A 48514-nucleotide genomic window follows, 5' to 3' on the forward strand; every position below is an offset into this window, starting at 1 on the left:
ACTGTTTCATATACAGTTTCAGTTACTAAAGTAAACGTTAGCGAAGTAGTAAACAATACTTTAGGCGAACAAGCTACTAACACAGTAGCAGCAGTTACAGAAGCAGTTCAAGCAGCTAACACAAACGCTAAATGGGAACAATTGAATGTAGCAGTTGACACAACTAAAAAACAAGTTGAAGTTACAGCTAAATCAGACAGCGTTAATTACACAGGTAAACAAACTGTTTCATATACAGTTCCAGTTACAAAAGTAAACGTTAACTCAGTAGTAAACTCTGGTTTAGGAAAACAAAACACTGTATTAGACAATAGAACATCTGCAGCATCAGCAGTTCACACTAAATATCCAACTCTTAACATGAGCGAAGTAACAGTTACAGTTAACAACGAAGACGCAAACAATAGAACAGTTACAGTTAAAGCTAGACAAAACAGTGATAAATACACGGGTTCAGTAACTTTAACATATACAGTTAATGACGATTATACTCCGACTAACGACAGATTCTTAGAAGCTTTGCATAATGCTCAACAATTTCGAGCTCAACAAAACATAACAGAACAAGAAGTAAGTGATGAAATTTTCAAAGATAAAATTTACAAAAAAATACTACAGGAACCTGATTCTTCTTCAAACCAATTAACCTTAGTGGGTCAAAAATTAGTCCAAGATAAAAAAACAGAAAAACAAAATACTTTAGTTGAACAAGTTTTGCACAAATTTAAAGCACAACGAGAAGCTAAAGACATTCCTTCTGAGCATTTAACAGATGAAAAGTTAAAAGAAGAAATTTTAAAAGAATTGAAAAAACAACCTAATTATCAACCAAATGAATTAGAAAACAAATTAAAAACAAAATTATTAGATTGTTTTACTGTAGAAACGACAGAAAATGGGAAAATAATTAAAAAAAGAGGTTATCAAGAGGTAGATGAACAAGGTCGCCCTATAGTGAAATGGAATTCCTCTAATACTTGGGATAAAGAATATAATAATGAAAAAATGCCGATTACAAGTAGAAGGTATAAAGGGATAAAAGATGGACAACCGATAGTTGATTGGAAATCGTCTGATACTTGGGAACGATCATATCATTTGATCGAAGAAGATAAAATTAAAATTCAAAGTAGAGGTTATCAAGAGGCAAATGGACAAGACAACCCTGTAGTTGATTGGGAATCGCCTAATACTTGGGATAAAGAAAATGATGACAAGGGTAATACAACAAAAAGTATAGTTTATCAATATCAAAGGTTAGATGGTGGCGTTGTTGAACATATAGTTAATTGGAAATCACTTAATACTTGGGATAAAGTATATAATGATGCCAACAAACCAACTCAAAGTAGAGGTTATCTAGGGATAAATGGCGAAGGCGACCTGATAGTTGATTGTAAATCGCCTAACACTTGGGATAAAGAATATGATGATGATGGAGACGAAATAAAAAGTAGAAGATTTAAAGGAGTAGATGGCGAAAACAATCTTATAGTTGATTGGAAATCATCTGACACTTGGGATCAAGAATGGGTTTTTGTTCAAGGAGAGGGAATCACATTAAAAAATATACATTACCAAGAAGAAAAAGACGAACAAGAAAACCTTATAGTTGATTGGACTAATGGTAACACTTTCGATCTAACAATAACTCCAATAGATAACGAAGGGAAAAAATATCAATGTAGAGGGTACCAAGGGGTAGATGATGATGGCAACCCTATAGTTGATTGGAAATCAGGAAACACTTGGGACTATGAAACAGATAGAGACAAGAATAAAACAAAAAACAGATATTATAAAGGGGTAGATCAAGATGGAAAACCGATAGTGGATTGGGACAATGATGATACTTGGAATAAAAAATATGATGTTAACGGAAATACAATTCAAAGTAGACGCTATCAAGGGGAAGATAAAGATGGAAAACTGATGGTGGATTGGGACAATGATGATACTTGGGATAAAGAATATGATATCAACAACAATCAAATTCAAAGTAGATATTACCAAGGGGAAGATTATGACGGAAAACCTGAAGTTAATTGGGATTCGTCTTGGGATAAAGAATATGATATTTACGGAAATCTAAAAGAAACTATCACATATGACGAATTTGGAAATAAAAAACCTTAAATTATAAGAAAGAAGAACAACAACTTATGTCCAAAATAAAAAATAACTTTCATTTTGTAATAGTTATTAGTTTGTTAATCTTAGCGATAATGTCTCAACCTTTCTTATTGTATGGAGCTGTTGAAACAGCCGAATATAAAGTGGTAAGAGATTCAGCAAATAAAGTAGATTATTATCCTCAGATTTTAGAACAACTACAAGAATCAAACGAAGGAACAAGTTTCCTTTTAGAAAATCCTCAAAATAATAAAGTTTATTATAACTCTAAAAGTATGACAAATAATACAGTTACTTTTGATAAAGCTGTTGATTATAATAGAAATCTTTTAAGTAATCCAGCACCTTTATTAGTTTATTTTGAAGGGGGAACAAGAGAAGATAATATTCAAGATTATCGGGAATTAATTAACCAAACTCAAGAGGTTAATAAAATTTATCTTTTTAAAGGTAAAAAAGGTGGTAGCGATGTTATCACTTTAATGAATGGACCAAAAACTGATCCTGGTCATAAAGTTACCACTTTTGATGATATCGCTGGTTTAGATGAAGCAAAAGACGAACTAAAAGAAATAGCAGATTATTTCAACAATAAAGCGTTATATAAAGATTTCGGTATGAAAGCCCCTAAAGGAGCTTTATTGTATGGTCCGCCAGGAACTGGTAAAACGATCTTATTAGAAGCTTTGGCTCATGAATCAGGCGTGCCTTATATTATCGCTGATGGACCTGAATTTGTGAAACAATATGTCGGAGCAGGTCACGAACTGCTTCAAAAAAAATTTAAAGAAGCTGATAAATTAGCGAAAGAAAGTAAAAAAGGTTGTATTATCTTTATTGATGAGATTGATACTATCGGAACTAAAAGAACTAGCGATTCTCAAGCTTCTGGTATTGATCACAATAAAATGGTTAATACTTTATTAACCTTAATAGATGGGATGAAATCTAATGATGATGTGGTAGTGATCGGAGCGACTAATAAAGATGATCTTTTAGATGAAGCACTCACTAGACCTGGTCGTTTGGATCGTAAGATCTATGTGGGTCTACCTGATACAAAAACTAAAATTAAGTTATATCATTTATTTTTAAAAAAATATAAAAAAACAAATCAATTAGAAGAGGGTATTGATTATAGCAAATTAGCGGATAAATCAACTGATTTTAGTGGTGCTACCATCGCTAAAGTAGTGAAAGAAGTGGGTTATAATTTGATTCAACAAAAATTAAAAGAAGATACAGTAGCTTTTATTATGGATAATTATAATCATAGATTAGTTCTTTCTCACAAAGATGAATTAACTTACGGAAGAATTGATGATCAAACTGATTTTACCGATAAAACAGCTCTTTCAACTTATAGTACGACTGATTTAGATAAAATAGCGGAAAAAATCAAAAAAATTCTTTATCCGGAAGAAATAGATTATTATGTGGAATATATTTTAACAAATCAAGCGGAAATAAATCCTAAAGATCATAAACAGATTCTAGATGGACAAAAAAGTGTTTTAGAGGACGATCTTAACAATAAAGCTGTACTAGAAACCAGAGATATTAAAGATTTAGAAACAGTAGTTCAAAAAATGAAAACATATATTATTAAGAAAAATTTTAAAATCACTGAAAAAGCTTTAAACGAAAGTATTGATAAACATTTATTTGGTAGACAAGCGCTCCAAAGAACTTATTTTGAAGAAGAAAAAAAGATTGTAGCGATTAACGAAGCGGGTCATATTATCACTCAAATGCTTCAAAATCCTAACTTATTTTATAAAAGTTCTATCACTCTTTCGAACAATCCTTCTCATCATGCTTATCAAGGGGAATATAGTGAATTTAAAACTCAAAAACAAATATTTGATAAAATCATTTTCCATCTTTCTGGTAAAGCCGCGGAAGAAGTTGTTTTAGGGAGAGTTTCTTAAAAATCAGCGAAAGATGTAGTAGAAGCCAATCGAATTATTGAAGATTTTGTATTTAAAAAAAATATCAGTGATAAAGGTCTTTTTGTTCCCCAAGAGGAAAAATATCAATATCAACACGATCTTGGTCATAAAGAAGCACAAAAAATCTTTGATCAATGTTACGCTCAAGCGAAACAAAATATCAACAATAATTTAGGGATTATACAAAAAATAACTGATCATCTTTTAACCAAAGAAGTTATCAATAAACAAGATATGGAAAAGATCTTAAACACTCAATCTTTAAAAAATAATCCAGATAGAACATTGCAACAAACTCCTTTCAAACAAACTACAGAACCACAAAATAAAACCTCCTTATGGTTCGTTGTGGGGTTGATTACGTTTGGCTTTATAGCTCTTTTATTTATATTGATTTTAATAATACAAACCAGAAATAAAAATAGGAGATTAAAATCATTATGACCAACTTTTGGAAACAACATAAAAAAAAATTAATTGTTTTTTTGACGATGACTACTATAATGTTAATTATTTTAGTAGAAATTTGGCCTGATATCAACCAAAAAGGCGAAAAAAAGAAAATCGGTTTTGTTATTGATAAAATCGAACAAGGAGAAGTAGTTTATTTTAAAGAAACTTTAGAAACCAAAGGTATTAGAGCTTTTTTAAGACAAAATCCTAAAATCAAGATTTTAGTGAAAACTAAATATAATCAATTTTATTACGCCAAAACTATGGATCCTTTCGAAATGAAAAGAATTGACGCTTTACGAGACTTAAATAAAAATAATAGTGTTTTTGAAGTCGAAGATCTAGATGCTCAATATGGTGTTTTAATGCCGATGTTGACTGTTTTTCAAGCTCTAACAGGTTTTATTTGGCCGGTTTGGATTTTATCTAATATTTTGGAGAAAAGAAAATTAAATAAAAAAAATAAAGCTCTTACAGCCCAAAAATCTTTAGTCACTTTCCAAGATGTCGCTGGTAACGAAGAGGAAAAAGAAGAAGTCCAAGAATTAATTGACTTTTTAAAAAGACCTAAGAAATACAAAGATATGGGGGCTTCGATTCCCAAAGGAGTCTTATTATCCGGTCCACCAGGAACTGGTAAAACCTTATTAGCCAAAGCCGTAGCTGGCGAAGCGGGAGTGCCTTTTTACGCCGCTAATGGTTCGGAATTTGTAGAGATGTATGTAGGGGTCGGCGCTTCTAGAGTAAGAAAATTATTTCAAGAAGTTAAAGAAAACGCCCCTTGTATCTTATTTATTGATGAAATTGATGTTTTAGGGGGAAAAAGATCAGGCGTTAGTGAAGGTTCTCAAGAGAAAGATCAAACTCTAAACCAATTATTAACCGAAATGGATGGTTTTAACGCTTATGCCGGGATTATTATTATCGGTGCCACTAATAGAGCGGATATGCTAGATTCCGCTTTATTAAGACCAGGACGATTTGATCGTAAAATTATGGTTGGTTTACCAGATGTTAAAGCGAGAGAAGCTATTTTAAAAGTTCACGCTCGTAATAAAAAATTATCCACAGATATTAATTTTCACCAATTAGCCAAACAAACCTCTGGTATGAGTGGAGCGGAATTAGCGTCTGTTTTAAATGAAGCTTCTATTCTAACCGTGAGAAACCAAAAAGAATGGACCACAATGGATGAACTACAAGAAGCCATTGATCGAGTTTGGATGGGGCCAGCGAAAAAATCACGCCAATACAGCGAAGAAGAAAAAAGAGAAACCGCTTATCATGAAGCTGGTCATGCTGTTATCGGAATTAAATTAAAACATGCTCCTAAAGTGCAGAAAATCACGATTGTTCCCAGAGGACATGCAGGCGGTTATGTTTTATTCATGGAAGAAAAAGAATTATTTTTCCAATCTAAAAAACGCCTTCAAGCCGACATTATTTGTTCTTTAGCCGGCAGAGCAGCCGAAGAAATGATTTTTGGCGATGAAAATATTAGTAATGGTTGTTCTTCAGATTTCAAATCAGCGACCAATAAAGCTCGTTTAATGGTGACTAAATATGGTATGAGTCCTTTAGGTCAAACGCAAGACACTGAATTTTCTTATAAAAAAGCGGTCGATATAGAAATTAAAAAAATAATCGATACTTCTTATAAAAAAGCTCAAGAAATTCTACAAGAAAATAAAGCTTTATTAGATAAAATAGCGGATATTTTATTAAAACAAGAAACCATTAACAAAGAAGAATTAGATCAATTAGTTAAAGAAGAAGAAAAAAAATAAATATTTTTATATTAAAAGAAGATAAAAGAGGGATTTTTAAAATCCCTCTTTTTTTGGTGTTTAATATGGTTCTAATAATTCTAATAAAAAACTCTCTTTTAAATTTAAAGAGAGTTTTTGTGATTTAAATTTTTTCTATTGTATATCCCGATCCTATAAAAGACTTCTTTTTTATATTATTTTAAACACTTATATCGATGTTTTTAGGGTTGAACCTTTTAGAATTGAGAAAAAATTTTACAACAATGAATAAGTAATCTCAATCCATCTCTTTTAAACAAGTAGGACAAATTTTATGGAAATGATACCAATTTTCTTCTTTTTTAAAGTATTCGTATAAAGATTCATCTGGAATAGAACGAGATTTGGGAAAATGTCCATATTCGGCTTCTTCGTAATAATCTTGCCATGGTTCTTCTCTCATCGTTTGTCTCATTAAAGAACCTGCATCAACAAAACCATATTTATTAATTATGAAATCTAGTGTTGCTTTTCTACTTGGACTAAGTTTCTTTTCATTCCCTTGTTCAATTGTTTTAACGATTATTTCGTCTCTACCATAATGTTTCAAATGTTGATATAAGGGTTTAAAAACAGGACCTTTAGGCCAAGCTTGCGCTTTTCCAACAATAAATTTTTCTTTATATTTGACTAAATGTTTGCAATAAGCATAATATAATAATTTTTGTAATTTCATATGGTTAACTTCAACGCGTTTAATCAAATAATTAGCCGCATCAGCAATAAAAATATTACTTATTTTTTTAGGTTCAAACATGATAAAAATTCTCCTTTTTCGATCATTAACAATAATTATCAATGAAAATTATATTAAAACAAATATTTCTTTTATTTTACATATTTCAATTATAGCAAAAATAATAATATTTTGACATTTGTCAAATTCTTTGCTTGTTTTTTTAGTAAAGAAAAAACCATCATTATAGATGTTTTTTGTGGTAATATTTATTTTATTGTTAGAAGATAGACCAAACTTTCGATATCGCTCAGAATCATTTTTGAATAAATATTCAAAAAGAATCGAAAAATTAATATAAACTATTTATATCATTTTTTAAAAAAATATCTCAAAAATAAAACTTTTTATTAGTTTGAAAAAGATGTTTTAAAAGGGATTAATTTTATTAAGAGAGGAGGAAGGATAAGTTCGAAAAGCGCTATAATTAATATAAATTCTAACAAAAAAGAACAAAATCGTCATTCGTAAAAAAAAGGATGGTATTAATGAAAAATAATATATTTGAGTTAAAATATATCATACAAAAGACAAAAAATAACGCCCTTTTGAATTATTTTTATCGAAGCAATTTTCAATCAATAACCTTATTTGCCAACTTGGAAAATAGGCGTTTGGAAGGTGACAGACGAAGGTTTTTCAAAATAAATTTGTACATCTTTTTTCGCAGGATTGAATTTAATTGTAAAAAGCGTTTTAATTTCTCCTTGAATGCCTAAACTCTTTATTATATTTTTGTCTTTGCCATCTTTCGTTTTAATTTTTAAAACTACTGCCTCTTTTTCTATCAAAGTCAATTGTTCATTTCTTTCCCAAAAATCAGATTGCAGACCACCCTCTTTATTCTTATTTGGAGTTAACGTTATAATAGGATTGAAAGGACTCTTTTCTTGTTGACTTTGTTGGCTTATTTTATTATTTTTTGGCTTCAATTGTAAAGAAAAATCAACTTTATAAATTTCATTATTAACTTTTAAGTTTTTGTTAATTTTTGTTGTGTCCCATTTTAATTCAACAACTTCAGTTATAAAATTTGTTTTATAAACCGATTGTTTGTTGTATTGTTTAATTTTTTTCATCAACTCTTCGCTTGCTTTTATGTAAATGTATTTATATCTTTTTTCATTTGCCATAAAGACACTTAAATGAAAAAAAAATACATCATCATGTAAATGAACAAGTTTATGAAAATTTCTTATAAATTTTTCCATCAAAAGGTTATTTTGTTTATCGTTTGTTTTCGAAATTTCTTCTTTTTGATAATTTTCCATATAAATTTTTAAAAATTCGTTTACAAAGTGATATTTATTATTGTGATAAGTGTATGAATTGTTAAAATAACTATAAAATCTTTTGCTAAATTTAGAAAAAAAAACATGATCATGTTTTTCTAATTCTGCACACTCCAATTTAAATTTTTCGTCAGACGTAATAACGTTTTTAGAAACTTTTTTAAAATAAAACTCTATCGGCTTTTCAAAATACATCGTATCTATTTTTTCTTTCCCAAATGTGGGTTTTTTTAATAATTTTTTCAAAGAAATTATGTTTTTAGACGCTGTGTAAATTTTACCTCTATTTTTAAAAAAATTATAAATAAAATAATATAAAAATATAAATATTGCACAAAATAAAACATTTAAAAACACATTATTAAGAAAGTTTATCTTTAAGTTTATTTTGTTAGAAAATTCGTCCATAAAGGAAAGAACTGGATTCTTTACTTTTGACCAATATATTATACAGAAGAAACATACATTCATTATTTGTTCAAAAGAAATACTTGTTATTCTTTTCAATTCATCTCTTACGATTTCTGCAAAAAATTTTTTCATTTTATCATAAAAACCTTCCATTGTTTGCCTCTTTTTAATTGATTTATTTTCTCCAAAAAAATGATAATTTATTGAAGTTATTAACATTATACATATAACGAAAATATTTTAAATAGTTTTTCATTAAAAAAACGCTTTTTCATCGTCAATAAAGTAAATATATGTTATTTAATTATTTTTCTTATGATTGAATTTCTTTTCAAATATAAAACTTAATAAGATCGTTAAAAATGAAAACCTTAGAGAATTTTTTTTGACAAAAAAAAGACTCTATAAAATTGTTGCAACTTCAAAATCCTCTATATCTCAAAAAAGAATTAAATGGATTTTTTTGAGTTTGACAATATATTCCATGTCGAAAAGAAATGCAATGCCAATATTTATATGATAATTTAAAGTTTGTGGATGGTGTTGAAGATTCTAAACGCCAAGTACTTTTGTAACTAATTCGTTAAAAATTCATTAAAAGAGATTATTGAAAAAATAGAGGTAAAAACCACTTTTAATTAAATAGTTAATAATATTTATCAGATTTTGAATTAAAAGGGTTAATTTAGTTGAAAAACACATAAAAAGAAGGTATGTGAACCTTCTTTTGCAACAACTTTAAAAGTTTTATTTGCTATCGAATGAGGTTGATTGATGTTTGCGAATCTTTATTAAAAATATCATTATAATTTAAATCATCTTTAAAAAAGAAAATAGAAAAAAATATCGCCAACTTTCCTATGTTCCTTTCCCAAATAAGTCATTATTATGAAAAACATATTCATTACAGTAAAAAAACATGATGATCAACCTGAAATGACATGAAAAAGAAAAAAACTCAAAATGACGATCATTTTGAGTTTTTTTAAGATAAATAGAGTTATGTTTTTAAAGGCGGAATCAATTAGATAAATATTTTTCTTCTAAATATTTAACAAAAGCGTGAGGATCGATTTGATTCTCACCAGTAGAAATTTTTAATAATTCATCAGCTGGATATAAAGAACCGAAATTTCTAAAATTTTGGTTTAAATACTGGTTAACGTTGGTGAAATCGCCTTTAGTAAAATCTTTTTTGATTTCTGAATTATTTTTTTTAATTTTACTCATTAACATAGATGAAATCATAGTACCGTTTAAATAACTGGGGAAATAACCGAAATAACCAGAAGGCCAATGAACATCTTGAAGGCATCCTTCAGACACATTATTAGGAACGATACCAAAATAATCTTTCATTTTTTGGTTCCAAACATGAGGTAATTCGTCTAAAGTTAATTGATCGTTAACCAACATCTCCTCCAATTCAAAACGTAAAATAATATGTAAAGGATAAGTCACTTCGTCCGAATATATTCTGATAAAACTAGGTTGCACACGGCTAACTTCTTGATATAAATTATCAACCGTTAATAAAGGATCTTTCATTTGCATATCATTCTTTAAAAAATCAGCTAAATAGGTTAAAAATTCTTTAGTTTTAACCACTTGTTTTTCAATCAATAAAGATTGGCTTTCGTGAAATTGATACCCTCTAGGTTTGCCGACAGGTTGGTTTTTATATTTTTCCGGTAAATTTTGTTCGTACAAAGCGTGCCCTACTTCATGCATAGTGCCCATAAAACCGTCTAAAAAATTATTTTGATCATAACGAGTAGTCAAACGAACATCATCAGCAGTTCCGCCGCAAAAAGGGTGCGCAGATTCGTCTAAACGACCTTTATTAACGTTAAAGCCTGCTTTTTCCATCATTTTATTGTTTAATTCTTTTTGTTTTTCAATTGACATAGATAATTGAAGAGGAGCACCGTTTTGGGACTGTTTTTGCATCACTTTTTTGATTAAAGGCGGCAATTCTTCTTTTAAAACAGCAAACACTTGTTTGATATTCTCCACCGTATTGCCTGGTTCGTATCTCACCACTAAAGCATCGTATAAAGGGATGTTTAAAGCTTTAGATCTTAAATGCGCTATTTGTTTAACATAATCAAGGACTTTTTGAAAGTAAGGCTTAAACATTTCATAATCGTTTTGTTGTCTAGCTTTTCTCCAAGCTAATTCAGCTTGAGTAGTGGCTAAAATAAAATTGTTTTGTAATTCTTGATCCACAATTTCTTCATCTTGTATTTTAGCTTTTATTTCCCTTAAATTTGCTTTTTGCCAGACATCTAAAGAATTTTTTTCTTGTTCTGCTTGGTTTAACCATTCTTTAGTCTCATCAGAAGTTAACGATTGACGAATAACTCTTGTTAAACTTAAAATCTCTTGGACGCGGCTTTTTTCCGAACCTTCTTTCATATTACAAGCTATATCCCAATGAAGTATATTTAAAATGTTTTCAAAATGACCGATTTCTTCAAATCTTTTTTCTAATTGTTGATAATGAACAGACATTGTTTCACCTTCTCTTCAAATTAATTTAATAAATGTAAAATCACAGAAAAAACATCAGATAACTTTGACCTTTTTTTACACTTAAAACTTATATTCTTTAGTATAACATTTTTTATTGATAAAAAGGACTATTTCCGATGAATTCTCTTAATAAGGAATCATGTGGAACCAAATCAGATTCCCAAGCGTCAAACCAACTTAATAATTTTAAGTAATATTGAGCTTTTTCAAAATAAGGACTCATTGAAGGGACTTCTAACAGTAAAGGTTCTAAATATGGCTTTAAAACGTTAAATTCATAAATTAACTCCGAATTGAAGACGTAATCCGCTTCTTGTTGATAAGGATAAATCCACCTAAATTCACCTTCTCGAACAGATTTCCAAAAATCAAAAGTTTTTAAAATATTAGTGCTTCTCATTTTTAAATCACGAATAGTTCTACGCAAAAAACGAATATCTGTGATATGCAAAGGATTGTGCTCATCTAATGATAATTGGTGCTGAGGAGCAATATAAATTTTAAATTTTTGTTCCCTAGCAAGGGAAGGTAATAAGGCAGGATTATTAGCGTGAATTCCTTCCACCAACAAGACCTGTGTATCGATTTCGATAGGTTTGTGGGTAATAACGCGAGTGCTGAAATCAAATTGAGGAATAATGGCTTTTTTATGTAAAATTAAATCATTGATATTTTGGTTAAATAAAGCAATATTTAACGCTTGGATGTGTTCAAAATCATAAGTTGCACAATCTGAGGTTTTAGGCACTTCTGCAAGAGGCAAATAATAATTATCCATGCTAACCAAAGTGCTTGTAATCCCTACAGCCAGCAATTGTAATTGTAATTTTTTGGCTAAAGTGGTTTTTCCACTAGAAGACGGTCCAGCAATATGAATGATTTTAATCTGATTTTTTTTATCGGCTATTTGGCGACTTATTTCCATTAACTGTCTTTGGTGGTTTATTTCGGCTATGCTAATTAAATCAAAGTTTTTTTTAGGATTCAAGGAATAATTATTTATTTGATGAAGGTTTTGTGTTTGAGCCGTTTGACGCCAAACTGACGTTTGATGCAAAGTTTTTTCAAAAACATGCTCTTCCTTGAAAAGAGGTATTTTGCCTTGATGAAAAGTTTGAGGAAATTGCAAAATCATAGAAGAAGAACGATATAATAATTGATAATGAGTTAAATAACTTGTATTAGGAACCATTCCTTGGTGCATATCGTTATAATACGACCCACAAACATATAAAGGGACTGTCTTTTGGGGTTTTTGTTGCAGCAGCTTGCTTTTATTGTCATAACCAAAAGTGTTATATATTTCTAAAGCTTTTTCCAAAGAAAAAGATTTTTTTTCAATTTTTAACTTTTGCGCTACTAAGTCTTGCATTTTTTCTTGAATTTTTTCAAACATTTCTAAAGTCAATTCTGCGTCATTTTCAAATCTAACCAAAAGAGATTGTGAACTATAATAAGAAAAACGCACTTTTTTCTCAGGAAAAACATGATAAAAAGCCATAGCGACCAAATATCTCAAACTAGCTTCATAAATGTCTACCGCTTGAGGATGAGTTAAATCTAAAAAAAGAACCTCATTTTCTGGTTCGGTCAATTCAAACGTTAATTCGCGTATTTTATTATTTACTTGAGCGCCGTAAACATCGGTCAATTCTAATCGGTTTTTTAATTCTTCTAAAGTGGTGTTAGAATCCACATTTAAAGTTTGATTTTTGTAATATACTTTTAACACGATTTTTTCTTTCTTATCTTATAATTTTTTTCAAAAATAAAAATATTTATCTTTGAATTGTATTTTGTAAAATGCCTTTAAAGCTACTTTTATAATAACAAATAACCAAAATAATGTCAAATGAATAATGTTTGTTCTTTTCATGTTTTAGAAGATAATATTTATAAAGAAACAAGCATCAAAGAAAAAGACCCTCCAATAAGAGAGTCATTTTTTTATTTACCTAAAGAAAGGTTTAATTACCACCAATCATTAAATCTCCAGCATAAACACTAGCGCTGCCGAAGCCAGAAACTTGGAATTCAAAATCATTCGCTATTTCTTTTAAATTTTTTAAAATATCAAAAAAATTACCTGAAACAACAATCATTTTCACCGGAGTAGTGATTTTACCTTTTTCAATCTTAAAACCACTAGCTTGAAGGCTGAAATCACCACTTACAGTTTGAATCCCTACATGCATACCTACTAAATCATCGATAAAAACGCCTTCTTCAATAGTGGATAACATATCATCTAAACTTCTTTGCCCTGGTTTTAAATAACAATTACTAAAGCCAGTGCCTCCGCCAAAACCATTACCTGTCGGTTGAGTGTTAAAGATTTTGGCTGTTTTTAAATTATGGATAAAACCTTGAAAAACACCGTTTTCAACCACGTTTTTAGGTTGACAAACAACTCCTTCATCATCAAATTTTTCTTTGAAAAAAGCTTGATCCGAAAAAGGGTCTTCAATAATGCTTACTTGAGGAGAAGCAATAACTTGTTGTTCTTTATCTTTTAATTGAGTTAAATTTCTATAAGCGCTTTGTCCGGTAAAAATACTGCTAAAACTAGCTAAAATATCAGCAAACATTTCGTTGGAAAAAACTGTAGGATAACTTTTTGATTTTAAAGTAGCTCCGTTTAATTTTTTTTCACCCGCAACAACGACTTCTTGAGCTTGTTTTTCCGGATTGAATTCTTGGAAATCTTTGACAAATTTTAATTTACCAAAACTTTGGATATCGCCGTCTTTTTCGAAAATAGCGGAAACATAAAGATAAGCGTAACTATTTTCTTGTTCTAAATGAAGTCCTTTGGAATTGATTAAAGTTTTTTTACTAAAAACCTCTTTATAAGAGTTGGTTTCAATTTTTTTCATTACTTTTGAAGAAGACATGTTTTTTTCTAAATCTTTTAAAAGTTGAATTTTCTTGTCTAAAGGAATGACGGAAAAATCAAAATTTTTCTCTTCCCATTCAGGATAAGAGGAGGAACCTTCAAAAATAATCGCCGGATCTTTACTGTCCACTGTTTGAGTGTTTTGCTTCAAAGCGTCCAACATTTTATCAACCGTTTCTTCATCTATTTTTTCAAAATATACTTCTGTTGATTTATTGTCATAAATCCCTTTAATATTAACCGTCACTAGATCGCTTTCTACCAGTGATTCTACTTTGTTGTTATCTAGGGTTAATTTAAAACTTTTGCTTTCGCTGACAAAGATTTCTAATGCTTCAAAACCTTTATCTAAACCTTTTTGAATCCATTTTTGATACATTTTACGCATTTTCCTTTCTGTTGCCACCGACAACCATTTCTTGCACTCTAATAGTAGGTTGACCTACATCAGTAGGAATTGAACCAGAAACAGAACCACACATTCCTTGCCCTAAAGATAAATTATCTCCTACACGATCTATTTTTAATAAAACATCATCGCCATAACCAATCAACATCGCTCCTTTAACAAGAGTAGTCAATTTACCGTCTTCAATCAAATAACCTTCTTTAACAACGAAATTAAATTCTCCCGTAGCAGGTTCAACTGTTCCGCCGCCTAAACTTTTAGCGTATAAACCGTATTTAGTATCTTTAATGATTTGTTCTGGTTTATCAGTCCCGTTAGCGATATAAGTGGAATTCATCCTTGAAGTCGGAGAATATTTATAAGATTCTCTTCTGGAAGAACCAGTCGGTTTAGCTTTCATTTTGCGTCCATTACGGAAATCAACTAAATAGCTTTTTAAAATACCTTTTTCAATTAAAAGGTTTTTTTGGGTTTTCATTCCTTCATCGTCAAAATTAAGTTTTCCCCAAGCTCCTTCAATATCACCATCATCATAAGCTGTTACGATATCAGAAGCTATTTTTTGGTTTAATTTATTATTAAAAGGCGATAAACCTCTGGCAATAGCGGTTGCTTCTAAAGGATGCCCACAAGCTTCATGGAAAATAACGCCCCCAAAACCATTATTTAAAACTACGGTCATAACTTGTGGTTTCATTTCTTCTGCTGTTAATAAAGCCACCGCTCTTTGAGCTACTTCTTGAGCTAATTGTTCTAAGTCTATTAAATCAAAAAATTCTAATCCCATAGAACGTCCTGGACCTTCATAAACGTCTTGCATTTGTTCGCCTTCTTTAGCTACTGCTACCAAACCGCAACGTATATAAGGTCTGACATCGTTTTGATAAACTCCTTCTGTATTAGCGACCAAAATTTTTTGTTCTTTTTCATGATAATTCACAATAGTTTGGATGATTTTATCATCTTGTTTTTTCATTATTTCTGATAATTTAATTAATTTTTTCGCTTTTTCTTCTTTGGTCATCGAAGCAAAAGGTTTTTGCATACTTTCTTTTAAAGGTTGAGATTCGCCCAAAGGAACAACTTGATGTTTTGGTCCTTTAAAATTCCTTTTTAAACGTGTGATTAATTTTTGAATATTGTCAAAATCAACTTTATTAGTATAACCATATACTTCATCTGAACCTTGTAAAAGTCTTACTCCTACGCCAAAAACATTGTCAGTGGACAAAGAAACCACTTCTTGACCGGTTATTCTTAAACTATTCGTCATATTATCTTCAAAAAACAGTTCAGCAAAATCAGCGCCTGATTCTAAAGACTGATTTAAAAGAGTTTGTATTTCTTCTTTTTTTATCATGTGTTTTTAAAACCTTCTTTTTTTAATTATTTCATATTTTTATGATAATTTAAAACTATCTTAATAATAACATTTTTAAAAAAAATTATTAATAAAAATAATTTTTTACTGCATTTAAATCTTCTTCTGGATGGACCCGAAAAGTCTTTATGGGCTAAAATTTGATTAATTAAAAGATATATCCTTTTTCGGGTAAAAAAGGGAACATATAGTTTCATCTTTTTGGTATACTCTTGGATAAGGATAAATAATCTCTAAAAAAGCTTGACACTTTTGGGGTTATATGTTAATATTTATATTGATCAAATGTTTTTATTTTATCATTTTTTTATAATTTTTTTCGATCGAAATTAGATAAACTTAGTTATTTATTTCTCTTCATCTATTCTTTAAAAATTAAGGCTTTTTTAAAATAACTTCTCATAAATAAGATACCATTATTATGGATTTATGATAAAATTAAGTTTTAACAACTTGTTTTATTCATGAGAAACGTTTTATTAGTAAAAATCAACCCCATTCAAAGACAAAAGGATAATTCCACAATTATGAACTTTACAGAATTTATACGCAAATACATTTATCAAAACGGAAAAAAAATATTAATTTGTTCTATTTTTTTAAGCTTTTTTCTTTTCCTACATTATTATGTTTTATGTTTATCTAATACGGATAAAAAAAGAGATAAAGAAAAAACTTTAACGATGGCTATAACTTTATATGATGCTCCACCGATGATTTTTGACGGTAAAATAGTGGATGACGAAGGTAAACTTCTTAGCGTTAAAACAGAAAACGGCGATTATATCAATGGTGCTGATGTGATGCTTTTAAAGAAATTAGCTGATAGAATGAAAAAAACATTAGTTATCAAAATGTTTCCTTATAATGGCATTTTAAACGCTGTTCAAAATGATACCGTAGATGGCATGATAGGTATGTTTAACGCTACCAAGGAAAGAGATGAAAAAATGATCTCTATTCCTTACACTAATTACGAATTAGGTATTTTAGTGAGGCAAGATGACAAGCGTTTTGAATCAGCGAAAGAAAATGAGAATTTTAATTTTATGGCTGAGGAATTTAGAAATAAAATTGATAACCAAAACCCTATTCGTTTCACTTCTGTTTCTGGTTTAGTTTTTGATCAAAAAATTATCCCTCACCTGCGCGACCAAAATAAAAACGCATTCGTCCAACATGAAAAAAACGCTTGGAGAACTGATTTGACTTCTTGCATGAAAGCAGTGGAACAAAATAACGCCGATATTTTAATGCAAGATTTTCAAAATTTAGTCCCTATCCAAGCTAAAAATCCCGGTAAATTTAAATTATTGAAAGTTGATATAGATAAATCAGGTTTATCAAAAACGGACGTACCGCCTTTAGCTATCTTTTTAAATAAAAACAATGTCGAATTGAAAGAACAATTTGACAAACATTTAAAAGATATGAAAGTATTAAAAGAAACTGGTGTTAACGATTATCAAGGAAAATTAGAGAATTTTAATACTGGCGAAAAGAGCGAATACCAACAATACCTTAAAACTGCTCAAAATACATATAAAAACAATTTAACTAGCAAAAACAACCTTACAAAACAAAACCACTTTTGGTCCAATTTATGGCGTTCTTTACCATCCTATAAAACAGGTTTTATGATTACCTTATTAATAGCTATGGATGGTTTGTTTTTAGGTTTATTATTGGCTTTATTGTTAGTATTAATCAAAACTACTTTAGATCAATCACAAAGTCTTCATAAAATGATCGTTTATTCCCAAAAAACTTTTTCTTTTTTAATAGATTTTTTCATGAATATTTTTAAAGCGGTCCCGATAACTGTGCAAGCTTTCTTATTTTATAATTCATTAGTTTATTTTGATCTTTTTAAAGGTTTTACAGGTGTTTTATATGTAGCTTTGATTGTGGTTTTATTAAATACCGCTTTTAATTTAACTAATATTATGTTAAACCATATTAAGTTTTTAGATAAAGGACAGATAGAAGCCGGTTATGCTTTAGGAATGGAAAGAAAACAAGTTTTTCGCTATATTATTTTAGAACAAACATTCAAAAGAACGATACCTTCTTTTTGGAACCAATTGATTATTAATTTAAAAGAAACTTCTTTATTTTCCGTGATTGGAATGGTAAGTTTATTATGGACAGCAGAACGTAATATTTCTATTACTTTTGATGCCATTACGCCTTTTATAGTGGTAAGTATCATTTATATCGTTTTAGTTAGTTTAACTAACTTTACAAGCAAAAAAATACAAAAATGGAATCATTAAAAAAAGATGATAAGAAGATAAAAAAAATAAACCCTTTTTAGTGGTTTATTTTTTTTATATGATAAAGAACGATAAGTTCATTAAAATTTTTTTGGCATAGAAGTAATTACATTTATTATAAATTACATTTGTTCTAAAATAGGTATGCCTAAAATGTTCAACCCTTCTTTTAAAACGGTAGAAACAGTTTTAATTAATAAACCGTTCGCATTTTGTAAAACTAAATCATCAGTTAAAATTTTTTCCAGAGCGTAAAATTGATTAATAGTTTTAGCTAATTTCAGTAAATATCTCGCTAGTACGCTTGGCATATTATCGTTTTTGGCTTTTTCTAAAACAGAAGAAAATTGATCCATTAATTTAATTAAAGCAAAATAATGGTCTTGAGCGAAATAATCTTTCATTTGAACCCATTGTTTTTCCACAGAGTCAGCGCTATTTTTTAATTGTTTAATAACAGAATTAAGTCTAACAATGGTATATTGCAAGTAAGGGCCTGTATTGCCTTCAAATTGTAACATGTTTTTTAAATTAAATTCAATGTTTAAATGACGGTCGTTTTTCAAATCATTAAAGACAACCGCACCGATCGCTATTTTTTGAGCTGTTTCATGAATATTAGTTAAATTGTGGTTTTTTTCTTGAATCGTTTTTTCCGCTTCTTTAGTAGTAGCTTCCAAAATATCAATCAATCTATAATTATTGCTTTTACGAGTTGAAATCTTCGTATTTTCAAACAATACTAAACCAAAATTCACATGTTCTAAATCACAATCATAACCCATGATTTTATTCATCACTTGTTTTAATTGTTGATAATGTAATTTTTGTTCGTTTCCTACCACATATAAAGTTTTTTGAAAATTAAATCTTTCTTTACGGTAAAGAACACACGCCATATCTCTAGTCAAATAAAGAGTGCTTCCGTTGTCTTTTTGTATTAAAGCCGGCGGAATCCCTTCTAATGGCATAATATAAGCCTTTTGATCTAACAATAATAAATTTTTAGCACGTAAATCTTCCACTAAAGCCATGCTTTTATCGTGATAAAAAGATTCACCAATATAATGATCAAAAGAAATATTTAATAAATCATAAATTTTACGAAATTCAGTTAAAGAAATATCTTTAAACCATTTCCATAAAGCAACTATTTCGGGATCATTTTCTTCTAATTTTTTAAAAATTTCTCTAGCATCTTGGTTTAATTGTTCATCTGTTTCGGCTTGTTCGTGAAAATAAATATAAAGTTTTTGTAGTTCATTGATAGGGTCTTTTAAGACTAATTCTTTGTTTCCCCATTTTTGAAAAGCTAAAATCATTTTACCAAATTGAGTGCCCCAATCGCCTAAATGATTGATTCCTACCGTTTGATAACCTAATTTATTATAAATATTTTTCAGCGAATTACCGATAACTGTAGAACGTAGATGACCAATAGAAAAGTTTTTAGCAATATTAGGCGAAGAATAATCTATCACAATAGTTTGATTATTAGGTTTTAATTGTCCATACTTAGTGCCTGATTCACAAACATCTGTTAAAACTTTTTCACTAATGAAATGACGATTAATTTTAATATTTAAAAAACCTTTATCGAAAAAAATATCTTCTATTTCGCTTAAAGTCATCAAATCGGCTTTAAAATTGTTAAAAATTTCTACAATATCTTTTTGTAAAGTTTTTTGATAAACAAAAAGAGCTAAGTAAAATTCAAATAATTGACTTTTATCATTATGTTTGATGATCGTTTTAATGTTGTATTTATTATTTAATGTGTTTTCTATTTTTTGTTTAATTGTATCTAAATGCATAAAAATGGTTCCTTATTTTTCAGTTATTTTTGATAAAAACTATGAATTTTTAAATCATTGATATCAATAATCGTGCTTTTAAAAGAAAAATAACATTATTTTGATAAAAAATAGTTACAAGAAAGAGGAGGGATCTAATTCTAATTGATTTAACACCTTTTGAAAAGCATCATTTAAAGGAATTTCCAAAGATATTTTTTTGTCTTTTTGAGGATGAGAAAAAGCTAATTTTTTGGCATGCAATAACTGGGTCTTGATCTTTTCATTATGATTGCCATATAAATTATCGCCCACAATAGGGTGTTTTAAATAAGACAAATGGACTCTTATTTGATGTGTCCTACCTGTTTCTAACTCTAATTCTAACAAAGAATAATGTTCAAATCTTTGTAAAGTTTTAAAATGGGTAACTGATGGTTTTCCTTGAGAAGTAACAGACATTTTCAAACGGTTTTTCACATCTCTGCCGATAGGCAAATCAATGGTCCCGTGTTGTCCTAAAAAACCATGAATTAAAGCCCAGTAAGTCCTTTTAACATGCCTTTTTTGCAATAATTCTTGCATTTGAACGATGGTTTCTTCTGTTTTACCGACGATCATTAAACCTGTGGTATCTTTATCTAGACGATGAACAATTCCTGGTCTTGTGCCTTCTATTTTTTTTAAAACCGGTATTTGGTATAATAATCCGTTCACCAAAGTGATACCTTTAAAACTAGAAGATGGGTGGACCACTAAATTAACTGGTTTATTAATGACCGCTAAATCATCATCCTCATAAACAATATCTAAATCCAAAGGAAGTGGTTCTAATTCGTTAACAGTATTTTTAACTATTATTTCTACCTTTATTTCGTCATTATTCTTTAAAAGATAACTTTTTTTCTGTTTTTGGTCGTTTATTAAGGCTTCTCCAGAAGAAATCAAACTTTGGCATTTGTTTTTACTTAAATTTAATTTTTGCACTAAAAAAACATCAAAACGCATTCCTGTTTCTACTTCTTCAACCAAAAATTTCTTCATATTTCGCATCGAGCCTTTCTAACGTAATAAAATAAGATTTATTCGTTTACCAATAAATAAAAAAATAAATGTATTTTTAATGGATAAAATACATTTATTTTAAATAAAGAACACAAACCAAAAAGAAGAAATTTTTTGGTTTGCGGAGGAAAAGTAAATTTTTAGTTTTTTTTAATAAATAATTTTTTTATGAATCAGAATTATTCTTCGTCTTCTTCATCATTGTCTTGTTCAGTTTCTTCGCTGTTTTCATTAACTACTAGATTTTCTTCTTCGTTAGTTGTTTCTGTTTCTACGTCGTTTTCATCTTGTTCTTCCGATGAATCAGTTTCTTTTTCTTCTTGAACTTTTAATTTTGCTTTATCTTTCGCTTCTTTTTCTGCTTTAGCAAGTTTTTCTTCTTCGTACCAAGCGATTTTGCCAGTTGCAAATACTTCATCAATATCTCTTTTAGAAAGAGTTTCAATCTCGGATAAATAATCAGCAATTTTGAACAAAAGTGCTTTATTTTCTAAAAGAGTTTTTTTAGCCACTTCATAAGCGTTAGAAATAATATCTTGAACAGCTTGGTCGATTTCCAACGCTTTGGAATCAGAAAATTCTTTATGAAAAGTTTGTTGTTCTTCTCCGTATTGAGTTAATCCGACAACACTCATTCCGAATTTAGTAACCATAATTCTCGCAATTTTAGTCGCTTGTTTAAAATCATCATAAGAACCTGAAGAAACATCATCTAAAAATAATTCTTCTGCTGCTCTTCCGCCTAAATAAGAAGTTATTTCGGCTAATAATCTTTTTTTAGAATAGAAATAAGTTTCTTCTTCTGGCAACATCAAATTATAACCGCCTGATTTACCACGAGGGATAATAGTTATTTTTTGGACTTTTTTAGCGTTTGGCAATGTAAGACCGATCACTGCATGACCTGCCTCATGGAAAGAAACTAATTTTTTCTCTTTTTCGGTGTATCTTCCACCTTTTTTAATAGAACCGATTAAAATTCTATCTACAGCTTCGCTCAGATCATTTTTATTTATTCTACGTCCTCTTCTTCTTGTTGCCAATAAAGCGGCTTCGTTTAAAATACCTTCTAATTGAGCTCCGCTGAAACCTGGAGTTTCTTTAGCGATTTCTTCTAATTTGATGTCTTTTTCTAATTTTTTATTTGAAGCATGTAATTTTAAAATAGCTTCGCGATCTTTTAAACTTGGCAAATTAATTGTAAATTGACGGTCAAAACGTCCTGGTCTTAACAATGCAGCATCTATACGTTCTGGTTGGTTAGTTGCAGCGATAACGATAACCCCTGAATTCTTATTATAACCATCCATTTCAACTAACAATTGGTTTAAAGTTTGTTCGTGTTCGCTATGACCCATATCTGAACCTCTTTTGCGCGCAATAGCTTCTATTTCATCGATAAAAATAATACAAGGGGCATTTATTTTAGCGTTTTTAAATAAAGTTCTAACACGAGAAGCACCTACACCGACATACATTTCGACAAATTCGGATCCAGAAGAAGCAAAGAAAGGGACACCTGCTTCGCCGGCAACAGCTTTCGCTAATAAAGTTTTACCTGTTCCAGGAGGTCCTGACAATAAAACACCTTTAGGGATTCTGGCACCCATATCTATATATTTCTTAGGGTTTTTTAAAAAATCGATTAACTCTTGCATTTCTTCTTTTTCTTCTTCAGCGCCTGCTATATCTTTGAAAGTGAAAGCAGGTTGTCTTATAGTTTCTCTTTTTAATTGAGTTTTCTTTTTATCGCCAAATTGTTCTGAGAATTGATTTCCGATGTCTTTCATACTTGTAAATAAAAAATAAATAATCAAGACTGTTAAAGAAATTCTTAAAGAAGAGAATAAAGGACCAAATCCCATGTGCGATTCTTCAACATTTGTAGATAAAAAATCAATTTTAATAGAAGAATCGGAATTTTTTCTCTTTTGTACTGCGTCCCTTATTTGGTGAAACATATTTTCATCAACAAAAGAATATTTTTCGGTTTTTTCTTCTTTATTGTCATCTTTATAAGTAACTTTTAAATCGTATAAAGTAGGTAAAGAATGGGTTAAATAGGGTTCTATTTTGACATTATTTTGTGTTTCCACAATAGACAAAATGCCCAAATCAGATGTTGGTTTTTTTAAAACTTTTTTAGTTAAATTTTTTAAAGACATTATGACGCCGATAGACACAATGAAAAGTATAATATACCAAATATTAATTTTTTTTAATTTATCTTCCCATTTATTCATAGGTTTTATCCCTTAAATTCCTTTCACAATGGCGTTGGCAACCTTTTGAAAGGTTACTTAATAATATCGATTCCCATATAACTTTTTAAAACATCAGGTACTACAATATTGCCGTCTTCGTTTTGATAATTTTCCATAATAGCGATCATAGTTCGTCCGATAGCTAAAGCTGATCCGTTTAAAGTATGAACGTATTCGTTTTTATCTTTTTTATTTTTATTAAATTTAATGTTCGCTCTTCGTGCTTGAAAAGTTTCTGCATTACTTATAGAAGCTATTTCGCGATATTTTTGTTGACTAGGTAGCCAGACCTCAATATCATAAGTTTTAGCCATGCTAAAACCTAAATCACCCGTTGATAAAGCGACCACTCTATAAGGTATTTTTAACTTTTGTAAAAGATCTTCAGAATCTTTTAACATTTCTTCTAAAACAACGTAAGAATTTTGCGGTTCTACAAATTGAATCAATTCCACTTTATTAAATTGTTTTTGCCTTAAAATGCCTCTGGTATCTTTTCCAGCAGCTCCTGCTTCTTGTCTAAAACAAGTAGTAAAACTAACATATTTAATGGGTAATTGTTCCGCTTGGAAAGTTTCATTACGATGGATATTAATGGTAGGCACTTCAGCAGTCGGATTTAAATACCAGTTATATTTATCTAATTTTAATTTGAAAAGTTCTTTTTCAAATTTAGGCAATTGACCGGTAGAAAACATGGAATTTTCGTTGACAATAAAAGGAGGGATGATTTCTTGATAACCCTTTTGAGAGTTCGTATCCATCATAAAATTAATCAAAGCTCTTTCTAAACGAGCTCCCGCTCCTTTTAAAACAGCGAATCTACTGCCAGTTATTTTAGCAGCCGCCTTCAAATCTAAAATATTTAATTTTTCACCTATTTCCACGTGATCTTTAATAGGGAAAGGTTTTTCTTCTGGTTCCATAAAGTGTTTAATAACAACGTTATCTTCTTCGCTTTGACCGATAGGAGTAGATTCATGAGGAATATTAGGAACACTATGCAACAGGTGATTAATTTTATTTTCGATGGTTTGTAGTTCTTGCGTTAATGCTTCTAATTCTTTTTTAGAAATAGCCTCTTTAGCAATCACTTCATCAATAGATTTGTTTTCTCTTTTTAACATCCCTATAGAACGAGAGAGATTATTTTTTTTAAACCTTATTTGTTCTATGGAAACAATTAAATTTTTACGCGATTGATTTAATAAAATAAGTTCTTCTAAATAAGAAAAGTCTTCTTGTCTTGTTTGTAGTTTTTGAATAACTGATTCCATATTTTGAATTATAAATTTCAAGTCTAACATTATATTAACATAATCCTTCGTTTGATCCGGTTATTGAATAACCAATAAACCTAAAAGACAGATATTAAAACTACTGTGATAATCTTTTTATTAAGTCTATTTTGTCATAGAGATTTTAAAAAAAATTTCTTATAATAGCAAAAAGAAATTAACATATCAACCAAAAGATATGATAATCTTACTATTGAATTTTTTTATTTGATTTCTAAAGAATGTTTTTTTAAAGAAAAAAATGTTTATTCATTAAATTTGATTAAACATTTTAGCGAAATTAGATTTGTTTCTAGAAACAAAGTTAGAATGATAAATCCCTTTGGATAAGCCTTTATCTAATTTTTTATTAACGTAATTTAACAATGTTAAAGCTTGTGTTTTTTCAGCAGCTACTGCAGCAGCTTTAAATTTTTTAATTGCTGTTTTAACGGAAGATTTGTAAGAAGCGTTCTTTAATCTACGTTTTTCGTTAGTCTTATTACGTTTTTTTTGTTGTTTAATATTTGCCATTTGATCAATACCCCTTTTTATTCAAAAAATATTTTTTTTATTTTAAAATAATTTAATTTATATAAATTATTGTAATCATGAATTTTATATTATAAATATTAAATTATGTTTATAAAATACTCTATATTATATATTATATTATATAATCAGCAAAAAAGAAACATAATAAAGTATTTTATTAAAAAAGACATTATTTATGATAACACTTTTTTTAATAAAATAATTTTTATTTAATTATTTAAATTCTTTTTATGAATTAACATTAATTATTATAATGCATATATGTGAATTATAACCATTTTTTAATTAATATTCATATAATCAACCTTTTTTGATTTTATAGTGGAGAAAAGTGACTCTAAAAGCTGTCTTCTTGAATAAATAAGGTTGTTTTTTTTCATTAAAAAACCCTATTAATTGCTTCAAATTAATAGGGTTTTAAGAAATATAAGGATTATCTTAATTAATTTTTATTTATCCTTCTTTTCGTCTTCTTTTGGTTTCTTTTTTTGTTGTTTTTTATAAAAATAATTAGTCAAACGATCGGTTATGATTTCTCTTTCGAACGATTGGTTTTTAACTATCGTTGCGAAAAAAAGAAAAGGTATTGCGATCAAACCTAAAAAAATTATAAAAAATATATTAGCTAAAAAAGAAATATCTCCTGCAAGCCTATAACAATTGATTAAACAGACGAAAATAAAGAAAAAAAAGAGAGTCAAAAATTCTGATATGCGATAAATTTTAATGGTGATAGATAATTTATCGTATTTTTCTTGATCCGATTTGTTCTTTTTTCTGTCCATTTTGATTTCTAATAAATTCAATTCTGCAATGAACAAATAGAAAAGAAAGGTGCCGAAGAATACGCAAAAAATTTTTAAGTTGGAAATCATTTGTTTTTGCTCCTTTCATAAAAATGATCCACAATGTTTTAAGTTCAAAAAATTAACTTTTTTTCTTTTCTTATTTTAAACTATAAATTCTTTTCCTTCTTGCAGAAAAAGATTTTGTATGAATGATTATTGTTATTCTACTATAAAAGTGTCCAAATAAAACCAATTTTGGCATATTCAACCTCACTTATTATAAAAAAATGTGTCTTTTGATGAAAGGGCCCTAAATTGGGACAAAAAAGACCATAAAGAATTTTAGAGTCTTTTATTAAAACTAGAACAATTATTTATATTTTTTTAAAACGGTTTTATGGTATTAATTAAAATGCCCTTTTCTCATTTATCGTCTGGCGGTAAAGAGGGAGGAGGAGTGGTGTCAAGATAATGATAAAAATAATTCTCATCATTACAAGAGGAAGATTCTAAACTTAACATATTTTGGTTATATTTATTATCTACTACCCAATAACGTGATTTTTCATTTTCATTTTTAAAATACCATCCATCAGTGAAATAACCAGCGATATAATCATAATACAAGTGTTTTTCGTCCTTCAATTTTGTTTCATCTTTTTGAAAAATAATTTTTTATTTGAAATGTTTTTATTATATAATAACATTAACTAAAAAATACATTTTTTTAGTTGTCTATATTGTAAATGGCGAAAAATAAGGATATATGAATTAAGAATTATTTTCAAAAAAGAGGACTAATATGAATGATTTATATTTAACATTTGCACAAAAGTTATAATAAAATCAATTTATGCAAATAAAAATTATTTTCTCAAAAATTTCTGTTTTTTTATTTTTTGTGCATAAATGAAATAATTTCGAAAAAGAGTGATTATAAAAAAAATTTTATAATGTGAAAAAAGTGGATAAAACTCCTTGTATTTCTTATGAAGAATGGTTAAATAAAAACCACATGAAGTGGTTTAGTTAGTTATTTGTTTATTTTTTTTGAATAGGAGTCCAAACAATCGATCTCACTCAGAATTTTTTCAAAAAATAGAAAGAAACAAAATTATAGAACAAGAAAGAGAGAAAGAAAGAATGAGGAAAGAGGAAGGAGAAAGGGCGAGGTTGTTAACAGAAGTCACAGCGAAAACCGCAGGAGCTGCATTAGCCTTGTATGGAGGTTGGTAAACTGTTAAATGGTTGTCCGCTTTCTCTTTGGCGCCTGCGACCGGAGGAGCTTCTATAGGAATTGCGTTGGCGACCCCTTAAATTATAATTTAAAATGTATTATTATAATCAAAAAAAAAAAAAAATCATATTTTTATAGCTGTCATTTGTTCAACTATATTATTTTTTTCTTTCCTCTTGTTGCTTTTTATCCGAAATAAAAATAATAAAAATAATAAAAATGATGAAATTTTATTATATGATTTATCAAAAAAAGTTAAAGACATGGATTCTCAATTCGCTATAAATTATAAGGTAAATGTTGAAAAAAAAGAATTTTACGACAAAGAAAGAAAGAAATTAAAAAAAATTATTTACAACAATGGGATGTATATAAAAATTTCCCCAAAAGGGAGAGTGCAAGAAGTGTTTTTCAAAAGTGTAGGAACTGGATTTGGCGATAAAGTTTCTTTTTTCGACGAAAAAGAACACATGACAATATCGTTTGACGCTAGCAACGCAGAAGCTCCTGAGTTAATAGAAATAGAAAATTTATATGGTAATAATAAATATTTACCCATAAAAAAACGAATAACTCGATTTAATCGTTGGAGAAGGGATATTCAAGAAAATCAAATAGAATCAATCAAATTCCCTTACTTTAAAATAAGAAGGCTGATTTGGAGCGATCTTTTTTTAGGGTATAATCCTTCAAACGAAAATGAATTTATTCAAAACATAAACGCATCAGAAGATATTTATTTCAATGATAATTTTACAAAAAATAGTGAACAATATTATCATGAATGGGATAGTGATATGGTTAAAAAATTATCGTCAAACACAATATGGCCGGATTATATGAGAAAACAAGCAGAAATATGGGAAAACTTAAAAGAAAATCAAGAAATTACAACTATCCAAGGGAACAGGGTAAAAATTAAATTGAAGAAGGATGCGGTCAGAAAGTTTAAACTAATCGAAAATGATCCTTTCAATGATATTTTTACTATCAGCCAACTAAAAGATTTTCCTCCAGCCTTCTCTTTTAGAAAAACACTCAACCAATTAGAAGAAAAGCCTAATCTTTATGCTGAAGATCCAGAATATCCATCCAATTTCCAATATAAAACTGAATATAACGGAGAAGGAAAAATAATTAAAAAAATATATAATGATGGCGTTGTTGAAGAGTTTAACGAAGATGGCGAATTCAAAATAATTCATTATACCAAATATAATGTAAAAATAATATTTGAGAATGGTAAAGCAAGATTAGAACCTAGTCAAGAATAATGCTATATTTTAAATAAATTTCATATATCTGATTAAAATATAAAAAACCCATGATTATTATGGGTTTTTTATATGCGATTATTTTCCAATAAATTCGTTCGTATAAACTTCTTTAAAAAGAAAAGAGAAGCGAATGGATTGTTCAAAAAATTATTTCAATACACATGTCGTTTATTTTTTTGATTTGATTATATTGGCGCGTAAATGTGGCAACTATAGCATCTTTTAAAAAGGAAGTTGTAGAAAAAGAACAAGATGAAAAAAAGATGAATTCAATAGAAAAATTAAGATGTATCGTTTGTTCCTTTCAACAACTGTTGCATCATTAATGATTGCATTGATTCAAGGTATTTTTGTTTATCTACAAGAAGGATTGGAGGTAATTTTTTTATATTGTTAATTGTTTCTTTGTTGGTGTTGAAATTTGTTGAAGTAAATTTATTCTTTTTAGGATTTTTTTGAACCTTAATAACAATAATAACTAATTTTCTTTAAAATTGAAATAAAAAAACTATTCTCATTCTGATATCCATCAATCATTTAAGAATCAAAAAAAGCAAGAAAATTGTTTTTCTTGCTTTTAAATGATAAATATTTCATTGGGATGTGTTTTGATCATTTTTATTGTCTTTTCGGTCTTTTTTATTTTTATGTGATTGAGGTTTAAAAATTTTTTTCACAAAATTGCAAGGGATTGTGAAAAAAACCAATTTTACAATATAGAAAAAAACAAGGACATCTCGGCCTATGCTAGAAGATAAGGTGAAAAATAAAAATATAAATGTCAAAAACATAAAAAAATAAGATAAATATTTTAAGTGATCGTTGTCAGGAAAGCGCCAATATTGAATATTAGCGATTGCTATAGTTGTTAATCCTAATATTATCACATAACCGGCGAAATAAAGTGTTCTTTCTTGTGCTTTATCCCATGTTTTATTTAAATCTATCTTTTTTCGTTCTTTTCTTTTGTCAAAAATTAAAGTTTTTTTAACGTTAATATAGGTGAAAAATATTATTCCAAAAACCAAAGAAAAACTTAAGATCAATCCCAATATTAAGCGGTATAAAAAAGAGTCAACCATATTTATCACATTCTTTCTTTTTTAAACAATAAATTTTTACTTTTTCCAAGAAAAAAATTTATTAAATCCATCTTTAAGATGATAGCCTACATCTATAACGGTAGAAGCGGTAGCTTGCCCTACTCCTATAAAAGGAGAAGCAACTATTTGACCTGTTGCACCTAAATGATCTAAAAAACCTGTGGAGTTTTGAAAATTATTTACCCCTGAATTGAAGTTTTTTTCAGTTTTACGTAACATTTCTGTCGGAGCATCTGTAACTGTCGAATAGGTTTGATAAATTTCTAAACCCAGGCCTACAACATTACGAAGTATCGGAATATCATCAACAACATCAGTCGTTCCCATAGCCACCTCTTCAATAGGAATTATTATTTGATTGACCAATTCTAAAGTATTTGGTTCATTTTCTATAATTTTTTCGATAACTGCAAAAACTTTTTCAATAGCCACATCCTTAGCCGCTGAAGTGGTCACTTTTAATAAAAAAGGTTCGGGACTTGGAACTTTTTTAACAACTTTTTTAAATAATTTTTTATAAATTTCTTTGGCTATATATTTTCCTGCGGGAGTTTGTAAAAAATGCGAACCTTTTATCAATTTGCTCTTGCTATTTGGTTTTTTATCTGGTGTGTCAAATTTCCAAAAAAAATACATTTTTGCAGAACCATTTCCTAACCATCTTAAATCAACAAATTCGTAAAAATGATCTCTCCCTTCTCTGTTGCCGCCATCAAAATAAACGCCCATGAATTCTTCGTCATCGTTTTTGATGTACCAATGCATATCGCCTCCTTTTTCTTTATTATAAGCAGTTGTTGAAGAAACGCTGCCATTATAAGAAGGGTTGATGTTGGTTTTAATATAATTGAAAACATCCGAAGAAGTGCTATTTTTGTTTAAAACTACATGAATAACTTCTGTTCCTCTAATTGATCTTTCTGTAAAAGAGTCGTTACCGTAAACCTTTTGATTAAATAACAATGAAAAAAACATAAAAAATATTAGAAAAATTGCAAAAGAATATTTCGAATGATTTTTTAATTTCAATTTTCATCTCTCTTTCATATTTATATTTTTTCTATATCAAAATATTGGAAATATTTTTTTATATTAAATCAAATATGATATTTCATTTCGATCGTTCCCCCTTAACCATAACAAAGTGCCCTGACTGAAATCTCTCGTTGAATCTATATGATTATTTATATTATACTCCTTCTTTTTTCAAAAGTCAAGAGACAAAAGGTCATTTTCTTGAAAAAAGTTTTAAGATAGAAAAAAAGATCCCTAATTTAGGGATCTTTTAAAATTACTTAGTTAGAATGATTATTTTATTCCTTTTCAGCGTCCTTTTTTAATTCAATATTTAAAACATCTAATTGTTCTTGATCAACTAAACTAGGCGTTTCCATCATTAAATCTTGAGCACTTTGAGTTTTAGGGAAAGCAATAACATTTTTAATATTATTCGTTTTAGTAAATAACATCACTAAACGGTCTAATCCTAAAGCGATGCCACCATGTGGAGGAGTGCCGTATTTTAGCGCTTCTACCAAAAAACCAAAACGATTTTGAATTTCTTCCTTGCTAAAACCTAATTTTTGAAACATTAATTCTTGCACGTGACTTTGATAATTTCTTAAAGAACCTCCGCCAATTTCATAACCATTCCACACCAAATCATAAGCTTGAGCTTTAGCTTTTTCAGGGGTTTTTTCTAAAATATTAATATCTGAAGGAGCTGTAAAAGGATGATGCATAGCGTAATAACGATTATCTTCTGAATTAAATTCAAATAAAGGAAAATCCACTATCCATAATAAAGATTCTTTATTAGGATTGATTAAATTCAAATCATGACCTAATTTATTTCTCAAAAACCCTAATGTTTTTAACAAATGGTCTTCTGAAGAAAGATCCTTTAAATCGTTACTAATAACAAAGCACCATTCGCCTTCTGATAAAAAAGAAGTATCATTAACAAATTGACTTAAATTACCTTTTAAAGTATTGTCTTGTTTTTTAAAAAGGTTTAAATTGAGATTAAATTGGGTTTTAATCAAATGTTTATATTCGTCTATTTTTTTTCTGGTTAAAAGGTTCAAAGGAAGGGAAGAATTTAATTTAATCCCTTTAATGGTTTTTTCTATTCCTTCCGCGTTAACGAATTCTTCTTTAAAATAAGCTTTTAAAGGTTCAATCTTTAAATCAAACCTTAAATCGGGTTTATCTGAACCATACAAGTTCATAGCCTCTTGGAAAGAAAGACGTTCCAAAGGAGTAGGTAAAGATTGGTTGAAGATTTTGGCAAACAAATTCATCATAATTTCTTCAGTTAAATTCATTAAATCTTCTTGACTGAAAAAAGATGTCTCAATATCTATTTGAGTAAATTCTGGTTGCCTATCTGATCTTAAATCTTCATCCCTAAAACAACGAGCTATTTGAAAATATCTTTCAAACCCAGAAATCATATATAATTGCTTGTAAATTTGCGGAGATTGAGGCAAAGCGTAAAAATGATGAGGATGAATACGCGAAGGAACTAAATAATCTCTCGCCCCTTCAGGAGTTGATTTCGACAATAAAGGAGTTTCTAATTCAAAAAATTTATTATTTAAAAGAGTTTGTCTGATATTTTGAGTAATTTCGTGTCTTTGAATTAAAAAACTTTTTTTATCTTTTTTGCGTAAATCTAAATAACGATATTTTAAACGATAATCCTCTAAAGCTTCGTTTTTTTCGACAATACTTAAAGGTATATGTTCCGCTTCAGAAAGAAAAGACATTTCTTGCACTAAAACTTCGATTTCGCCCGTTGTTAAATTAGGGTTTTTATTGATTCTTTCGATTACTTCGCCTTTAACATCAATCACTGTTTCTATTTTAGTTAAAGCGATTTGTTGATATTGAGGATGATCGTTAAGTACCACTAATTGAACTACCCCCGAAACATCTCTTAAATCGATAAAAAGTTTATTGCCTAAATTTCTTTTTCTTTCGATCCAACCTTTTAAAAAGACTTGTTCGCCTTTTTGGTTAAGAGTAATCTCGTTATTATCGTAACTATATTTTGTTTTCACTTGTTAATTCCTTCATTAAAAAATTGATTGTTTGTTCTGGCGATAATTTATATTCTTTTTTGTCTGCTATCTTTTTAACCGTTAAGATGTTATCTTTTAATTCTTTTTGTCCAATAAAAAGAATGTATTTAGGGTTAGTTTGTAAAGCTTTTTTTAACTTTTTATTAAAATGACCTGTTTCATAATTCATGTTGGTTTGTAGACCGTGTTGACGGATTTTTTGCATCAACATAAAAGTTGGTTTTAAAGCGTCTTGATCTAACGCTAATAAGTAAACATCTAAAACAGAGGTGCTAAAATCAGGGAATAAATGATTCTCTTCCATGACAATCATTAAACGCTCCATTCCTAAAGCAAAACCAATACAATTAGTTTTTTGGCCACCAAAAACTTCGGTTAATTCGTTATAATTACCGCCGCCGCCTAAAACTAAATCATTTTGGCTAGTGGCGTCATTAGAGGTAATTTCAAAAACTGTATCTGTGTAATAATCTAGACCTCTTACTAAAAGAGGGTCTATTTCGTAATTAACCTGAGCTTCTGTTAAAAGTTCTAAAACATGGTCAAATTTATTTTTAGCTTCAACAGATAGATGATCTAAAATTAAAGGAGCTTTTTTTAAAACCTCTTTTTGGGAACATTGTTTACAATCAAAAATACGTAAAACATTTTTTTCTTTTCTTTCTAAACATAAACTGCATAAATCTTGAGTATTTTGGTCAATATAATACTTAAAAATAGTTAAAAATTGTTGACGAGTAGGAAGGTCCCCTAAAGTGTTGATTTTAATTTTCACATTTTTGAGCCCTAAAGTTAACAAAGATTCATAAGCTAAAATAATGACCTCTACTTCGGATAAAGAATTAGGCACACCAATGGCTTCAACGCCTATTTGATGGAATTGACGATATCGACCTTTTTGTGGTCTTTCATAACGAAAAAAAGGACCTAAATAATATAATTTAGTTAACTCGTTTTGATGATCCAATTTATTTTCGATATAACTTCTGATAACAGAAGCCGTCCCTTCCGGTCTTAAAGCAATTAATCTACCTTTTTTATCGTGAAATTGATAAGTTTCTTTCGTAACCATATCGGATTGTTCGGTAGCACGATAAAAAACTTCTTTATATTCGATAATAGGAGTTCTTATTTCTTGAAAGTTGTACTTTTCTAAAAGAGTTTTAAGCTTCTTTTCAATAAACTGCCATTTAGACATCTCATCATGAAATAAATCGTGAGTTCCTTTTATTTTTTTAACCATAAACCTGTTAATTTGTTCCTCTATAAATTTGATAAATATTAGATAATTGTAATAAATGAGAAATTAATTTTTCCATTTCAGAAATATTTTTCACTAGAATTTGTAGTTTAATAGTGGTTTCTGATAATTTATTATTATTGATCATATTGATTTTAGAAATATTAATCCCCAAAGCGTTAGCTTTATCAGTAATATTAGCAATTAAAGAAGAACTATAAGAACCAATAATGAAAAGCCAAGTAGCGTATTTTAATTGATAATTTTGGTGCCAATGAGCGACAATAAGACGGTTAGAATCGTATTGTTGTAAATTAACACAATCTTTACGGTGAACGTTAGTACCTTTATCTTTAGTGATAAAACCCACTATTTCTTCGCCGAAAATAGGGTTACAACAGTTCGCTAATTTTAATTTAGTTTTATCCAAACCTTCGATAAAAACACCTGTTTCGTTTTCATAAGTGAATTTTTTCAAGTTTTTCGAAATTTGTTCTTTATTGTATTCTTTGCGCATTTCTTCAAAAGAAGTGATTTTAGCGAGCGCCACATCAGGAGTGATTTTTTTTCTTCCTAAAGCTTCATATAATTCATTGACATTTTGAATAGATTGCTTGTGAAAACTTTTTTTCACAAAATTGTGGTCAATTTTAAAATCTTTCTTTTGCGCTTGCAATTCTTTTTCTAAAATTTCTTTACCATTTTGGATTAAAGTTAAAACTTCTTTTTTCTGTTTGTTTAAGAAGTTTTTAATGAATTTTTTAACATAAGAAGTTTTGGCTATTCTCAACCAATCCTTATGTACTCTAAAAACATTTTTATTAGTTTTAATAGAAATAATATCCCCGTTTTTAAGCTTATAATCAAGAGGAACGATTTTTTCGTTCACAATAGCACCTGTCATGGTAAAACCAATCATAGAATGGATACGGAAAGCAAAATCAATAGGAGTGGAACCTTCCGGAAATTCAAATACTTCTTGTTTCGGTGTGAAAACATAAACGTTTTCGCTTAAAATATCATTTTTAATAGAATCTACTAAAGTTTTGGAATTTTGTAACGATTTATTTTTAGTATCTTTGGTGATTTTAATTAAATCTTGGTACCATCTTAATTTTTGCGCTATTTCCAACTGTTTATTATCTTTGGAATAAACTTTGTTTTCTTTATAACCCCAATGGGCGGCGATACCTTTTTCGGCAATTTCATCCATTTCTTTAGTTTTGATTTGGATTTCAAAAATAGAACCATCTTTGGCTAAAACCGTGTTGTGAAGGGCTTGGTATAAATTAGGTTTGGGAACAGCGATATAATCTTTAAATCTCCTTGGTAAAGGAGAGTAATGAGCGTGAATAATACCTAAACATTGATAACATACATCCACTTTATCCACAATAATACGAACCGCTAATAAGTCAAAAATTTCGTCAAAACTAACTTGTCCTTGGTTCATCTTTTTATAAATACTATAAATATTTTTACTACGCCCGCTAATGGAAAAATCAGTAATACCGGACTTATAAAACAAAGATTTAATATTTTTAATAATATTTTGGATAGAATTTTCGCGTTCATTTTTTTTAGCGTTAATGAGGTTAGAAATACGGTAATATTCTTTAGGATTCATATATCTAAAAGTTAAATCTTCTAATTGAGATTTAATTTGAAAAAGACCTAAACGATGGGTTAAAGGAACGTAAATATCTAATGTTTCTTGGGAAATGCGTAATTGTTTTTCCGGCTTCATTTCTTTTAAAGTCTGCATATTATGGAGTCTATCTGCTATTTTTACCAAAACTACTCTAATATCATTAGCCATAGCTAAAAAAAGTTTTTGATGGTTTTCTACTTGTCGTTGTTTAGGGTTAAAACTAAGTTTAGCTAATTTAGTGGTTCTTTTCACTATATAAACCACATCTTCGCCTAAAAAATCCTTTAATTCGTCAAAAGTTAAATCCGTATCTTCTAAAGAATCGTGTAATAAACCAGCCATTAAAGTATTGGGTTCGCTATTCAAATCAGCTAAAATAATAGCAACAGAAATAGGGTGAATAATGAAATCTTCACCCGTTACTCTTTTTTGATTGGTATGTTTTTTTTTAGCCAACAAATAAGCTTGATTAATTTTATCTAAGACTGTTTTTTCATGAATGTATTTTTTTACTTTTTGCATCAATTCTTGGAATAAAACTTCTTCATGAACTTTTTTTTCTATGTTATGGTTTTCAGCAGTATTAAAAAGCACTTTAATCACCTATTTTTTTGAATTTTTTAAAACATCTTTTTTAAAGGATAAAAAATGTTTAAACATATGAAAGTTTTTTCTCTTGATAATAAACTTCTTTAATCATTCCCGCTCCTAGGCAAAAATCATCTTTATAAAAAGCTGCTATTTGTCCTGGTGTGACAGCTTTGATTTTTTGGGGATAATACACTTTTAAAGTGGTTTTATCCAACCAAACGAGTTCCACTTCTTGATCGGGTTGACGATAACGAAATTTAGCCATCATCTTCATTTTACCATGATTTTGATAAACATCGTAATTTCTCCACACTACATCAATGATTAAAGCTGAATCGCTATAAAGGTAAGGACTATCATAACTTTGGTCCACATACAAAGTATTGGTAGGTAATTCTTTGCCCACGACAAACCAAGGGGCTTGATTTTCTTGAGTAACGCCTAAATTCAGACCTTTTCTTTGTCCAATAGTATAATTAAAAACACCTTCATGTTCTTGCAAAAGTTTACCATTCATATCTTTAATAGGACCCTTTTTACCAGGAATATAATTTTTTAAAAAAGAACTGAATTTGCGTTCTCCGATAAAACAAATACCAGTGGAGTCTTTTTTTCTCGCCGTTATTAAGTCATTTTTAGCGGCAATTTCTCTGACTTCTTTTTTAGTCATTTTTCCTAAAGGGAAAAGAATCTTATCTAATTGTTGTTGTTTAAGTTGAGATAAAAAATAAGTTTGGTCTTTAGTATCGTCCCAAGCTTTCGTTAAGATGGGTTGACCTTTTTCATGAGTAATATTGGCATAATGCCCCATAGCGATAAAATCAGGCTTGAATTGTTCGGCATATTTGATAAAAGTAAGAAATTTAATTTGATTATTGCATAAAACATCAGGGTTCGGGGTTAAATTTTGTTTTAATAATTTTAAAAAATAAGAAAACACTTGGTCCCAATATTCTTCGGAAAAATCAACTTGATGAAATTTAATATCTAATTGTTTAGCGATAGCAGCAGCATCATTAAAATCAGCTGTTTGAGGGCAAACATCATTATTAACATTAGGATTACCTTGAACATCATAATTCAAACTACTATCCCAATTACGCATAAAAATGCCTTCTACCTCATAACCTTGTTGTTTTAACAACAAAGCTGTGACGCTACTATCAACTCCACCTGATAAACCAACAATCACTTTTTTTTTCATATTCTATACTTCTATTTCTATAAATTCCGTTTTTCACTCTTTGCGTTGGAAATTAATAGGTAATTTAAATTCCGTTCTCGGTGAAAGGCTATTTTCTAAAATTTTCGGTCCTGGGGACATTTGTTGTCTTTTGTATTGGGCTTGATAAAAAGTTTTTAAATAATTTTGTACTAAAACTAAACTTTCTTCTGCATTTAATGCAAAAGTGTGTTCAATTAAAAAAGCGATTTTAGCTTTCGAAAAATTATTTTTTAAATGATGATATAAAATAAAATCTTCTATGACGATATGAGGGGTTAAAAATTTTTCTATCTGTTCTTGGTAAAAAGCTTTTAATTCAGGAGGGATAGAAATGATAGGTTTATTCAAATGGAAAAGAATCAATTCAGTCATGAAAGTTTGGGTTAAACCAACATTAACATTATACAATTGATCGTAATAATGGATTCTTTCGCTTACTTTACCTAAAGCCGTATCAGACAAATTATCGCTTTCTAACACTAAGATTTGTGAATCATCCAACAGCAGCGGATTGGAGGTAAATTTGCTTAAAGCGCGATGAATCAATTCTTTGCTTAACCATTCTTTAACTTGGGGTTGATGATCCTCATTATCCAGAAGAATATTTTTAATCCCCAAATTGTTTAAAAAGTTTTTCATCAATACAACAAAATCAGGTCGAGAATCTTTTTCATCTTCCATAATCACAATCAAATCATCTAGTGTTTTTTTACTAGCTTGAAAACTTTGTACGACCGCTAAAAGAGACAATAATTCGTTCAAACGTGAAGCTAATTTTAAAATCACTTTCACATTTTTAATATGTGATAATTTACTTTGTAAAGATAAAAACTGAATATGGTTCGCTAGTTTTAATTGTTCCTCTAAATCATCCATTTCCACAAAAGGTTTTTGGTGGAAAGGTTTTTCAAATTCATAATTATCATGTTCTTTAATATCGAAATAAGCTTTAAAGAAAGGATATTCTTTGCCGATTTTTTGGTCTCCTAAAGTAGTATCAATTCTTCTTTGGTATTTGATAGAATCAATACAAACATCAACGACTAAGCTAGTATCATCTTGGTTAAATAAATCTTTTTCGCCAATTAAATTACCGAAAACAGCGGCTATTTTATGATTAGAAAAAAGGACATCAGTAGATGATTCTGTAATCCCACTACTAGTGTAAAAATAACCACCAATATGTTTGCGAGAATGATTAATAACCGCGTTTTTGCGCATTTCTTTTTTACCGATATGTTCGGTAGAAGAAGATAAGTTAAAAATCAATTCCGCTCCGTTTAAAGCTAATAAATCGCTAGGAGATTCGATAGTCCATAAATCTTGGCAAATCTCTACCCCAAAACTGATATCGAATTTTTTATTAATAAACAAAATATTACCGACAGGTACTTTTTGCCCTAAAAAATCAATCTCTTGTGTTTGGATAGTTTTACCAGAATGAAACCATCTTTTTTCGCTAAATTCTTTATAATTAGGAATAGTGTGTTTAGGAACAATGCCTAAAATTTTATCTTTTTGAATTACCACAGCGACATTGAATAAAACTTCTTCCAAAAAGAAAGGCATTCCTACTAAATAAACGCCTTCAAAAGTGGTCTTTTCCATGATAAATTGTAAAGATTCTAGCACTTCCTGATAAAAAGTAGTTTCGAAAAATAAATCTCCAGCCGTATAGCTGCTTAAAAATAATTCAGGAAATAAAACCAAGCTAGCTTTGCTGTGGTTAAGAACTTCAAGAATACTTTCAGCATTCTTGAAGGGATTCCCGATGTGTAAATCAGGATTGGATAATTCTATTTTAATAAAACCGTTGTGATACATGGTTGAAAAACCTTCCTAATATTGAGTTCTAATGCGGTGTTTTATTTTCAGAATTGAAGAATTTTTATTTTTGATCGGTATTATCAACGTTAATTTTATTTTTCTTTTCCATGATATAACCAATAATAGTGATAGTTATATAAGATAATAACAATCTAATCCCGGTTTCCAATAAAACTGCTCCGTCAACTTTGTCTTTATTTTCCATACTTTTCAATAAAGAATCAACTGAAACTAAAACACCATCAGTCATAAATAAAATAATAATGAAATTAATCTTAAACTTATCTTTTAAAAGTTTATGAAAAACATCCATTCCCCCAGTAGTATAACCGTGGTTTCGAATGTTTGCTACCGTAGTTCCAATCAGAAGACCACTCATCAGAGAGGCAATAACTAATTGAACGTACATGTTTCTTATATGCAACGAATCAAAAAGAATGCCTGAATTATTGCCAGTTAACAAATCAAAAAGAGGAGCGCTGACAATTAAAATAACAACTAAAAAAGCCGTTTTAGCGAAGAATTCTTTGCCAAATGCTTTCCAACCAACTAGTAAGGAAATTACTTGAGCGAGGAAAATAAAAACAGAAATGTTAGAAAAACTATTTGAAAAGAAATTTGGTGGAACAAATTTGCTCATCAACATAGCTACACCATCCATTCCTCCTGTATTTAAATTAGTAGAAATTAAAAAGAAATAAATAGCGATAGATAAGACAATATCGTTTAAAATCAAACTTGTCCATTTTTTAATGTTATCGTTCTTGTGGGAAATATTGGTGTCCATAAATAATTTTTATATAAAAAGATTGAATAATCGTTTTATACCCTTTCTAATGAGAATTTTTTTATTATTAAGAATCGTTTTTTTGCCTCAAAAAAGCGTTAATAAAATCGTCTAAAAAACCATCCATAACAGCGTCAATTTGAAAATATTCATAATTAGTGCGATGGTCTTTTACCATTTGATAAGGGTGAAAAACATAACTTCTAATCTGAGAACCCCAACTAATATCTTTTTGTTCTCCGTTAAAGTTTTTTTTACTTTCTTCTTGTTCTTTTAAAGCAATTTGCAATAATTTGGTTTTTAAAATTTGCAAAGCTTTTTCTCTATTTTTAATTTGACTTCTTTCGTTTTGACAAGTCACAACAGTGTTGGTCGGTAAATGAGTAATTCTTACTGCCGAATCGGTCGTATTAACGTGTTGTCCACCAGCGCCACTGCTGCGATAAACATCTACTTTGATATCTTCATCTTTAATCTCGATTTGAATATCTTCCTTAATTTCGGGTAAAACCTCACAAGAGGCAAAAGAAGTGTGCCTTCTTGCGCCGGAATCAAAAGGGGAAACTCGTACCAAACGATGAACGCCTCTTTCGGCTTTTAAATATCCGTAAGCGTACGGACCTTTAATCAAGATAGTCGCTGTTTTTAAGCCCGCTTCTTCGCCTGGTTGAGAATGAAGAATTTCGTATTGAAATTTTTTTCTTTGCGCGTATTTTTGGTACATTCGCGTTAACATTTCACACCAATCTTGCGACTCAGTTCCGCCAGCGCCTGAATGTAAAATTAAAATAGCGTTATTTTCGTCATAAGGTTGATTCAATAAAACTTCAATTTCAAAATCTTTAATTTCTTTTTGAATTTGTTTTAACTCTTCAATCAGGAAAAGAAAATCACTATCGTTTTCATTTTCCACTAGTTCAAATAAAGTCACCAAATCATCGTATTTTTTCTTTAAAGAATTAAAATTGGCAATTTTATTTTGTAGTTGATGAAGTTTTTGACTAATATCAATAGCGTCTTTATTTTCAGTCCAAAAATTAGGTTTTTCCATTAAAGCCATTAAATCGTCTATTTGTTTTTTCTTGTCTTCTAAATCTATTTTTTGTTCTAAATTGTGCAAAACAGTTTGCAAAGTGGTTAGAGTTTGATTAATCTCATATCTTTCCATTTCGTTTTTCTCCGTGTTAAAAAAATTTGTCCTTTTTTATGCAACGAAGGATTATCAAAAGTTTCTTTTAAAAATAAGAACATTGGTAAATATTCTCATTTTTAAAAAAAGACTAACACTAAGTAAAACTTCTTTTTCATAAGAAAGCGAATTATTTTTAATTTTTATCTTCAAATTTGAATTTTGGGTAAAAATTGTTTCATTGCTTGGAAAATTGTAAGAAAAGAAAAACCTACATCATATCTTCATAATTCAATATTTAGCATATAGGTTTTTGGTTTAATAATTTTTTTTAAATTTTAATCATATAAGGTTTTTTAGGGATTAAATCTAAAGGAATGTGCGCCATTTTTATCAAATCAATGAAGGGGATTTTTTAAAATCTTTTCAACGAAAAAAACATAATCAGGATTTATTTCAATACCGATATAATTTAAATTCATCCTTTTAGCTACTAATAATTCTGAGCCAGAACCCACAAAAGGGATTAAAACGTTTCCCGGTGTGTTTGTTTGAATAACTGAATTAATCAGTTTTTCGGTTAAAGCTTGAGGTTTTTGCGTAGGATGAACTATTGTATCATGTTTTAAATGTTTTTTTAACTCTTTCGATGGTAAAATTTTATTTTCACAAGTGCGGCATAAAAAAAATCTTTCTTTTAAACCAGCTCCGCCCGCTAAAGCAGGTATTTTAATAACATCACGAGGTAAAGCGCCTTTTTCATGAACTTTATAAGTGGTGGCTTGACTGCCGAATCTTCCTAAAGTTTCTTTCCTTTTTTTGCCAGAAAAATTAAAATAAGCTGGTGTATAAGGTTCTCTTATTTGATCGATATAAAGTTTGGGTTTTTGTTCGTTCCAAAGGCATAAAATGGACTCATAAGAACGTTGCCAAAATTTAGAAGAAGGAGTGGTTTTATTAGTATAATGCCACGCTAATATCCTTTGTTGATCAATAGGAAAACGAGCGGAAATTCTTGATAAAATTTCGGGATAGCCATAAATATATAAAACGCCATTAGGTTTTAATAATTTTAAAGATTTTTTAACCCATTTTAACATCCATTTGATATATTGTTCGATCGTTAAACAATCTTTATTATTGCCGAAATCTTTATTGATATTATAAGGAGGATCAGCGATAATAACTTCAAAAGTTTGTTTAATTTTAGGGATGACTTTTAAAGCATCACCTAAAATGACTTCAGCAAACTTATCGGTCTTGTTGATAACGGAATAATCGACTTCAGATGTTAAAAGTGAGTTTTGTTCTTTATTAACTAAATCTAAAAAAACGATTGTTTTTATAAGGAACAATAGGTTTTACCTTTTCGTTTTTATTCACTTTATTCTCCTTCTATGGGATAATATCCTTTACCGCAAACACTCAAAAAATTTTTCAGAAAATAAAAACTCCTTTAAAAGATTGTTTTCAATGATGTTGATTTTTGGGGCATAAAAAAGTTTAATTCCAAGGTTTTCTGGAACCTCTAACTTTTCTATTTTTCCTTTTTGCAGCATTTTCTTCAGAATCAGGACGGTTGAAAATTAATTGTTCTTGAAATGATTCCACTAATTGGTCGGTTAAAGCGGAACTTTTTAAAATAGTTTTCGTTACATCAAGAGCGATATTTTCGATCATTTGGTTGAAAAACTTTTGCCCTTCTTCTTGGTAAACTACTAAGGAGTTTTGTTGACCGTAACTTAAAAAATTAATTCCTCTTCTTAAAATACTCATATCATTAATATGACGTTTAAAATAAGAATCTACTTTTTGTAACATAATGTATCTTAAAACATAAAAATACTGCTTATCATCAATAACTTGTAATTTAGCTTTTTGTTCTTCCAAGAAAGTCGTTACTTTTTTTTGTACCACTTCTTCTATTTCTTTAGCGGATAAAAGAGTGCGTGGTTCTTCTGTAGTTTGGAAATCTTGGACTGTAAAAGTATTAGGAAGGAAAAATAAAGTTTCTAAATAGGTGATAAATTCTTGAATTCCTTCATCATCTTTCTTAGTCATTTTATTTTTTAAAAAGTAATCAATATTGCTGTTTAAAGTTTTATTCATTAAGTTCAGAGCTAAAACATCTACTTCTTCAGATTTTAAAATTTCTTTTCTTTGTTGGTAAATGATTTCTCTTTGTAATCTTAAAACAGAATCAAATTGTAAAACAAATTTACGGTAATCATAATTAGAAGATTCAATTTTTTTCTGAATATTGGTCACAAAATTACTAAACATTTTTAAAGTAATAGGTTCATCAGAGCCGCTGTTGTTTTGCAACATAGAGATAACCCTTTGCATCCTAGTGCCGCCAAAACGTTTCACTAAATCATCATCAGCAGAAACGAAAAAGCGGGAAAAACCTGGGTCTCCTTGACGTCCAGCACGTCCTCTTAATTGGTTATCAATCCTACGTGCTTCGTGCCTTTCAGTCCCTAAAACAGCTAATCCACCTAATTCAACTACTCCTTCACCTAAACGGATATCAGTCCCACGACCAGCCATATTAGTAGCGATAGTGATAGAACCTTTATTACCGGCTTTAGCGATAATTTCTGCCTCTTTAGAGTGGTTTTTAGCGTTAAGTACTTCATGTTTAATTTTTCTTTTTTTCAAATATTTAGCTATCTCTTCAGAAACTTCCACTGTTGGTGTTCCGATTAAAAGAGGTTGTTGTGTAGCGTGCCTTTTTTCGATTTCGCCTAATAAAGCTTGCCATTTTTCTTCAGCAGAAGCGAAAACATAATCAGGCGCATCTTCCCTAATCATAGGTTTATTAGTAGGAATTTCCACTACTTTCATTTTATAAATATTCACGAATTCTTTTTCTTCTGTTTTAGCTGTTCCTGTCATACCTGACATTTTACGGTAAATTCTAAAGAAATTTTGGTAAGTAATAGTAGCGGAAACTTCTGTTTCTTCTTTAATAACACATTCTTCTTTGGCTTCGATCGCTTGATGCAAACCATCGCTGAATTGACGACCATTTAAAATCCTACCAGTGAATTGGTCAATAATTAAGACTTGTCCTTTATCCACTAAATAATCTTTATTTTTTTCCATAATAAAACCGGCTTTTAAGCTGTTTTTAATGTGGTGCAATAACAAAGAGTGAGCATTATTGTATAAATTAGTTAATTGGAAAAAAGCTTCAGCTTTGCGGACACCTTCTTCAGTTAATTCGATAGTTTTAGATTCTAAATCAATCATATAATGTTCTGGTTTTAAGCTTTTGACAAAACGATCAGCATCACGGTAAAACTTTTTACCTTGTTGAGTGTTGCTCGAAATAATTAAAGGAGTTCTGGCTTCATCAATTAAAATAGAGTCTATTTCATCAATAATAACGTAGTTATAATCACGATGCATCATTAAATTATTAATATCAGTTTCCATATTATCTCTTAAATAATCGAAACCTAATTCACTATTAGTAGAATAAAGAATATCAGCTTGATAAGCTAATTGTTTTTCTGGAATAGTTTTATCTTTAGTGTTTAAACCAACAGTCATACCTAAAAAACGGAAAATATCGCCTATTTGTCCTTCAGCTTCACGACTAGCTAAATATTCATTAACTGTCACGATATGAACTGCATCACCACTTAAAGCATTCAAATAAGCCGGTAAAACAGAAGTTAAAGTTTTACCTTCACCGGTTTTCATTTCGGCTATTTGTCCTTGGTGTAAAACGATAGAACCTAAAAGTTGTACGTAATAAGGTGTTAAACCAGTTACTCTTCGAGAAGCTTCTCTCGCTAAAGCGTAAGCTTCCACTAATAAACTATCTAAAGAAGCACCTTCTTGGAAACGTTGTTTTAATTTGGCAGTTTCTTGAGGGAAATCCTCATCTTTTAGTTGTTGCATCTCTTCTTCTAATTTTTCAATTTTAGTAGCGGTTACTTTCGCTTTTTTTAAATATTTATTGGAAGAATCAAATAATTTTGTAATAAAACTTAACATGTGTATATAACCTTTCTTGAAAAAATAATTTATCGATTATTTTTTTATTTTTATTAATTGAATAAAAATTAATATCTATTTTAATAATATTAAAAATGAAGGTCTTTTTTACTCTTTTTTTTAATATTAATGAGTATCGCCTCTTTTATGAAAAGAAAGAAGTCATGATTAATTTGTTCTTTATTGGTTTAATTTAAACCTTTTTTAATGGTTTTATTTAGTGTTTAATAATAAAAACCAACCCTTAAATTAATAATATCTCTTTTCTGGGAAAAAAACATTTTTTTAAAAGAAAGACTTTTGATAAAAAAACAACCTTCTAAAGAAATTTAAAAAAAATTATTTATGGGTCTAAATTAGCTGTTTTTTATATTTTTATTTTTTCACAGAAGTGCAATAATTAAGACCAATAAGAAAAAGAAAGACTTTTTTTAAGGAACTTTATTGCTTCATAAAAAAATATGCTAATAATATAATAATAACATAATTCCCTCCATTAATTAATAATTAGTTAAGTAAATTTAGTACAAGGAGAAAATATTATCTCTTTTCATCTCATAACCAGTCCTACAACTCTTTTAAAAAATAGTTCTCTAGGATTCTTTTTATCTTTGGTAAAAAGAAAAGATATCCTGGAAAAACGCTTTAAAATGATTTTTATCTTTTTTGGGCCCTCTTTTTTCATATTTCCATTATATCAAAAATGGTACTTTTTTCATCTTTTTCTTGTGAGGAAGAAGGACATTAGTCCGCTAAGACTTGTTTTTTTTTTTTTTCTATATAATTAATTTTAATGATTTATTTATATAAATTATTAAAATTAATGAAGAAATGGTAATAATTGTGACACAAAAAAATAAAAAATTAGTCTTTTTGGTAAGTTTTATTTTATTAGGTTTTTCAATAGTTTGTGGTATTATATTAGCTATTAACAATTCCGGTAAAAAAGATGATAACCAAACAGATACAAGTAATAAAACAACAGTTCAACCTACTGAAAATAAAGGCAAAACAGAAGGGAGTGGATCTGATAGTGGAACTGGAAAAGAGAACAATCAAGGTTCAAATGGAGGAGGGACTTCTTCTCCTGCTTCTCCTTCTTCTACAACTTCACAACCCGATCCAGTCGTGACAAGCACGCCTAATCCGAATTCAGGCGGTAATTCAGGTTCAAATGGAGGAGGAACTTCTTCTCCTGTTTCTCCTTCTTCTACCGCTTCGCAACCTGATCCAGTTGTGACAAGTACACCTGATCCAAATTCAGGTGATAATAAAAGTTCAAACGGAGGAGGCGCTTCTTCTCCTGCTCCTGCTTCTCCTGCTTCGCAGCCTGATCCAGTTGTGACAAGTACACCTGATCCAAATTCAGGTGATAATAAAAGTTCAAACGGAGGAGGCGCTTCTTCTCCTGCTCCTGCTTCTCCTGCTTCGCAGCCTGATCCAGTTGCGACAACTCCTCCTAATCCAAATTCGGGCGGGAATCAAGGTTCAGGAAATGGCGGAAACGGCACTACCACTCCTGCTCCTACAACTTCGCAACCTGATCCAGTTGCGACAACTCCTACTAATCCAAATTCGGACGACAATAAAGGCTCAGGAAATGGCGAAAACGGCACTAAAGTTCCCGCTTCTCCTGCTTTGCAGCCTGATCCAGTTGTGACAAACACACCTAATCCAATTTCAGGTAATAACCCAGAAGCTCATGCAAATGGCGATTCTGTTGTCGGAGCCGGAACAGACAGCAACCAAAGTTCAGACCGTGGAGAAAATGAGTTTAACCCTATTTCAAACAGAAACAACATTATTGAAATCCAATTAGAATCTGATCCTAACAAATCGCCAATGGAACAAATTTATAACAAAACAAAAGAATTAATGAATAAAGGTGAAACAGAAGAACAATTGAAAGAAAATCAAGAAGAACCTAAAGAGCAAAACTTGTTGTTAACAGACACATTAATCAACAGTTATAATTCGCCGGAAGAAACAAAAAAAGCAATATACGAACAAAGTCCATATTCAATAATAAAAATAGATGAAAACTCGGAAAAAGAAAAACAAGAATTAATGGCTGTTTACTGGACGAGAGAAATACAAGAAAATGACAAATTTAGAAAAAATAATGATCAAAATTATACTTTAGCAGAATTAAAAAACATGGTTCTTGATTCGGAACAAATGTATATTTATTGGTGTGTAGTTCCTGAAGGCGGCTTTAAAAAGCTAGAAAACACTATTGAAGAAACACCTAAACAAGAAATTCCCAAACCTAAGGGACCAATGGATGAAAATAAATAACCTTCAGAACCCTATCAAAACTCAGACGAAGATTTTAATTTAAACGATAATATGGGGCGTGAACCGATAAATCAAGAAATTCAGGGACCTAACTTAATTAACACATTTATAAGTGCAAAAGATAACAAAACATTAAGTGGTAATTTTTATCGTTTAGTAGATGAAAACATTCCTAATTTTGTTTCTAACGAATCAGAACGTAACCTTTACTACGAAAAAGTAAGAAAAAACCAAGATAACACTCTGTTTTTGACGAAAGATTATGTTGGTAAAATCACATATAAATCCGACACTCCTACTGAATTAACAAATAGCCATAATTTAATGGAAAGTTCCCGAAATGCCTACCAAGGAGAAAATTTAATAGGTGTTTATTTCACAAACGGAACTAGACCGGCTAAAAAAGGAGATAATAAACCATTTAATATAAATGAATTAATAGCATCAGGTAATGGTTCTGAAAAGATAATTCTTCTTTGGGATTTTATTCCTACAAAACCAGTAGAAAACAATAATCCTTCAGAAAGCGAACAAAGAGAAGGCGATCAAAGATACGAATCAAACCCTTATGAGAATGATTACAATCAAGAAACACGCAGACCAGAAACAATTGAACAAGTTATAGAAGCAACAGATAATGAAACATTAAGTCGCAAATTTTATCATTTTGTAGAAGAAAACATTCCTAATTTTGTTTCTAACGAATCAGAACGTAACCTTTACTACGAAAAAGTAAAAAACAACCAAGATAACACTCTGTTTTTGACTAAAGAATATGCTGGTAAAATCACATATAAATCCAAGGAAGGAATAACTCCTACTGAAACAACAAATAGCCATAATTTAATGGAAAGTCTTCAATATGACGGCATAGAATTAATAGGTGTCTATTTCACAAACGGAACTAGACCGGCTGCAAAAGAAGATAATAAACTATTTAATATAAATGAACTAACTACATTAGGCAATGGTTCTGAAAAAATAGTTATTCTTTGGGGCGCTAATTCTACAAAACCAGTAGAAAACAATAA

General features: G+C 29.4%; 30 protein-coding genes and 1 pseudogene. 8 read left to right on the top strand and 23 right to left on the bottom strand.

What is annotated here, in order from left to right:
- The 3 genes and pseudogenes from HR065_RS03145 to ftsH (HR065_RS03155) form a co-directional block, all read left to right on the top strand.
- Positions 1-2136, top strand: a pseudogene (locus HR065_RS03145) (hypothetical protein); the annotation flags it as partial.
- A gap of 26 nt (positions 2137-2162) precedes the next feature.
- The gene (locus HR065_RS03150; protein ID WP_178734438.1) at positions 2163-4064 is read left to right on the top strand and encodes an AAA family ATPase; all 1902 of its coding nucleotides are present in this window, start codon (positions 2163-2165) and stop codon (positions 4062-4064) included.
- Between the two features lie 461 nt (positions 4065-4525).
- The gene (gene ftsH / locus HR065_RS03155) at positions 4526-6325 is read left to right on the top strand and encodes an ATP-dependent zinc metalloprotease FtsH (RefSeq protein WP_178734439.1); all 1800 of its coding nucleotides are present in this window, start codon (positions 4526-4528) and stop codon (positions 6323-6325) included.
- Positions 6326-6584: 259 nt separating this feature from the next.
- Here the strand turns inward: ftsH (HR065_RS03155) and HR065_RS03160 are convergent, their stop codons facing one another.
- The 6 genes from HR065_RS03160 to HR065_RS03185 all read right to left on the bottom strand — a co-directional run bounded on the left by HR065_RS03160 (position 6585) and on the right by HR065_RS03185 (position 15985).
- Positions 6585-7103, bottom strand: a complete 519-nt coding sequence (locus HR065_RS03160) for a Panacea domain-containing protein (protein WP_178734440.1) — start codon at positions 7101-7103, stop codon at positions 6585-6587.
- A gap of 566 nt (positions 7104-7669) precedes the next feature.
- On the bottom strand, positions 7670-8569 hold the full coding sequence (locus HR065_RS03165; RefSeq protein WP_178734441.1) for a hypothetical protein: 900 nt from the start codon (positions 8567-8569) through the stop codon (positions 7670-7672).
- Between the two features lie 1236 nt (positions 8570-9805).
- Positions 9806-11299 carry a carboxypeptidase M32 gene (locus tag HR065_RS03170; RefSeq protein WP_178734442.1) on the bottom strand — a complete coding sequence of 498 codons (1494 nt, stop codon included), beginning with the start codon at positions 11297-11299 and terminating at the stop codon, positions 9806-9808.
- 112 nt (positions 11300-11411) lie between these two features.
- Positions 11412-13052, bottom strand: coding sequence for a nucleoside kinase (locus tag HR065_RS03775; RefSeq protein WP_178734443.1), 1641 nt, complete (start codon positions 13050-13052; stop codon positions 11412-11414).
- A gap of 235 nt (positions 13053-13287) precedes the next feature.
- Positions 13288-14595 (bottom strand): TldD/PmbA family protein, encoded by a 1308-nt coding sequence (locus HR065_RS03180; RefSeq protein ID WP_178734483.1) that lies wholly within the window; start codon positions 14593-14595, stop codon positions 13288-13290.
- Between the two features lies 1 nt (position 14596).
- Entirely contained in the window at positions 14597-15985 is a 1389-nt protein-coding gene (locus tag HR065_RS03185; RefSeq protein WP_178734444.1) for a TldD/PmbA family protein, read from the bottom strand.
- Positions 15986-16533: 548 nt separating this feature from the next.
- On the opposite strand from HR065_RS03185, the gene HR065_RS03190 reads away from it, so the two are divergent.
- Positions 16534-18282, top strand: coding sequence for an ABC transporter permease subunit (locus HR065_RS03190; protein ID WP_178734445.1), 1749 nt, complete (start codon positions 16534-16536; stop codon positions 18280-18282).
- 122 nt (positions 18283-18404) lie between these two features.
- Here the strand turns inward: HR065_RS03190 and argS are convergent, their stop codons facing one another.
- From argS to HR065_RS03225, 7 genes are all read right to left on the bottom strand, one after another.
- The gene (gene argS, locus HR065_RS03195) at positions 18405-20096 is read right to left on the bottom strand and encodes an arginine--tRNA ligase (RefSeq protein WP_178734446.1); all 1692 of its coding nucleotides are present in this window, start codon (positions 20094-20096) and stop codon (positions 18405-18407) included.
- 114 nt (positions 20097-20210) lie between these two features.
- Entirely contained in the window at positions 20211-21119 is a 909-nt protein-coding gene (locus HR065_RS03200; protein ID WP_178734448.1) for an RluA family pseudouridine synthase, read from the bottom strand.
- Positions 21120-21319: 200 nt separating this feature from the next.
- Entirely contained in the window at positions 21320-23383 is a 2064-nt protein-coding gene (gene ftsH, locus HR065_RS03205; protein ID WP_178734450.1) for an ATP-dependent zinc metalloprotease FtsH, read from the bottom strand.
- A 53-nt stretch (positions 23384-23436) separates the two neighbouring features.
- A complete protein-coding gene (gene serS, locus HR065_RS03210) occupies positions 23437-24711 on the bottom strand; it encodes a serine--tRNA ligase (RefSeq protein ID WP_178734452.1) in 1275 nt (424 codons plus the stop codon).
- 243 nt (positions 24712-24954) lie between these two features.
- Entirely contained in the window at positions 24955-25215 is a 261-nt protein-coding gene (gene rpsT, locus HR065_RS03215; protein ID WP_178734454.1) for a 30S ribosomal protein S20, read from the bottom strand.
- Positions 25216-25685: 470 nt separating this feature from the next.
- Entirely contained in the window at positions 25686-26111 is a 426-nt protein-coding gene (locus HR065_RS03220; protein ID WP_178734456.1) for a hypothetical protein, read from the bottom strand.
- A gap of 336 nt (positions 26112-26447) precedes the next feature.
- On the bottom strand, positions 26448-26669 hold the full coding sequence (locus HR065_RS03225; RefSeq protein WP_178734459.1) for a hypothetical protein: 222 nt from the start codon (positions 26667-26669) through the stop codon (positions 26448-26450).
- Positions 26670-27524: 855 nt separating this feature from the next.
- On the opposite strand from HR065_RS03225, the gene HR065_RS03230 reads away from it, so the two are divergent.
- Both HR065_RS03230 and HR065_RS03745 read left to right on the top strand, forming a co-directional pair.
- On the top strand, positions 27525-28535 hold the full coding sequence (locus HR065_RS03230) for a hypothetical protein (protein WP_178734461.1): 1011 nt from the start codon (positions 27525-27527) through the stop codon (positions 28533-28535).
- 206 nt (positions 28536-28741) lie between these two features.
- Positions 28742-28864: a hypothetical protein gene (locus tag HR065_RS03745; protein WP_280527670.1), complete on the top strand. Its 123-nt coding sequence runs from the start codon at positions 28742-28744 to the stop codon at positions 28862-28864.
- 792 nt (positions 28865-29656) lie between these two features.
- Here the strand turns inward: HR065_RS03745 and HR065_RS03235 are convergent.
- The 10 genes from HR065_RS03235 to secA all read right to left on the bottom strand — a co-directional run bounded on the left by HR065_RS03235 (position 29657) and on the right by secA (position 45185).
- Entirely contained in the window at positions 29657-30604 is a 948-nt protein-coding gene (locus tag HR065_RS03235) for a hypothetical protein (protein WP_178734463.1), read from the bottom strand.
- 350 nt (positions 30605-30954) lie between these two features.
- Positions 30955-32706, bottom strand: a complete 1752-nt coding sequence (gene aspS / locus HR065_RS03240) for an aspartate--tRNA ligase (protein WP_178734465.1) — start codon at positions 32704-32706, stop codon at positions 30955-30957.
- On the bottom strand, positions 32690-33970 hold the full coding sequence (gene hisS / locus HR065_RS03245) for a histidine--tRNA ligase (RefSeq protein ID WP_218644393.1): 1281 nt from the start codon (positions 33968-33970) through the stop codon (positions 32690-32692). The genes aspS and hisS overlap by 17 nt, the downstream gene beginning before the upstream one ends.
- 7 nt (positions 33971-33977) lie before the next feature.
- On the bottom strand, positions 33978-36212 hold the full coding sequence (locus HR065_RS03250; RefSeq protein WP_178734467.1) for a RelA/SpoT family protein: 2235 nt from the start codon (positions 36210-36212) through the stop codon (positions 33978-33980).
- Between the two features lie 58 nt (positions 36213-36270).
- Positions 36271-37413, bottom strand: coding sequence for a tRNA 2-thiouridine(34) synthase MnmA (gene mnmA, locus HR065_RS03255; RefSeq protein ID WP_178734469.1), 1143 nt, complete (start codon positions 37411-37413; stop codon positions 36271-36273).
- A 33-nt stretch (positions 37414-37446) separates the two neighbouring features.
- The gene (locus HR065_RS03260) at positions 37447-39258 is read right to left on the bottom strand and encodes a nitrilase-related carbon-nitrogen hydrolase (RefSeq protein WP_178734471.1); all 1812 of its coding nucleotides are present in this window, start codon (positions 39256-39258) and stop codon (positions 37447-37449) included.
- 64 nt (positions 39259-39322) lie between these two features.
- The gene (locus tag HR065_RS03265) at positions 39323-40048 is read right to left on the bottom strand and encodes a YitT family protein (RefSeq protein WP_178734473.1); all 726 of its coding nucleotides are present in this window, start codon (positions 40046-40048) and stop codon (positions 39323-39325) included.
- 67 nt (positions 40049-40115) lie between these two features.
- Positions 40116-41216 (bottom strand): peptide chain release factor 2, encoded by a 1101-nt coding sequence (prfB, locus tag HR065_RS03270; RefSeq protein ID WP_178734475.1) that lies wholly within the window; start codon positions 41214-41216, stop codon positions 40116-40118.
- Positions 41217-41575: 359 nt separating this feature from the next.
- Entirely contained in the window at positions 41576-42532 is a 957-nt protein-coding gene (locus HR065_RS03680) for a DNA-methyltransferase (protein WP_244948358.1), read from the bottom strand.
- Between the two features lie 148 nt (positions 42533-42680).
- Positions 42681-45185 carry a preprotein translocase subunit SecA gene (secA, locus tag HR065_RS03280; protein ID WP_178734477.1) on the bottom strand — a complete coding sequence of 835 codons (2505 nt, stop codon included), beginning with the start codon at positions 45183-45185 and terminating at the stop codon, positions 42681-42683.
- A gap of 843 nt (positions 45186-46028) precedes the next feature.
- Here secA and HR065_RS03285 point away from each other — a divergent pair.
- Entirely contained in the window at positions 46029-47483 is a 1455-nt protein-coding gene (locus HR065_RS03285; protein WP_178734479.1) for a hypothetical protein, read from the top strand.
- A gap of 51 nt (positions 47484-47534) precedes the next feature.
- Positions 47535-48514: hypothetical protein (locus HR065_RS03290; protein ID WP_178734481.1), on the top strand; the 980-nt coding region annotated here is incomplete at its 3' end.

This window comes from Candidatus Phytoplasma pruni, from assembly GCF_013391955.1.
GTDB lineage: Bacteria > Bacillota_I > Bacilli_A > Acholeplasmatales > Acholeplasmataceae > Phytoplasma.

Bases quoted from the DNA above. Each gene is read 5' to 3' on its own strand.
- HR065_RS03150 (WP_178734438.1), top strand. From the start codon at position 2,163: ATGTCCAAAATAAAAAATAACTTTCATTTTGTAATAGTTATTAGTTTG.
- ftsH (WP_178734439.1), top strand. From the start codon at position 4,526: ATGACCAACTTTTGGAAACAACATAAAAAAAAATTAATTGTTTTTTTG.
- HR065_RS03160 (WP_178734440.1), bottom strand. From the start codon at position 7,103: ATGTTTGAACCTAAAAAAATAAGTAATATTTTTATTGCTGATGCGGCT.
- HR065_RS03165 (WP_178734441.1), bottom strand. From the start codon at position 8,569: ATGTATTTTGAAAAGCCGATAGAGTTTTATTTTAAAAAAGTTTCTAAA.
- HR065_RS03170 (WP_178734442.1), bottom strand. From the start codon at position 11,299: ATGTCTGTTCATTATCAACAATTAGAAAAAAGATTTGAAGAAATCGGT.
- HR065_RS03180 (WP_178734483.1), bottom strand. From the start codon at position 14,595: ATGTATCAAAAATGGATTCAAAAAGGTTTAGATAAAGGTTTTGAAGCA.
- HR065_RS03185 (WP_178734444.1), bottom strand. From the start codon at position 15,985: ATGATAAAAAAAGAAGAAATACAAACTCTTTTAAATCAGTCTTTAGAA.
- HR065_RS03190 (WP_178734445.1), top strand. From the start codon at position 16,534: ATGAACTTTACAGAATTTATACGCAAATACATTTATCAAAACGGAAAA.
- argS (WP_178734446.1), bottom strand. From the start codon at position 20,096: ATGCATTTAGATACAATTAAACAAAAAATAGAAAACACATTAAATAAT.
- HR065_RS03200 (WP_178734448.1), bottom strand. From the start codon at position 21,119: ATGAAGAAATTTTTGGTTGAAGAAGTAGAAACAGGAATGCGTTTTGAT.
- ftsH (WP_178734450.1), bottom strand. From the start codon at position 23,383: ATGAATAAATGGGAAGATAAATTAAAAAAAATTAATATTTGGTATATT.
- serS (WP_178734452.1), bottom strand. From the start codon at position 24,711: ATGTTAGACTTGAAATTTATAATTCAAAATATGGAATCAGTTATTCAA.
- rpsT (WP_178734454.1), bottom strand. From the start codon at position 25,215: ATGGCAAATATTAAACAACAAAAAAAACGTAATAAGACTAACGAAAAA.
- HR065_RS03220 (WP_178734456.1), bottom strand. From the start codon at position 26,111: ATGATTTCCAACTTAAAAATTTTTTGCGTATTCTTCGGCACCTTTCTT.
- HR065_RS03230 (WP_178734461.1), top strand. From the start codon at position 27,525: ATGGATTCTCAATTCGCTATAAATTATAAGGTAAATGTTGAAAAAAAA.
- hisS (WP_218644393.1), bottom strand. From the start codon at position 33,970: ATGGTTAAAAAAATAAAAGGAACTCACGATTTATTTCATGATGAGATG.
- mnmA (WP_178734469.1), bottom strand. From the start codon at position 37,413: ATGAAAAAAAAAGTGATTGTTGGTTTATCAGGTGGAGTTGATAGTAGC.
- HR065_RS03260 (WP_178734471.1), bottom strand. From the start codon at position 39,258: ATGTATCACAACGGTTTTATTAAAATAGAATTATCCAATCCTGATTTA.
- HR065_RS03265 (WP_178734473.1), bottom strand. From the start codon at position 40,048: ATGGACACCAATATTTCCCACAAGAACGATAACATTAAAAAATGGACA.
- prfB (WP_178734475.1), bottom strand. From the start codon at position 41,216: ATGGAAAGATATGAGATTAATCAAACTCTAACCACTTTGCAAACTGTT.
- secA (WP_178734477.1), bottom strand. From the start codon at position 45,185: ATGTTAAGTTTTATTACAAAATTATTTGATTCTTCCAATAAATATTTA.